The organism is Rhizobium sp. BK313 (assembly GCF_014193655.1).
Classification (GTDB): Bacteria; Pseudomonadota; Alphaproteobacteria; order Rhizobiales; family Rhizobiaceae; genus Rhizobium.
The window spans coordinates 402,225-459,895 of sequence record NZ_JACHZQ010000002.1; the positions used below are offsets into that span (position 1 = coordinate 402,225).

Annotated in this window: 51 protein-coding genes (2 of these 51 cut by a window edge); 32 read left to right on the plus strand and 19 right to left on the minus strand. The window is 60.4% G+C overall.

The genetic code is table 11. From position 1 onward, the window contains the following. The 10 genes from FHT86_RS14210 to FHT86_RS14255 all read left to right on the plus strand — a co-directional run. A protein-coding gene (locus FHT86_RS14210; RefSeq protein WP_133707445.1) for an FMN-binding glutamate synthase family protein crosses the window boundary here: on the plus strand, nt 1-982 show its 3' portion. It extends 347 nt beyond the left edge of the window; 982 of the gene's 1,329 nt are visible here — the last part of the coding sequence; its start codon lies off the left edge, out of view; it ends in the stop codon at nt 980-982. Nucleotides 983-1,062: 80 nt separating this feature from the next. Next, nucleotides 1,063-2,370, plus strand: a complete 1,308-nt coding sequence (glnT, locus tag FHT86_RS14215; protein ID WP_133707446.1) for a type III glutamate--ammonia ligase — start codon at nt 1,063-1,065, stop codon at nt 2,368-2,370. Nucleotides 2,371-2,467: 97 nt separating this feature from the next. After that, nucleotides 2,468-3,352, plus strand: a complete 885-nt coding sequence (purU, locus tag FHT86_RS14220) for a formyltetrahydrofolate deformylase (RefSeq protein WP_133707447.1) — start codon at nt 2,468-2,470, stop codon at nt 3,350-3,352. Nucleotides 3,353-3,354: 2 nt separating this feature from the next. Next, on the plus strand, nt 3,355-4,254 hold the full coding sequence (gene folD, locus FHT86_RS14225) for a bifunctional methylenetetrahydrofolate dehydrogenase/methenyltetrahydrofolate cyclohydrolase FolD (RefSeq protein WP_133707448.1): 900 nt from the start codon (nt 3,355-3,357) through the stop codon (nt 4,252-4,254). 112 nt (nt 4,255-4,366) lie between these two features. Then, on the plus strand, nt 4,367-5,500 hold the full coding sequence (locus FHT86_RS14230; RefSeq protein ID WP_133707449.1) for an aminomethyltransferase family protein: 1,134 nt from the start codon (nt 4,367-4,369) through the stop codon (nt 5,498-5,500). Between the two features lie 10 nt (nt 5,501-5,510). Then, nucleotides 5,511-6,116 carry a dimethylamine monooxygenase subunit DmmA family protein gene (locus tag FHT86_RS14235; RefSeq protein WP_133707450.1) on the plus strand — a complete coding sequence of 202 codons (606 nt, stop codon included), beginning with the start codon at nt 5,511-5,513 and terminating at the stop codon, nt 6,114-6,116. After that, nucleotides 6,113-7,078, plus strand: a complete 966-nt coding sequence (locus FHT86_RS14240) for a PDR/VanB family oxidoreductase (RefSeq protein WP_133707451.1) — start codon at nt 6,113-6,115, stop codon at nt 7,076-7,078. The genes FHT86_RS14235 and FHT86_RS14240 overlap by 4 nt, the downstream gene beginning before the upstream one ends. A 29-nt stretch (nt 7,079-7,107) precedes the next feature. After that, nucleotides 7,108-8,148: a heme-dependent oxidative N-demethylase family protein gene (locus FHT86_RS14245; protein ID WP_133707452.1), complete on the plus strand. Its 1,041-nt coding sequence runs from the start codon at nt 7,108-7,110 to the stop codon at nt 8,146-8,148. Nucleotides 8,149-8,216: 68 nt separating this feature from the next. Beyond that, nucleotides 8,217-9,554, plus strand: coding sequence for an NAD(P)-binding domain-containing protein (locus FHT86_RS14250; protein ID WP_133707453.1), 1,338 nt, complete (start codon nt 8,217-8,219; stop codon nt 9,552-9,554). 114 nt (nt 9,555-9,668) lie between these two features. Beyond that, nucleotides 9,669-10,268, plus strand: a complete 600-nt coding sequence (locus FHT86_RS14255) for a PAS domain-containing protein (protein ID WP_133707454.1) — start codon at nt 9,669-9,671, stop codon at nt 10,266-10,268. A 4-nt stretch (nt 10,269-10,272) separates the two neighbouring features. Here the strand turns inward: FHT86_RS14255 and FHT86_RS14260 are convergent, their stop codons facing one another. Beyond that, nucleotides 10,273-12,642 carry a DUF1989 domain-containing protein gene (locus FHT86_RS14260; RefSeq protein WP_133707455.1) on the minus strand — a complete coding sequence of 790 codons (2,370 nt, stop codon included), beginning with the start codon at nt 12,640-12,642 and terminating at the stop codon, nt 10,273-10,275. A gap of 246 nt (nt 12,643-12,888) precedes the next feature. Here FHT86_RS14260 and FHT86_RS14265 point away from each other — a divergent pair, with 246 nt between their 5' ends. The 15 genes from FHT86_RS14265 (at nt 12,889) to nuoG (ending at nt 29,541) form a co-directional block, all read left to right on the plus strand. Further along, nucleotides 12,889-14,673 carry an APC family permease gene (locus tag FHT86_RS14265; protein ID WP_133707456.1) on the plus strand — a complete coding sequence of 595 codons (1,785 nt, stop codon included), beginning with the start codon at nt 12,889-12,891 and terminating at the stop codon, nt 14,671-14,673. A 450-nt stretch (nt 14,674-15,123) separates the two neighbouring features. Next, nucleotides 15,124-15,624, plus strand: coding sequence for an NADH-quinone oxidoreductase subunit J (locus tag FHT86_RS14270; RefSeq protein WP_133707457.1), 501 nt, complete (start codon nt 15,124-15,126; stop codon nt 15,622-15,624). Next, a complete protein-coding gene (nuoK, locus tag FHT86_RS14275) occupies nt 15,624-15,926 on the plus strand; it encodes an NADH-quinone oxidoreductase subunit NuoK (RefSeq protein ID WP_133707458.1) in 303 nt (100 codons plus the stop codon). Before FHT86_RS14270 ends, nuoK begins: the two co-directional genes overlap by 1 nt. 4 nt (nt 15,927-15,930) lie before the next feature. Then, complete coding sequence (locus FHT86_RS14280; RefSeq protein WP_133707459.1) at nt 15,931-17,394, plus strand: monovalent cation/H+ antiporter subunit D family protein; 1,464 nt, start codon at nt 15,931-15,933, stop codon at nt 17,392-17,394. Continuing rightward, on the plus strand, nt 17,391-17,645 hold the full coding sequence (locus FHT86_RS14285; RefSeq protein WP_133707460.1) for a hypothetical protein: 255 nt from the start codon (nt 17,391-17,393) through the stop codon (nt 17,643-17,645). Before FHT86_RS14280 ends, FHT86_RS14285 begins: the two co-directional genes overlap by 4 nt. Further along, nucleotides 17,638-19,413: a Na(+)/H(+) antiporter subunit D gene (locus tag FHT86_RS14290; RefSeq protein WP_133707461.1), complete on the plus strand. Its 1,776-nt coding sequence runs from the start codon at nt 17,638-17,640 to the stop codon at nt 19,411-19,413. Before FHT86_RS14285 ends, FHT86_RS14290 begins: the two co-directional genes overlap by 8 nt. A gap of 9 nt (nt 19,414-19,422) precedes the next feature. Further along, entirely contained in the window at nt 19,423-20,898 is a 1,476-nt protein-coding gene (locus FHT86_RS14295; protein WP_133707462.1) for an NADH-quinone oxidoreductase subunit M, read from the plus strand. Next, nucleotides 20,895-22,334, plus strand: a complete 1,440-nt coding sequence (locus FHT86_RS14300; protein ID WP_133707463.1) for an NADH-quinone oxidoreductase subunit N — start codon at nt 20,895-20,897, stop codon at nt 22,332-22,334. Before FHT86_RS14295 ends, FHT86_RS14300 begins: the two co-directional genes overlap by 4 nt. A gap of 154 nt (nt 22,335-22,488) precedes the next feature. Next, nucleotides 22,489-22,854, plus strand: coding sequence for an NADH-quinone oxidoreductase subunit A (locus FHT86_RS14305; RefSeq protein WP_133707464.1), 366 nt, complete (start codon nt 22,489-22,491; stop codon nt 22,852-22,854). After that, on the plus strand, nt 22,842-23,345 hold the full coding sequence (locus FHT86_RS14310) for a NuoB/complex I 20 kDa subunit family protein (protein WP_133707465.1): 504 nt from the start codon (nt 22,842-22,844) through the stop codon (nt 23,343-23,345). Before FHT86_RS14305 ends, FHT86_RS14310 begins: the two co-directional genes overlap by 13 nt. Next, nucleotides 23,342-23,878, plus strand: coding sequence for an NADH-quinone oxidoreductase subunit C (locus tag FHT86_RS14315; RefSeq protein WP_133707466.1), 537 nt, complete (start codon nt 23,342-23,344; stop codon nt 23,876-23,878). The genes FHT86_RS14310 and FHT86_RS14315 overlap by 4 nt, the downstream gene beginning before the upstream one ends. Before the next feature lie 29 nt (nt 23,879-23,907). Beyond that, entirely contained in the window at nt 23,908-25,122 is a 1,215-nt protein-coding gene (gene nuoD, locus FHT86_RS14320) for an NADH dehydrogenase (quinone) subunit D (RefSeq protein ID WP_133707467.1), read from the plus strand. Between the two features lie 16 nt (nt 25,123-25,138). After that, a complete protein-coding gene (nuoE, locus tag FHT86_RS14325; protein WP_133707468.1) occupies nt 25,139-25,651 on the plus strand; it encodes an NADH-quinone oxidoreductase subunit NuoE in 513 nt (170 codons plus the stop codon). A gap of 4 nt (nt 25,652-25,655) precedes the next feature. After that, on the plus strand, nt 25,656-26,960 hold the full coding sequence (gene nuoF / locus FHT86_RS14330; protein WP_133707469.1) for an NADH-quinone oxidoreductase subunit NuoF: 1,305 nt from the start codon (nt 25,656-25,658) through the stop codon (nt 26,958-26,960). Next, entirely contained in the window at nt 26,953-29,541 is a 2,589-nt protein-coding gene (gene nuoG, locus FHT86_RS14335; protein WP_133707470.1) for an NADH-quinone oxidoreductase subunit NuoG, read from the plus strand. Before nuoF ends, nuoG begins: the two co-directional genes overlap by 8 nt. Nucleotides 29,542-29,608: 67 nt before the next feature. Here nuoG and FHT86_RS14340 read toward each other — a convergent pair whose 3' ends face one another. The 10 genes from FHT86_RS14340 to FHT86_RS14385 form a co-directional block, all read right to left on the minus strand. After that, nucleotides 29,609-30,049, minus strand: a complete 441-nt coding sequence (locus FHT86_RS14340) for a CBS domain-containing protein (protein ID WP_133707471.1) — start codon at nt 30,047-30,049, stop codon at nt 29,609-29,611. A 40-nt stretch (nt 30,050-30,089) separates the two neighbouring features. Next, nucleotides 30,090-30,656, minus strand: coding sequence for an NADH-quinone oxidoreductase subunit I (locus FHT86_RS14345; RefSeq protein ID WP_133707472.1), 567 nt, complete (start codon nt 30,654-30,656; stop codon nt 30,090-30,092). 30 nt (nt 30,657-30,686) lie between these two features. Further along, nucleotides 30,687-31,673, minus strand: a complete 987-nt coding sequence (gene nuoH, locus FHT86_RS14350) for an NADH-quinone oxidoreductase subunit NuoH (RefSeq protein WP_133707473.1) — start codon at nt 31,671-31,673, stop codon at nt 30,687-30,689. Between the two features lie 176 nt (nt 31,674-31,849). Then, complete coding sequence (locus tag FHT86_RS14355; RefSeq protein WP_133707474.1) at nt 31,850-33,247, minus strand: LLM class flavin-dependent oxidoreductase; 1,398 nt, start codon at nt 33,245-33,247, stop codon at nt 31,850-31,852. Nucleotides 33,248-33,280: 33 nt separating this feature from the next. Beyond that, nucleotides 33,281-34,279, minus strand: a complete 999-nt coding sequence (locus FHT86_RS14360; RefSeq protein ID WP_133707475.1) for an ABC transporter permease — start codon at nt 34,277-34,279, stop codon at nt 33,281-33,283. Between the two features lie 2 nt (nt 34,280-34,281). After that, the gene (locus FHT86_RS14365) at nt 34,282-35,304 is read right to left on the minus strand and encodes an ABC transporter permease (protein ID WP_133707476.1); all 1,023 of its coding nucleotides are present in this window, start codon (nt 35,302-35,304) and stop codon (nt 34,282-34,284) included. Further along, nucleotides 35,294-36,844 carry a sugar ABC transporter ATP-binding protein gene (locus FHT86_RS14370; protein WP_133707477.1) on the minus strand — a complete coding sequence of 517 codons (1,551 nt, stop codon included), beginning with the start codon at nt 36,842-36,844 and terminating at the stop codon, nt 35,294-35,296. The genes FHT86_RS14365 and FHT86_RS14370 overlap by 11 nt, the downstream gene beginning before the upstream one ends. Before the next feature lie 57 nt (nt 36,845-36,901). Then, on the minus strand, nt 36,902-37,912 hold the full coding sequence (locus FHT86_RS14375; protein ID WP_133707478.1) for a sugar ABC transporter substrate-binding protein: 1,011 nt from the start codon (nt 37,910-37,912) through the stop codon (nt 36,902-36,904). 112 nt (nt 37,913-38,024) lie between these two features. Beyond that, entirely contained in the window at nt 38,025-39,092 is a 1,068-nt protein-coding gene (locus tag FHT86_RS14380) for an ABC transporter permease (RefSeq protein WP_133707479.1), read from the minus strand. Beyond that, nucleotides 39,089-40,570 (minus strand): sugar ABC transporter ATP-binding protein, encoded by a 1,482-nt coding sequence (locus tag FHT86_RS14385; RefSeq protein WP_133707480.1) that lies wholly within the window; start codon nt 40,568-40,570, stop codon nt 39,089-39,091. The genes FHT86_RS14380 and FHT86_RS14385 overlap by 4 nt, the downstream gene beginning before the upstream one ends. A 227-nt stretch (nt 40,571-40,797) precedes the next feature. Between FHT86_RS14385 and FHT86_RS14390 the strand changes: the two genes are divergently transcribed. After that, nucleotides 40,798-41,844: a substrate-binding domain-containing protein gene (locus tag FHT86_RS14390; RefSeq protein WP_133707481.1), complete on the plus strand. Its 1,047-nt coding sequence runs from the start codon at nt 40,798-40,800 to the stop codon at nt 41,842-41,844. A 178-nt stretch (nt 41,845-42,022) separates the two neighbouring features. After that, nucleotides 42,023-43,234, plus strand: coding sequence for an acyl-CoA dehydrogenase family protein (locus tag FHT86_RS14395; protein ID WP_133707482.1), 1,212 nt, complete (start codon nt 42,023-42,025; stop codon nt 43,232-43,234). Between the two features lie 69 nt (nt 43,235-43,303). Here FHT86_RS14395 and FHT86_RS14400 read toward each other — a convergent pair whose 3' ends face one another. The 4 genes from FHT86_RS14400 to FHT86_RS14415 all read right to left on the minus strand — a co-directional run bounded on the left by FHT86_RS14400 (nt 43,304) and on the right by FHT86_RS14415 (nt 48,908). Next, a complete protein-coding gene (locus tag FHT86_RS14400; protein ID WP_133707483.1) occupies nt 43,304-44,521 on the minus strand; it encodes an SfnB family sulfur acquisition oxidoreductase in 1,218 nt (405 codons plus the stop codon). 277 nt (nt 44,522-44,798) lie between these two features. After that, a complete protein-coding gene (locus FHT86_RS14405) occupies nt 44,799-47,084 on the minus strand; it encodes a xanthine dehydrogenase family protein molybdopterin-binding subunit (RefSeq protein WP_166656824.1) in 2,286 nt (761 codons plus the stop codon). Next, on the minus strand, nt 47,077-48,447 hold the full coding sequence (locus FHT86_RS14410; protein ID WP_133707485.1) for a cytochrome c: 1,371 nt from the start codon (nt 48,445-48,447) through the stop codon (nt 47,077-47,079). Before FHT86_RS14410 ends, FHT86_RS14405 begins: the two co-directional genes overlap by 8 nt. A gap of 2 nt (nt 48,448-48,449) precedes the next feature. Beyond that, complete coding sequence (locus tag FHT86_RS14415) at nt 48,450-48,908, minus strand: (2Fe-2S)-binding protein (RefSeq protein WP_133707486.1); 459 nt, start codon at nt 48,906-48,908, stop codon at nt 48,450-48,452. Nucleotides 48,909-49,631: 723 nt separating this feature from the next. Here FHT86_RS14415 and FHT86_RS14420 point away from each other — a divergent pair. Further along, complete coding sequence (locus FHT86_RS14420; protein ID WP_133707487.1) at nt 49,632-50,693, plus strand: porin; 1,062 nt, start codon at nt 49,632-49,634, stop codon at nt 50,691-50,693. 188 nt (nt 50,694-50,881) lie between these two features. Here FHT86_RS14420 and FHT86_RS14425 read toward each other — a convergent pair whose 3' ends face one another. From FHT86_RS14425 to FHT86_RS14435, 3 genes are all read right to left on the minus strand, one after another. After that, entirely contained in the window at nt 50,882-51,454 is a 573-nt protein-coding gene (locus FHT86_RS14425; RefSeq protein WP_133707488.1) for a TetR/AcrR family transcriptional regulator, read from the minus strand. 63 nt (nt 51,455-51,517) lie between these two features. After that, complete coding sequence (locus tag FHT86_RS14430) at nt 51,518-52,003, minus strand: DUF302 domain-containing protein (RefSeq protein WP_133707489.1); 486 nt, start codon at nt 52,001-52,003, stop codon at nt 51,518-51,520. A 57-nt stretch (nt 52,004-52,060) separates the two neighbouring features. Further along, complete coding sequence (locus FHT86_RS14435; protein WP_312862333.1) at nt 52,061-53,671, minus strand: amidase family protein; 1,611 nt, start codon at nt 53,669-53,671, stop codon at nt 52,061-52,063. A 158-nt stretch (nt 53,672-53,829) separates the two neighbouring features. Here FHT86_RS14435 and FHT86_RS14440 point away from each other — a divergent pair, with 158 nt between their 5' ends. Genes FHT86_RS14440 through FHT86_RS14455 form a run of 4 tightly spaced genes read left to right on the plus strand, consistent with a single transcriptional unit; the run spans nt 53,830 to nt 57,431 of the window. Further along, on the plus strand, nt 53,830-54,894 hold the full coding sequence (locus FHT86_RS14440; RefSeq protein ID WP_246779509.1) for an ABC transporter substrate-binding protein: 1,065 nt from the start codon (nt 53,830-53,832) through the stop codon (nt 54,892-54,894). Between the two features lie 32 nt (nt 54,895-54,926). Beyond that, complete coding sequence (locus tag FHT86_RS14445) at nt 54,927-55,925, plus strand: iron ABC transporter permease (protein WP_133707490.1); 999 nt, start codon at nt 54,927-54,929, stop codon at nt 55,923-55,925. Further along, nucleotides 55,915-56,703, plus strand: coding sequence for an ABC transporter ATP-binding protein (locus tag FHT86_RS14450; protein WP_312862334.1), 789 nt, complete (start codon nt 55,915-55,917; stop codon nt 56,701-56,703). The genes FHT86_RS14445 and FHT86_RS14450 overlap by 11 nt, the downstream gene beginning before the upstream one ends. Then, the gene (locus FHT86_RS14455; RefSeq protein WP_133707491.1) at nt 56,700-57,431 is read left to right on the plus strand and encodes a molybdate ABC transporter substrate-binding protein; all 732 of its coding nucleotides are present in this window, start codon (nt 56,700-56,702) and stop codon (nt 57,429-57,431) included. The genes FHT86_RS14450 and FHT86_RS14455 overlap by 4 nt, the downstream gene beginning before the upstream one ends. 73 nt (nt 57,432-57,504) lie before the next feature. Here the strand turns inward: FHT86_RS14455 and FHT86_RS14460 are convergent, their stop codons facing one another. After that, nucleotides 57,505-57,671 carry the 3' portion of a hypothetical protein gene (locus FHT86_RS14460; protein ID WP_133707492.1) on the minus strand. 148 nt of this gene lie beyond the right edge of the window, so 167 of the gene's 315 nt are visible here — the last part of the coding sequence; its start codon lies off the right edge, out of view; it ends in the stop codon at nt 57,505-57,507.

Here is a 57,671-nt window from a genome sequence, read left to right on the forward strand (position 1 = left end):
CACGTCGACCACCACCGGCGACGGCGGCATGACGGAGGAGGAACGCGGCCATTCGCAGCTCCTCGTCTATCAATATCTTCCTTCGCGTTACGGCATGAACCCGAAGGATCTGCGGCGTGCCGACGCGATCGAAATCGTTGTCGGCCAAGGCGCCAAGCCCGGCGGCGGCGGCATGCTGCTCGGCCAGAAGATTTCCGATCGTGTTGCCGATATGCGCACGCTGCCGAAGGGCATCGATCAGCGCTCGGCTAGCCGTCACCCCGATTGGACCGGTCCGGACGATCTTGAGATCAAGATCCTCGAACTGCGCGAAATCACCAGCTGGGAGAAACCGATCTACGTGAAGGTCGGCGGCGCGCGACCCTATTACGACACCGCACTTGCGGTGAAGTCCGGCGCCGACGTCGTCGTGCTCGACGGCATGCAGGGTGGCACTGCCGCGACGCAGGAGGTCTTCATCGAGCATGTCGGCATGCCGACGCTTGCCTGCATCCGACCCGCCGTCCAGGCGCTGCAGGATCTCGGCATGCACCGCAAGGTGCAGCTCATCGTCTCCGGCGGCATCCGCAATGGCGCTGACGTGGCAAAGGCGCTTGCGCTCGGCGCCGACGCGGTCTCCATCGGTACGGCGGCGCTTATCGCCATCGGCGAGAACGATCCGCGCTGGACGGCCGATTATGAAGCGCTCGGGACGACGGCTGCCGCCTATGACGACTGGCACGAGGGCAAGGATCCGGCCGGCATCACCACGCAGGATCCCGAACTGATGAAGCGTGTCGATCCGGTTGCCGCCGGCCGCCGCCTGGCCAACTATCTGAAGGTCATGGCGCTCGAGACGCAGACCATCGCCCGCGCCTGCGGCAAGAACCACGTCCACAACCTCGAACCCGAGGATCTCTGCGCTTTGACGATCGAGGCATCCGCCATGGCGCAGGTGCCGCTCGCCGGCACGAACTGGATCCCCGGAAAGGGAGGCTACTGATTTCTACCGGCCGGGCAAACGTCCCGGCCGTCTCGCATCCATAACCAAAGTGTCTCTAAGAAATCCAAAGGGGAACGAGAATGACACTGGATCTTGCTGCTTTTGCGAAAGACAAAGGCATCAAATATTTCATGATCAGCTATACCGATCTCTTCGCGGGCCAGCGCGCCAAGCTGGTGCCGGCGCAGGCGATCGCCGGCATGCAGGAAGAGGGCGCGGGTTTTGCAGGTTTTGCCACCTGGCTCGATATGACGCCCGCTCACCCTGATCTTTTCGCCGTTCCGGATCCTTCTTCCGTCATCCAGCTCCCATGGAAGAAGGAAGTGGCCTGGGTTGCTGCGGACTGCATGATGGAAGGCGAACTTGTCGCCCAGGCGCCGCGCAACGTTTTGAAAAAGCTCGTCAGAAGAGCCGAAGTCGAAGGCATGCGGGTCAAGACCGGCGTCGAGGCCGAATTCTTCCTGATCACCGCTGACGGCTCGAAAATATCGGACGAATACGATACCGCCGAAAAGCCGTGTTACGACCAGCAGGCGGTCATGCGCCGTTATGATGTGATCGCCGAAATCTGCGACTACATGCTGGAACTCGGCTGGGGCGCCTATCAGAACGATCACGAGGATGCCAACGGCCAGTTCGAGATGAACTGGGAATTCGACGATGCGTTGAAGACGGCAGACAAACATTCCTTCTTCAAGTTCATGGTGAAGTCTATCGCCGAAAAGCACGGGCTTCGCGCCACCTTCATGCCGAAGCCTTTCAAAGGGCTGACGGGCAATGGCTGCCATTGCCATGTCTCGGTGTGGGACAATGACGGCAAGACCAACGTCTTTGCCGACAGGCAAGCGGAATTCGGCCTCTCGGCGGAAGGCAGGCATTTCCTTGGCGGCATCATGAAACATGCCTCGTCGCTTGCCGCGATCACCAATCCGACGGTCAACTCCTACAAGCGCATCAACGCGCCGCGCACGACGTCGGGCGCTACCTGGTCGCCCAACACCGTGACCTGGACCGGCAACAACCGCACCCACATGGTGCGCGTGCCGGGGCCCGGCCGTTTCGAGCTGCGTCTGCCCGACGGCGCGGTCAATCCCTATCTCCTGCAAGCCATCATTATCGCCGCCGGCCTCGACGGCATCCGCAACAAGGCGGATCCCGGCCCGCATCACGACATCGACATGTATGCGGAAGGCCATCTTGTGAAGGACGCGCCGCGCCTGCCGCTCAATCTGCTCGATGCATTGCGCGCCTACGATGCCGATGAGGGCCTGAAGGAAGCGATCGGGGCCGAATTCTCCGCCGCCTACCTCAAGCTCAAGCAGCAGGAATGGAATTCCTACTGCTCGCATTTCACGCAGTGGGAACGCGAGACTACGCTTGACGTCTGAGCCAGTGGCCCGACGTTTAAAAATCGTGACGCAAAACGCCGGAGCCGGGAACCCGGCCAATGACAGTCTGCGCGCTTCGAATGACAAGGGAAGAGACATGAAGAGCTATGTTCTACGGGTATCGTGCAAATCGACGCGCGGGATTGTTGCGGCGATAGCGAATTATCTGGCCGATCAGGGCTGCAACATCGTCGACTCCAGCCAGTTCGACGATCTCGATACCGGCAAGTTCTTCATGCGCGTCTCCTTCATCTCCGAGGAAGGGGTGGGCCAGGAGACGCTGGTCGACGGCTTCAAGCCGGTCGCCAAGAAATTCGAGATGGAGGCCGAGATCTACGATGCCCACACGCGCATGAAGGTGCTGCTGATGGTGTCGCGCTTCGGCCACTGCCTCAACGACCTGCTGTACCGCTGGAAGATCGGCGCGCTGCCGATCGACATCGTCGGCGTCGTCTCCAACCATTTCGATTACCAGAAGGTGGTCGTCAACCACGACATCCCCTTCCACCACATCAAGGTGACGAAGGACAACAAGCCGCAGGCCGAAGCGCAGCTGCTGGAGCTTGTCGAGCAGACCGGCACCGAACTGATCGTGCTCGCCCGCTACATGCAGGTGTTGTCGGATGCGCTGTGCAAGAAGATGTCGGGCCGGATCATCAACATCCACCATTCCTTCCTGCCGAGCTTCAAAGGGGCGAACCCCTACAAGCAGGCCTATGAGCGCGGCGTCAAGCTGATCGGGGCGACGGCACACTACGTCACCGGCGATCTCGACGAGGGTCCGATCATCGAGCAGGACACGGCGCGCATCACGCATGCGCAGTCGGCCGACGATTATGTGTCGATCGGCCGCGATGTCGAAAGCCAGGTGCTGGCCCGGGCCATCCATGCCCATATCCACTACCGCACCTTCCTCAACGGCAACCGCACCATCGTCTTCCCGGCAAGCCCCGGAAGCTATGCTTCGGAGAGGATGGGATAGCGATGGCTGACATCATCGATGGCAAGCAGGTGGCTGCTTCGGTAATTGATGCGGTGAAGACGGCGACCGCAGCACTGGAGAAGGATACGGGTGTGAAGACCGGCCTTGCCGTCGTCATCGTCGGCGACGATCCGGCCAGCCACACCTATGTCGGGGCCAAGGGCCGCATGGCCAAGGAATGCGGCTTCACCTCCATCCAGCACACGCTGCCGGCCGAGACGACGCAGGACGAGCTGGCAAGGCTGGTGGCCTCGCTGAACGAGGATGCGTCCATCCACGGCATCCTGGTGCAGCTGCCGCTGCCGAAACATTTGAACTCAGAGGCGATCATCCAGTCGATCCGGCCGGACAAGGATGTCGACGGCCTTCATGTCGTCAATGCCGGCAAGCTGGCGACCGGCGATCTCGCCACCGGGCTGATCTCCTGCACGCCGGCCGGCGCCATGTTGTTGGTGCGCCGTGTGCATGGCGAGGACTTGTCGGGTCTTACTGCCGTCGTCATCGGCCGCTCGAACCTGTTCGGCAAGCCGATGGCGCAACTGCTGCTGCATGCCAATGCGACGGTGACGACGGCGCATTCGAAGACCAAGGACCTGCCGGCGGTTGCCCGCAATGCCGATATCCTGGTGGCGGCGGTCGGCCGGCCGGAAATGGTCAAAGCCGATTGGGTCAAGCCCGGTGCCACCGTCATCGATGTCGGCATCAACCGCATTGCCGCACCGGACAAGGGTGAAGGCAAGACACGCCTTGTCGGCGATGTCGCCTTTGCCGAGGCCGCGGAAGTTGCTGCCGTCATCACGCCGGTGCCCGGCGGTGTCGGGCCGATGACCATCGCCATGCTGATGGCCAATACAGCCATCGCCGCACATCGTGCCGCCGGCAGGCCGGCGCCGAGGTTCTGAGAGAATACCGTTGGGGCGGAGCCGATAAAATCGTTGCGATCGGCTTGCCACGGCGCAAAAGACGATTATAGTCAAGAAATAATTATTCCGTACAGGAAAAAGAGGGAACGAAATGACGTTATCTTGGCGTTTCTCCGCCTTGGCGGATCGGCATCGCGCTCTGGGTTCGAAGCTTGAGGACTGGAGCGGAATGGGCACCGCCTGGACCTACGACAAGGATATGTCGGAAGAGCATGTTGCGATCCGGACCAAAGCCGGCATCATGGACGTCTCGGGCCTGAAAAAGGTTCATCTTGTCGGCCCGCATGCCATCGCCGTCCTCGACTACATCACCACCCGTGACATGGCGAAGATCTATCCCGGCCGCTCGGTTTATGCCGCAATGCTGAACGACCGCGGCCATTTCACCGAGGATTGCATCGTCTATCGCACCGGCCCAAATTCCTGGATGCTGGTGCATGGCTCTGGCTCCGGCCACGAGGAGATCGTCAAGCAGGCGGCGGGTCGCAATTGCGCCGTGCTTTTTGACGACGACCTGCACGATCTCTCGCTGCAGGGGCCGATCGCGGTCGATTATCTCGCCAAATATGTGCCTGGCATCCGCGATCTCAAATATTTCCACCATATGCAGACCACGCTTTTTGGCGCGCCGGTAATGATCTCGCGCACCGGTTACACCGGCGAGCGCGGTTATGAAATCTTCGTTCGTGGCCAGGATGCCGTCATGGTCTGGGACCGGATCGTCGCCGAAGGCGAAGATATGGGAATCATTCCCTGCTGCTTCAGCGTCCTCGACATGTTGCGCGTCGAAAGTTATCTGCTCTTCTATCCCTACGACAATTCGCAAATGTATCCCTTTGTCGACCAGCCGCCCGGCGACAGTCTTTGGGAACTCGGCCTCGACTTTACCGTCAGCCCCGGCAAGACCGGCTTCCGCGGTGCTGAGGAACATGCGCGGCTGAAGGGGAAGGAACGCTTCAAGATCTTCGGCATGCTGATCGATGCCGACGCCCCGGCCGATCTCGGCGACGAGGTTTTTGCCGACGGAAAGAAGGTTGGTGTCATCACCTGCCCGAGCTATTCCACGCTGACCAGAAAATCCATGGCGATCGCCCGTCTCGACGTCGATAAGGCCGTGCAGGGCACAAAACTCGAGGTTCGTGGCAAGAACCTCAAAGCCGGTGCTATCGCGCACACGCTGCCATTCGACGATCCGGAGAAAAAGAAGCGGACCGCCATCGGTTAGGGAGCGCGCCATGCTTGTTGAAGGCATCAAGAGCCGACCCGTCTACAAAGGCCTGATCATCCAGCCGAAGGCACGCAAGCATATTTTCGCTCTGGAAGGCGAGGGCGCACTGGCTCTTATCGAACAGCAGGCTGCGCTTGACGAAACGGGACTTGCTCGCAGCGAAGTCCTCTATGTCGCGCGCGGCTCGCAGGGCAAGGGCCATGATGACATGCTGCGCCGGCTCGGCGCCGATATGTTCTTCGCAGCGCCGACGATCGCGACGCTGCTCTTCCGCCTTAAAGGTTCGCTCGCCACCGCCCATATGGGCACGCGGCTTTATATTGCCGGCACCGAAGGCTTTATCGGCCAGGCGATGATAGTGGCGCTCGATTACGGCATGGACCATGCCTCGATCATGACGGAGCATCGTGGCTCGCTGGCGCGTCGCGTGCAGTGCGTCCACTGCAAAGGTATCACCGAGGATGTCACCCATAGCCCCTTCGCCTGCAGTCATTGCCGCCTTCCGCTGCTCGTGCGCGATCACTATTCGCGTCGCCTCGGTGCCTTCCAGGGCGTCAATATCGATGCGGAAGAGCCCGGAAGCGCACCCGATCCTGAGGAGTTGTTCCTGTGAGCGGCGGTACTGAAATTCCCGTTCGGGTAACGAAGGTGACGCCGGTCGCCCATCGCATCAAGCGCTTCCGCTTCGAGCGCCTGGACGGCATGCCGATGCCCTATTTCTCCGGCGGCGCCCATGTCATCGTCTCGATGAACGATGGCGGCCATATCAGGCGCAATGCCTATTCGTTGATGTCGCCGCCGCATGATTGCGCGGCCTATGAGATCAGCGTGCTGCATGTCGAGGATTCACGCGGCGGCTCCACTTTCATGCATGAGAAGGTGCGCGAAGGCGACGAGCTGAAGGTCAGCTACCCGGTCAACCTCTTCCAGCCGGATTGGCGCGGCCGCAAGCATCTGCTGATCGCAGGCGGCATCGGTATCACACCCTTCATCGCCATGATGGAACAGTTTTCCCGCGAGGGCGCCCATTTCGAGCTGCACTACGCGGTGCGCTCGCACGACCGCGGCGCCTATTGCGAGGAACTTGTCGCGCGCTATGGCCCGCATCGGGTGAAGATCTATTGCGACGCCGACAAGAATTTCATTCCGGTCGCCCGCCTGCTCGACGGCCAGCCGCTCGGCACGCATCTCTATGTCTGTGGCCCCTCCGGCATGATCGACGGGGTGCTAAAGGCGGGGCTGGAGGCCGGCTGGCCGGAACAGAACCTGCATTCCGAGCGCTTCCTGTCCTCACAACCCGGCAAGCCGTTCTCGATCGAGCTGACGCGCTCCGGCAAGACGGTTCATGTCGGCCATCACGAGAGCATGCTGGAGGCGATTGAGACGGCAGGTGTCGACGCACCTTTCCTCTGTCGCGGCGGTGCCTGCGGACAGTGCGAGACCGCCGTTGCCGTCTGCGAGGGCAAGCTTCTGCATCAAGACGTCTATCTGACCGACGAAGAAAAGGCGTCCGGCCGCAAGGTGATGATCTGCGTCTCCCGCTTCGAGGGAAACGCGTTGCATCTCGACCTCTAGGCATCGGGCCGATACCCAGGAGAACGGACATGGCAATCGCCTTCAAACAGGAAACCTTCCGGGACGATTTCAGCTATCGCAACAGTCCGGAGAACATCCGGCGCTTCCCGTTCCCTTTCGATCGCGACGAGTACATGTATTCCGTCAATATGGAGCCCCATGTGAAGGGACAGGCGGGCACGGTCTATGAAAGCCTGATCGACGTCGACGAACATTACGTCGCCGAGATGCGCGACCGTGAGCTGGTGCTGAAGGAGGATCCGTTGCGCTACCAGGCGCTGCCGCACATGATGACGGCGCAATGGGATACGCTCGAGCTTCTGATGGAAGAGCAGGCGGCGGGTTACCCCGAGCATTTCACCTTGATCCGCAACGGCGATCAATGGCGCTGGATCAACCGGCCGCTCGGCATCGACGACAGCTTCACCTTCGGCGACCGCTCGACACTGCCCTATGAGCCCTTCGAATACATCACCCGTCAGGCCCAGGGCGATTTCTGCATCGTCGACCAGCGCGACGGCAACCTCTGGATGGATGCCGGCATGGTCACGACCCAGGCCGACTGGTCGCTCGATTTCGACATCGGCATGAATTTTATGGAATGGCACGGGCCTGTGCCACTCGCCCATCAGATCGGTGTCTTCGACCGCGCGCTGAAGTTCCTCCTGAACCTACAGCAGGGCAAGCCGACCCGACGCTTCAACTGGACGATGACCATCAATCCTCGCCTCGATACCAGTCCTGAGAACTATCCCAAATGGGGCCCTGACCGCACGACCGTGACGCCAGCGAATGTCGGCGAGAAGGTACATCTGCGCGTGGAGTTGCAGAGCCTCTGGCGCCTGCCGCGTTCAAACGCAATCCTGTTCGTCATCCGCTGCTATCTGATGAACATGAACGAGCTCGTGACCGTACCGAAATGGGCGCGACGGTTTCCGCGGGTGTTGCGCACGCTGCCGCCGGAACTCATCGACTACAAGGGGCTGACACGCTTCCGTGAGACGACGATCGACTGGCTTTCGACATATGACGACGGGGCCGCAACAAGCCCCGGCATCTTCCCGGATTGATCCCGGCCGCCGCGCCAAATGACTGCATGCGATAAGAACTTCGATAGAATCGAGAAGGGGAATGCTTCATGACAAGAGTTGCCGTTATCGGTGCCGGACCTTCGGGGCTTGCTCAATTGCGGGCCTTCCAATCGGCTGCCAAGAAGGGTGCAGACATTCCGGAAGTCGTCTGCTTTGAAAAGCAGTCGGACTGGGGAGGGCTTTGGAATTATACCTGGCGGACCGGCCTCGACGAATATGGCGAGCCGGTTCACGGCAGCATGTATCGTTACCTCTGGTCGAACGGCCCGAAGGAATGCCTGGAATTCGCCGATTATTCCTTCGAGGAGCATTTCGGCAAGCCGATCGCCTCCTATCCGCCGCGCGCCGTGCTGTGGGACTATATCAAGGGCCGCGTCGAGAAGGCGGATGTGCGCAAATGGGTTCGCTTCAGCACGCCGGTGCGCATGGTGCGCTTTGACGAGGAGACGAAGAAATTCACGGTAACAGCGCACGACCGCGTCGAAGACCGCATGTATGACGAGGAATTCGACTTTGTCGTCGTCGCCACCGGGCACTTCTCGACGCCGAATGTTCCCTATTTCGAGGGTGTGAAGGCCTTCAACGGCCGCGTGCTGCATGCCCATGACTTCCGCGATGCGCTGGAGTTCAAGGGCAAGGACATCCTCATCGTCGGCCGCAGCTATTCGGCCGAAGACATCGGCTCGCAATGCTGGAAATACGGCGCCAAATCGGTGACAACGAGCTACCGCTCGAAACCGATGGGCTTCAAATGGCCCGAGAATTTCGAGGAACGGCCGCTACTGACCCGGCTCGAAAACAAGACCGCCTATTTCCTCGATGGTTCGAGCAAGCAGGTCGATGCGCTGATCCTGTGCACCGGATACCAGCACCATTTCCCCTTCCTGCCGGACGAGCTGCGCCTGAAGACCGCCAACCGGTTATGGGCCGACGGCCTCTACAAGGGCGTGATCTACGACAAGAATCCGCAGCTCTTCTACATCGGCATGCAGGACCAGTTTTACACCTTCAACATGTTCGACGTGCAGGCCTGGTGGGCGCGCGACGTCATGATGGGCCGCATCAAGCTGCCATCGGAAGAGGAGTTGAAGGCGAATTTCGATATGTGGCGCGCCCGCGAGGAAACGCTGGAAGATGCCGAGCAAATGATCTGGTATCAGGGCGACTATGTGAAGGAGCTGCTCGCCGAAACCGACTATCCGAGCTTCGACATCGAAGGCACGAACAAGACCTTCATGGAGTGGGAGCACCACAAGGCGGAAAACATCATGGGTTTCCGCGACCATGCCTATCGCTCGCTGATGACCGGCACCATGTCGCCGAAGCATCATACGCCCTGGGTCGAGGCGCTAGACGACTCGATGGAGGAATATCTCCGCAACTGAGGATTTCGTAAGACCGCGTAACCGGGGAGGGCCGTTCGTCGCGGCCCTTTCCGGTGTGTTTGAAACAAGACGAAGCACCTTGATCTGCACTCTTTTTCTTCGGGCATGGTCTTCATGGATTTCCAAACTAGCGTTCTCGGCCGCATGAGCGGCTTCCTTTATCGCTGCCGCGCCGACGAGAACTATACGATGCTGGAGATGACCGACGGCATCGAACGCATCTTCGGCTATCCGGCCGATGAGATCATCGGCAACCGGGCGCGGACTTTCACCTCCATCATGTACGAGGAGGATATTCCGCTCATGGACGAAGTTGTCGGCAAGGCGCTGGAAAGCCGCGCCGACTGGACGATGGAGTACCGGATACGCCATCTCGACGGCCACTTGATCTGGGTGACGGAGACCGGCGGTGGCGTATGGGACGAAACCGGGAAACTGCTCTATCTCGAAGGCAGCATCATTAATATCGAGTCGCTCTATCAACGCATCGACGAACAGACCTCCGGCATGCGGGTGACGGCGTCCAAGACCAACGAGATCCTGCAGTCGCTGCGCTACCTGAAGCTGCTTGCGGTCAATGCCGGCATAGAGGCCGCAAGAGCCGGAACGGCCGGGTCCGGCTTTGCCGTGCTGGCGGCGGAGATGCGCTCTCTCGCCAACTCTTCGGAGGAGGCCGCAAGGGCGATCTCGAATGCGCAGCGGAAAACGGAGTAGGCGATCAGGATCGCGGCCGCGTCTTCTGCGGGTCGTAGTGTGAGAGCGGCACGATGACCGCCGGCAAGCGCTTCTGGTGGCCGTCGAGTTTGCCAATCTCAACCGCGGTGCCGACGCCCGCATGCGCCACGTCGATACGGGCAAGCGCGATCGTCTTGCCGAGGATCGGCGAGCGTGTGGCGCTGGTGACGACGCCGACCTGCGCTCGGCCGATATGAACGCAATCGCCATGACCAACCGCCTCATTGGCCTGAACATCCAGCCCGACCAGCAGGTGGCGCGGGTTCTCCTTGCGGCGGATCAGCGCCTCGCGGCCGATGAAATCGTCAGCCTTGGATTTCAGGGGCACCGTGAAACCGATGCCGGCCTCGAAGGGGTCGGTCTGATCGGTAAATTCATGATGGGCGAAGATCAGTCCGGCCTCGATGCGCACCATGTCGAGGGCTTCGAGACCCATGGGCTTCAGACCGTGTGGTTGGCCTGCTTCCCAGACGGCGTCGAAGACGGTCAAAGCATCCTTGGGGTGGCAGAAGATTTCGTAACCGAGTTCGCCGGTATAGCCGGTACGCGAGACGACGACGGGAGCGCCCTCGAAGCCGCCGATGCGCCCGACGGTGAAGCGGAACCATTCGAGTTCGCCGATCGTCGGCTGGCGCGGCGCCGTCCAGATGATTTCCTTCAAAATGTCGCGGCTCTTCGGTCCCTGCAGGGCGATATTGTGCATCTGGTCGGTCGAGGAGCGCACCCAGGCCTTGAAGCCTTTCTTCTCGGCCTGCTCGCGCAGCCAGATGCCGCTATAGTCGTCGCCGCCAATCCAGCGGAAATTCTTGTCGCCGAGCCGGAAGAGCGTGCCGTCGTCGATCATGCCGCCGTTTTCATAGCACATGGCGGAGTAGACGACCTGGCCGGTCGAAAGCTTGCGGACATCGCGCGTCAGGCAATATTGCAGCAGCTCTTCGGCATCCGGTCCCGTGACCTCGAACTTGCGAAGCGGCGAGAGATCGATAACCGCCGCTCGCTCCCGGCAGGCCCAATATTCCTCGACTGGGCCTTCGGCGGCAAACCGGTTCGGCAACCAGTAGCCGCGATATTCGGTGTAATCCCGCGTCAGGGCGGAGAGGCGGGGGTGGAAGGCGGTTTCCCGCGTCAGTTCGGCGTCTGCATCAGGGGTCATGCGATAAGCTACCGCTCGTGAGAATTTCTCTTTTCCGGAAAATGTACGGACATGGATATCCGTCGGATCCCAGCCGTTTGCCGCATCGATATCGTCAGGGCAGGAGGAGGAGACGCAGACAAGATCCGTCAGCGCCCGCATCAGCACATAATCGCCCGGTCGCGACCAGGGCTCGTCGAGATAGAGCTGATTGTTGTGATCGATATTGGTGTTGTAGAAATAGTTGAGTGCTTCCCAGCCCTTGCGACCGGCGATGCCATAAGGTGCCAGCGCTGCATTGAAGTTGTCGGTGCAGTTTGCATGCCCCGGATAGCCCATATCGTCATAATAACGGGAGTTGCACGCGGTCGCGAAGGCGTCGTGGCGGCCGACCGTGTCCTGGACGATCTCTACCAGCGGTTCGAAATCGCGGTCGAAAGCTTTGGACGGCAGGCCCGGCGCCGGATAACTACGGCCAAGCAAGGTGCGCGTGACGGTGGAATCGAGCGCCAGATCCAGTCCCTTATCCACCTTGCGTGCGGCAAAGGCCTGGAAATCGGTGCATTGGCGGCCATAGACGTCGATGATCTGGATGAACTCTCCCGCCCGGACGAAATAGGCGGACGCGGTGGCGGCCCTGATGCGGATATCTTCGATCGGATCGGCTATCGGCTCTGGCAGGGCGGAGAGATAATCGCGAGTAAGCCGGCTGCGCCGGATCCTGATCTCGATGGGCGTTGCCGTATCCTGTGCCTCCGGTGACATGGCTTCACCCGGCGCTGCGACGATCAGCAGGCCTTCCAGGGCGATGGTAAATTCAGCCTTGCTGCCAGGTAACGAGGCCTGTCCGAAGATTCGAACGGCACCAGCCGAAGCGAGATCGGCGCCACGACGCTCAAGGGCGGTACGGGTGCGGATCGCACTTTCCGCGTTCGAGGACAAGACGCCCTTCAGCCCTTCGGCGGCATTCGTAAAGGTGGTGCCGAGGCCCTCTGACTGGAAATGCCCGTTCCTATCGAGAAAAGAAAGCTCACAGGCCTGACCGCCCTCGCTGTCGGTCACCGTGACATGGTCGCCCGGCTCGACGCGCACGACGAGCGATCCACCGCCCTTGCAGCGGTAGCGTTCGGTATCGCGCGACAGCGTCGGAATGCCGGGATAGCGGACGATGCTTGCCGAAACGGGCCGTACCCCGGCCATCGTCGGATGGAGATTTCGCATGTGACCCTCTCGGGGAATGATGTGCATCGTGGCACCCAAATCATGCTGACAAAATGCCGTTCGAAAGTAAAGGGATATTGACTAAAAAGAAAATATCTTCACTATGTATAAAGGGTCGAGACTCGGAAATATCCGTGTGGGAATACGGATGTTAAAACCACCGGCAGGCCTGCGATGCCATGGGAGGCACGTTCAGGGAGACGTACGAGAGATACGTCCGGAACAACAGAATGGGGAACTTCATCGATGACGGATTTAGTCGACGCCGGCGTTGCAGCCGGCACCGAAGGTAAGCTTATACGCGCGCTCGATTGGAAGGGCGCATTCTGGGTTGCTGCGGGCGTGCCACCGCTCGTTCTCTTTTCCATCGGCGGCATCGCCGGTACGACGGGCAAGCTTGCCTTCGTCGTCTGGATCATCTCGATGATCATGGGATTTCTGCAATCCTTCACCTATGCGGAAATTGCCGGCATGTTCGGCAACAAGTCCGGCGGTGCCTCGGTCTATGGCGCGACGGCATGGCTGCGCTATTCGAAGTTCATTGCGCCGCTCTCCGTCTGGTGCAATTGGTTCGCCTGGTCGCCGGTGCTTTCGCTCGGTTGCGCCATTGCAGCCGGCTATATTCTCAATGCCTTTTTCCCGATTCCGGCGGCGGATTCGCAGGCCGTCTTGAGCTGGATTAGCGCGCACGCCACGTCTATTGCCGCCGATAGCCCGCGTGTCGCCGAATATATTGCCGCCCATGCCGGGACGTTGCCCGATGATGCCGTGAAAGCGCTGCTGAGCGCCGATGGCGTTGCCGCCTTGACGCCCGCCATTCGCAATTGGTCCCTTTTCAGCTTCAATATTCCCTTTCTCGCCACAGCCAACATCAACGCCACCTTCTTCATCGGTGGCATCCTGATGCTGATCATCTTCGCGATTCAGCATCGCGGCATTTCCGAGACGGCAAGCGTGCAGAAGTGGCTCGCCATCATCGTGCTCGTGCCGCTGCTGATTATTGGCGTCTATCCGATCGTCAGCGGCCAAATCGTCTCCAGCAACGTCACCGGTCTGCTGCCGCCGACAGCGGCTTACGCCGCCACCGATGGAACCTGGAGCAACGGCGGCTGGACGCTCTTCCTCGGCGGCCTCTATATTGCCGCCTGGTCGACCTACGGTTTTGAGACCGCAGTCTGCTATACGCGGGAACTAAAGAATCCAAAGACGGATACCTTCAAGGCGATATTCTATTCGGGACTGGCCTGCTGCATCTTCTTCTTCCTCGTGCCCTTCGCTTTTCAGGGCGTTCTTGGTCATGCCGGCATGCTGGCGCCAGGCATCGTCGACGGCACCGGCGTCGCCGAGGCGCTCGGCGGCCTGATCGGCGCCGGTCGGATCGTCACGCAGCTGCTCGTTGTCCTGATGATCCTGGCACTGTTCCTCGCCATCATGACCGCAATGGCCGGTTCCTCGCGCACGCTCTACCAGGGCTCAAAGGACGGCTGGCTGCCGAAATATCTCGATCATGTGAACGAGAACGGTGCGCCGACCAGGGCGATGTGGACAGACTTCGCCTTCAACCTTTCGCTTCTGGCGATTGCGTCTGACACCAGCGGCTATTTCTTCGTGCTCGCCGTTTCCAACGTCGGATACATCATCTTCAACTTCCTCAATCTCAACTCGGGCTGGATCCATCGCATGGATTCCGGTCATATCGAGCGGCCTTGGAAGGCGCCCACCTGGCTGATCGGTCTCAACACCGTCCTCGCCTTCGTCAACGCGCTGTTCCTTGGCGCAGGCGCCAAGGTCTGGGGCTACGCGAATGCGCTCTGGATCGGCTTTGCCTTCGCCGCGCTGATCCTGCCGGTCTTCGCCTATCGGCACTATGTGCGCGATGGCGGCAAGTTCCCCGCCGGTGCGATGGACGATCTCGGCCTGGTCGGACAGGATTTGGGTGTGAAGAAGGCGGGTATTCTGCCATATCTGGCGCTTGCCGGCGGCCTCGCCATCGTGTTGATCGCCAATTGGATCTTCCAATTGCCGGCGTAGGCAAGGCGGAGACAAAAGCGATATTTCCCGTCGCTTAATTTATCCTCTGCGGTTGCGCATCTATTTGATGATCGGACCGCGGGGGATGGGGATCCAACGCGAATGATTGCCGGGGATGACCGCCTCGGCACCAGTCTGGGCAATGATCTGGCCAGGCGCACGGAGGGCGTTGCCGGTGCGAACTGGATCTCCGCCACGATGGATGTCACGCGTCGTGGGAGATCCGCCTCCATGTGCGTCAGCATGACAATTCTTGAGCACTATCGAAGTAACGCGCTTCCCGAGAGGCTTTCGCCGCATCCGGGCCGACCCAGTTTTGCGCTGTCAATGACAATAATCTTGTGAAAAATCCAATACTAGGGCACAATCTCTGAATGCACCTGAAGTGCGGAGCTATCTCAAATCCGGCCTCTCGCGCCGAGTGACAGCTCGCGTGGGAGGGTCGCGTCGATGGATCAGGGGTTCTTTCTTCTGTTCGCTACGGTGTCCGTGATCGCGGCCCTGATGGTGGTCTTGGCGCGGAATCCGGTTCACAGCGCATTGGCGCTGATGGCTTGTTTCCTGCAGATTTCAGCAATCTTCGTCTTGCTTGGAGCGCCGTTGCTCGCGGTCATCCAGATCTTCGTCTATGTCGGCGCGATCATGGTCCTGTTCCTATTCGTGATCATGATGATCGATGTGCGCGAAGCGGTGTTGCAGCGGTTCTTGCCGGGCGGCAATCTGCCAGCTCTGGCGCTGCTCGTCCTGCTTGGGGTGGAGATGCTTGTGCTGGTGCTCCGAAGCGGCCGCTTTTCGGTCACGGGGACCGTCGCTACGCCTGGCGGCGATGAGATCAGGCAACTCAGCACGACATTTTTCGCCGACTATCTCCTGCCGTTCGAAACCGCCTCCGTGATCCTGCTGGCGGCCCTGATCGGCGCCATTGTTCTGGCTCGAAAGGAGTCGGAGTGATGGTTCCGCTCTGGTGGTCTATTATGCTTGGAGTAGTCCTGTTCGTGATCGGAGCGGCGGGCGTGCTGCTCAGGCGCAACATTCTGGTCGTGCTGATGTCGCTGGAGCTGCTGCTCAACTCGGTCAACATCAACTTCATAGCTTTCGGGCATTACTACAACAATTTCCGCGGGCAGATCTTTGCGATCTTCGTCATCGCAATCACCGCGGCGGAGGTTGCCGTCGCCCTCGGCATCTTGGTTGCCCTTGTGAGGAACAAATCAACCCTCAAGGTCGACGACGTGACCATGATGAAAGGATAGCGGCTTGGACCCGGTGATATCGATCCGGCCACTGCTTGCCGTCGCCGTCCCGGGCCTGGCGGCCCTAGCAATTCTGCTTCTGAACAAGCGTGAAAAACTCCGCGATTTAGTCTCGCCATTGGCCGCAATCGCCCTGTTTGCGATTGTCGCCTCGATGGCGCCCACGGTGCTTTCGGGCGGGACCGTCGATTTGCGCCTGTTCGAGATCCTGCCGGGGGTTGACTTCGCTTTCCGGGCCGATGCGCTCGGCATGGTATTCGCCACTGTCTCGTCGCTTCTGTGGATCGTGGCTGCGATCTATTCCATCGGTTACATGCGGCACCTGAACGAGCATGCGCAGACCCGGTTCTTTGCCTGCTTCGCCACCAGCCTTGCGGCAGCCGTCGGAGGCGCCTTCGCCGCCAATCTGTTCACGTTGGTGATATTCTATGAGGTGCTCAGCCTCGTTACCTATCCACTCGTCTACCACCACGAGGACGAAGAAGGGTGGAGGGGCGCCCACAAGTACCTTGTCTATTTGATGGGAGCCTCGAAAAGCCTGCTGCTTGCCGCGCTGGCGCTGACCTACACCATTGCGGGATCGCTCGATTTTAGGGAGGGGGGGCTTTTGGCGGGCGCCAATGCCTCAGCGGCGCTGCTGACGGTCGTCTATTTCTGCTACCTCTTCGGCTTCGCCAAGGCGGCGGTAATGCCGATGCACGCCTGGCTGCCTGCCGCGATGGTGGCGCCGACGCCGGTCAGCGCGCTCTTGCATGCAGTGGCCGTCGTCAAGATGGGCGTGTTTTGCTTGCTGCGGGTGGTGTTCCATGTCTTCGGCGTCAAGTTGGTCGGGGAGCTGGGCCTCGGCATCGCCACGGCCTATCTGCTTTCCTTCACGATCCTGATGGCATCGGTCTATGCCCTGACGCGGGACGACCTGAAGGCGAGGCTCGCCTATTCGACGGTCAGCCAGCTCTCCTACATCGTGCTGGGCGCGGTTCTGCTGTCGCCAGTCGCGATGGTCGGTGGCATTATCCACATCGCTGCCCACGCATTCTCCAAGATCACACTCTTTTTTTGTGCCGGGTCGATTTATTGCGCGTCTGGCAAGCGAAACATCAGCGACATGGCCGGCATCGGCCGCAGGCTGCCCTGGACGATGGGCGCATTTTTCATCGCTTCGCTGAGCATGATCGGCGTGCCGCCGACCGCGGGCTTCATCAGCAAATGGTATCTGACGTTGGGCGCCGTCGAGGCGGGGCAGATCGCGTTCCTTGTCGTGCTCTTGGTGAGCTCGATCCTGAACGCGGCCTACTTCCTGCCGGTCAGCTATGCCGCCTTTTTCGGGACGGAGGCGCAGGAAAGCCCGACGACGGTTCGTGAAATTCCGATGGTCACCATCCCGCTCGTTGCGACCGCGATCCTGTCGGTGCTGATGGGCATCTTTCCCGGCTATTTCCTCACCCTGGCGGATGGAGTGGTCAGATGATCAAGCGTCTCATCGATTTCTTTGGTGACGAAGGCTATGCGAGGCGGCGGCGCCAACTGTTCTATCTGGTGCTCATTCTCATCGTCGCGGCTGACTTTCTGGTCCCGCGCGAACACGCCGAATACCTGTGGGATCGCCTGCCTGGCTGGTCCGCCGTCTATGGCTTCGCCTCGTGCATATTGCTCATCTTCGTTTCCAAATTCCTCGGTCATCGGGTCGGGCTGATGCGGCGCGAGGATTATTATGACTGACTTCATCCATCCGGCCCTGCTCTTCATTATCGGCGCTGTGCCGATCCCGTTCCTCAGCGGGTCTATCCGCAAGGCCTATCTGCTGCTGATCCCGGCGCTGGCGATCCTTGTCGTACTCACGATCCAGCCGGGCAGCTATGGCGAGGCGCGGTTCATCGGCCAGGAAATCCTGATCGCGAAAGTCGACAAGCTGAGCATCGTCTTCGCTACCGTTTTCACCATCATGGCGCTGATCGGCATGGTTTATGCGCTGCATCTGACGGACGCAGGCCAGCACGTGGCGGCCTTCGTCTACGTCGGCGGCGCACTTGGCGTGGTATTCGCCGGTGATTACCTGACCCTCTACATGTTCTGGGAAGCCATGGCATTCGCTTCTGCCTACCTGGTTTTCGCGCAGCGCGGCGGACCCGCGATCCGAGCAGGGTTCCGGTATCTCATGGTCCATGTCACCGGCGGCGTCGTTCTGCTCGGCGGCATCATTCTAAACGGGCTTGCGACCGGCTCGCTGCTTTTTGGTCCGATGGAGCGGGGGCCGATCGACGGCGGGATGGGCGTCGGCGCCTATCTGATCCTCGCCGGATTCATCCTTAATGCGGCGGTGCCGCCGCTCAACGCCTGGCTCACCGATGCCTATCCGGAGGCGACCGTCACCGGGGCGGTGTTTCTGAGTGCTTTTACCACCAAGACCGCCGTCTACGTCCTGGCGCGGGCGTTTCCGGGCACCGAGCTTCTGGTTTGGCTCGGCACGGTGATGGCGCTTTATGGTGTGGTTTACGCTGTGCTGGAGAACGACTGCCGGCGGCTCCTGGCCTATCACATTGTCAGCCAGGTGGGCTACATGGTGGCGGGGATCGGCATCGGGACCGAGATGGCGGTGAACGGAGCCGCCAGCCATGCCTTCGCGCATATCCTCTACAAGGCGCTGCTGTTCATGGGGGCCGGGGCGGTGATCTACGTCACCGGGCGGCGCAAGCTCACCGAGCTCGGCGGGCTCTACAAGACCATGCCGGTGACGGTGGCACTCTACATGGTCGGCGCATTCGCGATCTCGGCATTTCCGTTCTTCTCGGGCTTTGTCACCAAATCGATGGTGATATCAGCCGCTGGAGAGGATCATCGGGCGCTGGTGGTGCTGGCGCTGACGATGGCCTCGTCGGGGACGTTCCTGCACACCGGGTTGAAGCTCCCGTACTACATGTTTTTCGGCACGGATCGGAAACTTGAGGCGCGCGAGCCGCCGCGCAACATGCTGGTTGCGATGGCCATGGCGGCGGTGCTCTGCATTGCGATCGGCGTGTTCCCCCAGCCGCTTTATGCGCTTCTGCCCTATCCGGTCGACTTCGAACCCTACACGGGCCTGCATGTCACGGAGAGTCTCGGCCTGCTGATGTTCACCGCGCTGGGATTCGTACTGTTCCTCAAGGCGCTCGACCCCGAGAACACGATCAGCATCGACACCGACTGGTTCTATCGCAAAGGCGCGCGGCTTTTCCTATGGCTCGCCGAAAAACCATTGGCGCGCTACGAAAAGGCGGTGAGCGACCTATCCGAGACCGTGGCGCTGCCCTTCCTGCATGGCGCGGCGCGAGCGGGACTGCGGATCGATCTCGCCGGCGTGGACGCAGTCGTGAACGGCGTTGCCCGCACGATCCTGCGTGGCGGCGGGCGACTGCGACAGCTGCAGACCGGCGTCGTCACCCATTACGCACTGGCGATGATCGTCGGTGTGGCCGCAGCCATCGTCGTCTTCGCCGTGGCCTGGCGGTAGGGGGGTGGCATGGGGTTCCCGCTCCTCAGCTTCATCGTATTCACGCCTGCCGCGGGGGCAGCGGTTCTGATGTTTCTGCGTGGCGACGATGCGGTGCGGTGGACGGCGCTCTGCGTCACCGTCCTCGACCTCGCTTTCTGCATCGCCATGCTGGCCGGCTTTGATACCACCAGCCACGCGATGCAGTTCGCCGAGACGCGCCCGTGGGTGCCCGCACTCGGAATCACCTATGCGCTTGGCGTCGACGGGATCAGCGTGCTCTTCGTGTTTCTGACCGCTCTGTTGGGCTGGATCTGCGTGCTCGCCTCGTGGGTCGCGATCGACCGCAAGGTAAAGGAGTTCATGGTCAGTCTGCTGGTTATGCAGACGCTGATGTTGGGGGTGTTCTGCGCGCTCGACCTGTTCCTGTTCTACGTCTTCTGGGAGGCGATGCTGATCCCGATGTACCTGATCATAGGCGTCTGGGGCGGCGACGGCCGGGTCTATGCAGCATTCAAATTCTTCCTCTACACACTTGCGGGCAGCCTGCTGTTTCTGATCGGTGTCATCGTGCTCTATTTCCACGGCGGCAAGACCTTCGACATCCTCGCGCTTACCGCACAGGATTTGCCGTTCCGGGTCCAGTCCTGGCTGTTCTTCGCCTTCCTGATCGCCTTCGCGGTCAAGGTGCCGATGGTCCCCGTCCACACGTGGCTGCCGGACGCCCATGTGCAGGCGCCGACGGCGGGCAGCATTATCTTAGCCGGTGTGCTCCTGAAGATGGGTGCCTACGGATTCCTGCGGTTTTCCCTGCCGATGCTGCCGGAGGCGTCGGTATACTATTCGCCGTTGATGCTGGCGCTTTCGGCGCTTGCGATCGTCTATGGCGGGTTGCTTGCGCTGGCGCAGGACGACCTGAAGAAGCTGGTGGCTTATTCCAGCATCAGCCACATGGGCTTCGTGACATTGGGAATTTTTGCGCTGAACCTCCGCGGGCTCGAGGGCGGCATCCTGCAAATGTTCAATCATGGCATGACGACGGGCGCGTTGTTTCTTTTCGTCGGCCTGATCTACGAGCGGACCCACACTCGCAGCATTGCGGATTATGGTGGGTTGATGAAGGTGGCGCCGGTCTATACCGCGTTTCTTGCGCTGTTCACCCTGTCGTCGATGGCGCTGCCGGGAACGAATTCATTCGTGGGCGAGTTGCTGGTGCTGTCAGGCGGGTTTGCGGCCAACCTGGCCGCCGGCGCGGCTGCCGTTTTGGGTGCATTGTTGGGTGCCGCCTATCTGCTCGGCATGTATGGGAAAGTCGCACTGGGTCCGCCCAGCGCCGGCGTCCGGTTCAAGGTACGCGACGTGAATGCCCGCGAGATGGTTGCGATCTTGCCGCTGGCCGTCTTCGTGCTTTGGGTCGGGCTCTATCCGAAACCCTTTCTCAATATCATCGATGTCTCGGTGCAGCATCTGCTGGCGCAGGTGCACGGTAAAGGGGGCGGCCAATGACTGACGCCGCGCTTCTCCAGTCGATCCTAGCGAGCATGCCCGAGATCGTGGTCGTCACTGGGGCCTGCATCCTGCTGATCCTGGGGCAGCTTGTGAGGAAGGAACAGGAATATTTCCTTGTCTGGGCTTCCGTTGCGGTCGTGGCAATCGCTGCTTTGGTTACGCTTCTGCTGGCAAACGAGGTCCGGCCCGCCTACGCTGGTATGTTCATCGCCGACCGCTTCGCAGTCTTCTTCAAGCTCGTGTTTTACCTAGTCACCGTTCTGACATTCCTCCTTTCACGAAAATATGCCGATATCGAAGGGATCGGGAGCAGCGAATACTATGTCCTGTTGCTCTTTACGCTTTCGGGAATGATGATCCTGGCCTCGGCGACCGATCTTCTGTCGATCTATGTGGGCCTCGAACTGATGGTGCTTTGCACCTATGTGCTGACCGGCTTTCTGCGGCAGCAGCGCCGGTCGAACGAAGCGGCGCTGAAATACGTGATCCTCGGCTCGGTCTCGACCGGGATTTTCCTTTACGGCGTTTCGCTGGTTTATGGGCTCACCGGTACGACGCAGCTGGACGGGATGGCTGCGGCGGTGACCGGTAATCCACTCGATCCCGGATTGCTGCTCGCGGTGGTTTTCATCGTCGCGGGGCTGGTCTTCAAAGTCGGCGCGGTTCCGTTCCACATGTGGTTGCCGGACGTCTATGAAGGCGCGCCGACGACGATCACCGCTTTCATGTCGGTCGGCCCGAAGGCGGCGGGATTCGCGGTGATCCTGCGGGTGTTCCTCAACCCTCTTGTCGCAGCCTCAGACGTTTGGATCATCGTTGCAGTCATTGCGGTGGCGACGATGGCACTCGGCAGTTTCGTGGCGCTGGTGCAGGATAACTTCAAACGCCTCCTCGCTTATTCCAGCATCGCCCATGCCGGGTTCGCCATTTTCGGCGTCGTGGCCGGTGGTCCGGACGGCATCGCCAGCGTGATGCTTTACCTGCTGATCTACTCGTTCATGAATCTCGGAATTTTCGCTACCGTCATCATGATGCGGAATGGCGATTTTTCGGGCGAGGTCATCGAAGATTATGCGGGTTTGGCCAAGTCGCATCCCGGGCTTGCGCTTCTAATGCTGCTCTATCTCTTCTCGCTCGCCGGCATTCCGCCGACGGCCGGGTTCTTCGCCAAGTTCTACGTGCTGGTCGCGCTCGTCGATCGAGGTTTCGTCGTGCTGGCGGTGGTCGCAGTGCTGCTGAGCGCCGTTGCCGCCTATTTTTACATCCGCATCGTCATGGTGATCTACATGCGCGAGCCAGAGAGGGCCTTCACCCCGGCGCTGACGCCCCTGGTGCGCGCCACGCTGGCCTTCACTGCCGCCGGCACCATCGGTATCGGCCTATTTCCGTCGTGGTTTCTGAGACTTGCCCAACATTCGGTATTCGGCGGCTGATCGATTGGATTTGCATTGGTTCGCCCGACGGAATAAACTGGCACTTCAGGAAAGGATTGCCCAAGCCACTTCCCAGGCGACCGCACGACGGGTCTCAAACGAGGCCGATTTCCGCCCGAGGAAAGCCCCAGTTGGGTGACCGGTGCAGTGCGATATGACTGCAATGGAATTCTTGCCGGTACTTTTCATGGTCGCTGGAGTTGTTCTGGTGGCCGGGGGGACGTTGTTCGTCTCCTCGCTACTGCGCCCGTCCAATCCTTATCCGGCGAAGAACATGCCCTATGAATGCGGCATGGACGCGGCTGGCGAGGCCGCCGGGGGCCGCTTGAGGGTGCAGTTTTTTATCCTTGCGATCCTGCTGGTCGTGTTCGATGTCGAGGCGATGTTTCTCTTTCCCTGGGCCGTCGTCCTGAAAGAGATCGGGCTGGTCGGTTATGTCGAGATGTTCGTCTTTATGTTGCTGCTTCTCGTGGGCTTCGCCTACGCTTGGCTGAAGGGAGCGCTGGAATGGGAGGCGTAAACAACGCGATCCGCGACAGCGTCCTGTTCACCACGGCCGACAGCATTATCGGCTGGAGCCGGAGATCGGCGCTGTGGCCCGAGACCTTCGGAATTGCCTGCTGCGCCATTGAGATGATCTCGGCGGGGTGCGCGCGCTATGATCTCGACAGGTTCGGCGTGGTCTTTCGGCCGTCGCCCCGCCAGTCCGATGTGATGATCATCGCTGGCACCGTGACCCGGAAATTCGCGCCGGTCGTGCGGCGGCTTTATGACCAGATGCCGGAACCGCGCTGGGTGATCGCAATGGGCACCTGCGCTATTTCGGGCGGGGTCTACAACACCTACGCCGTGGTGCAGGGGTCGGAAACCTTCGTGCCCGTCGACGTGCATGTGCCGGGCTGTCCGCCCCGGCCCGAGGCGCTGATGCATGGCTTCCTACTGCTTCAAGAGAAGATCAAGAGGTCCCGCGCGCTGGCCGGGACGCCTCTCGATCGGGTTGCAACGTCATGAGCGTGGAGCCGCCCCTCAATCGCGCTCTGATCATGGAGCGTTTCGGGGGAGCAATCGAGGATCTCGGCGCCGTGCACGGCATTGATGCCTTCGCTGTTCCGCCTGCGGAGATCGTCGGGTTCTGCCGTTTTCTGAAAGAGCATCCGGCGCTGCAGTTCAATTTCCTTTCGGACATCTGCGGGGTTGATCACTATCCCGAAACGCCTCGGTTCGAGGCGGTTTATCACCTCTATTCGCTGCCCAACAGGTGGCGGGTTCGCATCAAGTGCCGGCTCGGCGATCCCCCACAGGTCCCCTCGGTCACGGGCGTATGGCGCACGGCCAACTGGCATGAGCGCGAGGCCTGGGACATGTACGGCATCAGGTTCGAGGGGCATCCTGATCTGCGCCGGATCTATATGTGGGAGGGCTTTGAGGGCTTCCCCCAGCGCAAGGATTTTCCCCTGCGCGGCTACAAGGATCAGTTGAATCCATTCGGTGCCGAAGGTCCGCCGCCAACACAGCCCGACCTCGCCACCAGAGACATTCCGTAAGGGAGGCCGTTTGACGCCGGAAAGTTGAGATGACCGAAGTCACCGAGCTCAGCAGGCCAGAAGGCGAAGCGCTCAATACCAGGGAAGTGCTTCTCAACCTCGGCCCGCAGCACCCCAGCACTCATGGGGTGCTTCGGCTCGTCCTCGAACTGGACGGCGAGTACGTTCAACGCGTGGACCCGCATATCGGCTACCTCCACCGCGGCACCGAAAAACTGGCGGAGAGCTTCACCTATACGCAGATTTTCCCGCTGACGGACCGGCTCGACTATCTCTGCCCGCCTTCGAACAACCTGGCCTTTGCGCTGGCGGTGGAGAAACTCCTCGGCATAGAAGCACCGCTGCGGGCGCAGTATATCCGCGTGATGATGGCCGAGCTGGCGCGGATCTCCGGCCATCTCCTGATCACCGGCGCGTTGCCGATGGACCTCGGTGCCATGACCGCGTTGCTTTACGTCATGCGCGAGCGCGAAATGATTATGGATCTGTTGGAAATGATTAGCGGTGCGCGCATGCACACTTCCTTCTGCAGGGTTGGCGGGGTGCGCGAGGACCTGCCTGACGGTTTCCTTCCCAAGATCAGGGAGTTCTGCGACATCTTCCCGAACCGGATTCGCGACTATGAGCGATTGCTCGAAGATAACCGGGTGTTCCTCAAGCGCACGAAAGGGGTCGGCGTGCTCTCCGCCGAAGACGCCATCGATCTCGGCGTGAGTGGCCCGAACCTGCGCGCCTCGGGGGTCGACTGGGACATCCGGCGCGACGAATCCTACGAAATTTACGATCGGCTCGATTTCAACGTCATTACCCGCAAAGAGGGCGATTGCTACGCACGCTGGCGGTGCCGGGTCGACGAGATGCGCGAAAGCATCCGGATTATCGAACAATGCATCGAGCAGATGCCCGAGGGGCCGTTCCAGGTCGATATGCCGACGATCGCCTTCCCGCTGGGCAAGGATCGGGTGCACTGCTCGATGGAGGCGCTCATCCAGCATTTCGATCTGTCGGCCTACGGCTTCAAGGTGCCGAAGGGCGAGGTCTATTCGGCGATCGAAGCGCCAAAGGGTGAGCTCGGCTTCTACATCATCAGCGACGGGTCGCCAAAGCCGTTCCGCATGAAGGTGCGGGCCCCCTCGTTCGTCAACCTTCAGGCGCTCTTCGGGGTTACCAACGCCCGCTACCTGGCGGACATGATCGCCGTGCTCGGCAGCCTCGACCCCGTGATGGCGGAGGTGGACAAGTAGTAAGGATTTAGACGCGATGACCATGCGCGAAAAGATCGAAGAGGCAGCCACGCGCTATCCCGACCAGCGCTCGGCGATCATGCCCGCGCTGCTGATCGCGCAGCAAGAGCATGGTCATCTGCCCGGCCCGGTGCTGGAGGAGATCGCCGACATTCTTGGTGTCGAGCGGATCTGGGTCTACGAGCTTGCGACCTTCTACACGCTCTTCCATACAGAACCGATTGGGATGTTCCACCTCCAGCTCTGCGACAACGTCTCCTGCATGCTGCGCCGATCCGAAGACCTGCTGAAGCATCTGGAAACGGTGCTGGGGATCAAGAAGGGCGAGACCACCCCGGACGGGCTGTTCACGCTTTCGACGGTCGAGTGCCTCGGTGCCTGCGAGATGGCTCCGGTGATGCAGGTCGGCGACAATTACCACGGCGACCTCGATGTCGCACGGATAGATGCGCTCCTGGAGAGCCTCCGGGCGACAGTGGGGCGGGCAGTGAGCGTCGAGAACGCCTCCACGCGGCCGCCGGGAGAGTAGCGCCATGTTCGAGCCGGTTCTTCTCAAAAATATCGACGTACCGGACAGCCATTTGCTGTCGACCTATGAGATCGGCGGCGGCTATCAGGCGCTGGCCAAGGTGCTGCGCGAACACACGCCTGACGCGGTTATCGACCTCGTCAAACAATCCAACCTGCGCGGTCGCGGCGGTGCCGGATTTCCTGCGGGCATGAAATGGAGCTTCGTGCCGAAGCGGGGCGACAAGCCGAAATATCTGTGCTGCAATGCGGACGAGGGCGAGCCGGGCACCTTCAAGGACCGGATCATCATGGAGCGCGACCCGCATCAGCTCATCGAGGGGCTGGCGGTGAGCGCCTACGCGATCGGGGCCGAGATCGCCTATGTCTACATCCGCGGAGAATATGTGACGGCGATCCGTCACCTGGAGCGGGCGATCGTCGAGGCTCGCGAAAAGGGGTATCTCGGAAAGGGCATTCTGGGGTCGGATTTCAATTTCGCGATACACATTCACTGTGGCGCCGGCGCCTATATCTGCGGCGAGGAGACCGCGATGCTCGAGTCGCTCGAGGGCAAGCGGGCGCAGCCGCGATTGAAACCGCCATTTCCGGCCGTGGCCGGGCTCTACGCCAGCCCGACGGTGATCAACAATGTCGAGACGCTCGCTTGCGTGCCGCACATCGTCATGCGGGGGCCGGACTGGTTCCGGGGCATCGGCCCGGACAAGAGCCCCGGTCCGAAACTCTACTGCCTCAGCGGGCAGGTACGCAAACCCGGGCTCTACGAATTACCGATGGGCATACCACTGCGCGAGCTGGTCGAGGACCACGCCGGTGGCCCGCTGCCGGGACACAGGATCAAGGCGGTGATCCCCGGTGGTGTCTCGGCGCCGGTGATCCCCGAGAGCGGGCTGGACGTCGCGATGGATTTCGACTCGCTGGCCGCCGTCGGCTCGATGCTCGGTTCGGCCGGCGTTATCGTGATCGACGACTCGACCTGCATGGTCAAGGTCGCCACCCGGATCGTCGAGTTCTTCCACCATGAGTCCTGCGGCAAGTGCACGCCTTGCCGGGAAGGGTTGAACTGGGCGGTGAAGGTCATGCGCCGGATCGAGGCAGGCGAGGGCGCTCCCGGCGATCTCCAGCAGCTGGACATGCTCTGCAAAGGCATTTTCGGGAACACGTTCTGTGCCCTGGGTGATGGCGCCGCGATGGGATTGCGGGCAGCGCTCACGCATTTCCGCGATGAGTTCATTGCCCATATCGAGGAGCAAAGGTGCCCCTTCACTGAAGGAGTGCGCTGGGATAGCGCTGCGAGGAAGTATGGTTAGCATTACCATCAATGAACAAACGCTGGAAGTCGAGGCCGGCTCGACAGTGCTGCAGGCCGCCCAGCGTCTGGGCATAGACATCCCGACCTTCTGCTATCTGAAGCGCCTGCCGGCGCTGGCATCCTGCCGCATGTGTCTGGTGGAGATCGAGGGATTGCGGCGGCTGCAGCCGTCCTGCGCCACCGCAGTCACCGATGGCATGGTGGTGCGGACGAACACGCCGCTCATCGAGGAAACGCGCTCTTCCATGCTCGATATGCTGCTCGCCAACCACCCCCTCGATTGCCCGATCTGCGATAAAGGCGGTGAATGCGAGCTTCAGAACATGGTGATGGCCTATGGCCCCCGCGAAAGTCAGTTTCGCGATGACAAACGTGTATTCCACTCCAAGGACATCCGCTTGAGCCCGGTCATCATCATGAACGTCAACCGCTGCATCCAGTGCCAGCGTTGCGTCCGGATGTGTGAGGAGGTTGTCGGCGCAGTCGCCTTGGGCACTGTCGAAAAAGGCATGGATACCGCCGTCACCGGCTTCGAAGGGAGTCTCGCGAGTTGCGATCAATGCGGCAATTGCGTCGAGGTCTGCCCGGTCGGCGCGCTGATGAGCTTCCCCTACCGCTACAAGGCGCGGCCCTGGGACCTTGTCGAGACCGACACGGTCTGCCCGCATTGTGGCACCGGTTGCCAGCTAACGGTAGGCACGCGCAAGGGCGAGTTCATGCGGGTGCGCTCGAAATGGGACGAGGGGCTCAACCGCGAAACGCTCTGCGTGCGGGGACGCTTCGGCCTCGATTTCGTCGTAAGCCAGGACCGGGTCAAGCGACCGATGATCCGTCGCGATGGCGCCCTGGTGCCGGTTTCGTGGGACGAAGCGGGGGACTATCTGCGCCTTCGGCTGTCGGCCGTCGAGAGCAAGGCTGCCGCGGGGCTCGCCTCGCCGCGCTTGCCGAATGAGGTGCTTTATCAGTTCCAGAAGCTGATGCGGACCGTGTTCCGCACCAATAACATTGATTGCTCGAGCCGCTGGTCCACGCCCTTCGATATACTGGGACCATTGTCGGCAAGCTTCTACAGCCGCGCACCGCTCGACGACGTGATCGGCAACGACTGCGTGCTCATCGTTGGCGGCAACGTCACCGAAGAGAACCCGGTTACCGAATACCTGCTGCGGGACGGCGCGCGGCGGCAGCATACCGGATTGCTCATGCTTTCGGCGCGGCCATCCCGTCTGGACGCCGATGCCAGGGTGGTCGTTCGCGTACCGCCGGGCGGAGAAGCGGCGAGCCTGGCGGCAGTGGTAGCCGAACTCGTGGCGGCCGCTGATCAGACCTTGCCGGGCGATGCTTTGGCCGGCGTCAGCGTAACAATCGGCAGGCCGGCGGCGAGCACCGCCGGTGACGGGCCGGATCGTCTGGCCAACGCGCTCAAGGAAGGCAAGAGCGTCACCGTGCTTGTCAGCGTCGATCTCCTAAGATCACCCGAGGCGCGTGCGACTCTGCAGCAGCTCAACAACCTGCTTGTGGTTCTCCACCTGCTCGGCAAGGGTCCTGCCATGCAGTTCCTCTTCGACCGTGCCAATCAGATGGGCGCCTGGGATATGGGGGTTCTGCCGGCGGCTCTACCGGGGTTGCGGGCGCTCGACGATGATGCGGCGCGCGCAACTCTTGCGCGGAACTGGGGTACCGAAATCCCATCCGAACCCGGTGCGGGTCTCGACGCCATAATGGAGCTCTGCGTTGGTGGGGGAATGGGTGCGCTTTACATCGCCGGAAGCGACCCCCTGATCGCCTATCCCGACAGGGAGTTCGTGACGCGGGCGCTTGGCGCCACCGATCTTCTGATTGTGCAGGATACCTTCCTCACGGATACGGCGGGTTTGGCGGAAGTCGTCCTGCCGGCGGCAGGTTACGGCGAGGAAACCGGCACCTTCACCAACAACGAAGGCCGGATGCAAAAGGTTCGCAAATTCCGCGAGCCGGCCTTCGAGGCACGCGGCAATCTGGCGATCTTCGACTTCGTCGCGGCGCTGCGTAACCGAACGCTGCAGCCATCGACGCAAGGCGAAATTTTTGCCGAGATCGCTCACCTGGTTCCCGCCTACCAGGGATTGACGCAGGACGGGCTTGGCGCCGACGGCGCATTCACCAAAGCGGCGCCGCCGCCTGAGCCGGCTAACGAGTTCTTCGCGCCGCCGCCTGCCCCGAAAGCAGCCGACCGACTCATGCTGGTCACCGGCGACTGCCTGTTCCACAATGGATATCTTTCCGAACGCTCGGAGATCCTGAATACAGTCGCAGACGATCCCTATGTCGAGATGAGTGTACAGGATGCCACTCAACTTGGCCTTTCGGATCGCGATCAGGTGGTCGTGCGATCCGCTCAAGGCGAATTGACGGCGAAGCTCAAAGTCAACAGACGTTTCCCCACGGGCCTCGTGTTCGTTCCCGAAAACTACCGAGCGCTACGTCTCAACAGGCTAATGCGACGGGGCGAATACCCTTGTCCGGTGGACGTTCAAAAGGCGCACGCGGGCTTTCAGATTCCAACCGTCGTCGTCGTCGAGGCGAGACCTGACGTCTGAGCGAGGCATGATGAGCCCCATCGACGGCTTGCCCTAGGCGCCGCGTCAGCACCTAGGGCCTGCAACATCAATGATAACCGACCCCGGCAATGTATTCGTGCAGCGCCTGCTCGTTGTGCAGCGATTCGTCGAGCCGGTGCTTAACCACGTCGCCGATGCTGACAACGCCGATAGGGGTGCTGCCTTCCATGACCAACACATGGCGCGTACGTCGTTTGGTCATGACCGCCATCACATAGGGCAGCAAATCCTCTGTCGAACAGGTCGCCACTTTGCGGTTCATGATGTCAGCGACCCGCATCATGGGCGCCTCGGTTCCGTATTCAGCCACTGCATTGCAGCAGTCCCGCTCCGACAGCGTGCCCAGACATTCCCCAGGCTTACGGCCGACGACCACGAAGCCGATGTTGTTGTCCCGAAACAACCGTAGGGCTTCCACCATCGGCCGATCCGGCCTGATCGAGATGAGTTCGAGAGATTTGTTCTTCAAGATTTGGCAAACATGCATCTGAGCCTCCTGTCTGCACGCTCCGGCTTGACGCAGGCGTTCACGTTCGCCGGATATTCCGCCACCAGTTATAACCCTGCGGCTCGCTCGTCTCGACCAGAACGCCCTGCTGGGTGTTCAGCCGCGCCGTGACGACGCCGCCGCCGGTTGCCGCCTTGCCCGGCTTGCCGAGCAGATCGTCGCGCCCGATCACTAGGTCACGGGAGGAAAAGCTCGAGAATTCGTACTGCTGGCCAAGCGCGATGGCGTCCGCGGGGCAGGCGTCCTCGCACAGCCCGCAGAACAGACACCGGGCCGTGTCAATCTCGAATTTCGCCGGGTGACGATTGCCCCTCTCATCCTCATAGGGGACGACTTCGATGCAGTCGCAGGGACAAATCCGTGCGCAGAGCTCGCAGGCCACACATTTGATCTCGCCCTTGTCGTCGCGCGTCAGGAAGTGATGCCCGCGGTAGCGCGAGTAGGGCAACCATTTTTCCTTGTCGGGATATTGCATGGTCACGGATCTGGAGAACATGTAGCCGAAAGTCAAAGCCAAGGCTCTCGCCAGGTCGGCGAAGAATGCCCAGCCGATCCATGTTCCGAGTGTGTTTTGTGCGCGCGACATTGCCGCCCCGCTGCGGAGCCGCTTTGGCCCCTAAAAGAAAGCCATCCCTGTTATAATTATGTTCGCGATCGACAGAGGAAGCAAGACTTTCCATCCGATCGCCATCAGTTGGTCGTAGCGGTAGCGGGGGAAAGTGAAGCGGAGCCATATAAACAGATAGACGAAGAACGCCACCTTGAGCAGAAACCAGAGGAGCGGTGGCAGGGGGATCAGTATGCCGTTCCAGCCGCCGAAGAATAGGATCACCACCAGTACCGACACCAGCAACATGATGGCATATTCGCTGATCATGAAGAACGCAAAGCGGATCCCGCTATATTCGGTATGGAACCCGGCCCCCAGATCGCCTTCCGCTTCCGCCAGATCGAAAGGAATGCGTTGCGCTTCGGCCAGTCCGGCGACGAAGAACACGAAGAAGCCAATCGGTTGATAGACGATGTTCCAGACATCGGCTTGCGCTCGCACGATCTCGAGCAGGCTCATGGATTGCGCGAGCATCACCACGCCAATGACCGAGAACCCCATCGGGATCTCATAGCTGATCATCTGTGCGCAGGTCCTGAGGCTGCCCAGGACAGCATATTTGCTGTTAGCGGCCCAGCCGCCGAAGATGACGCCATACACCTCGATCCCGATCACCGCGAAAACGAAAAGGATTGCCACGTTCATATTGGAGGCGTAGAGCGTGATTTTGGCGCCGAGGACCGAGACGGTTTCGCCGAAGGGGATCGCGACGAACACCACAAAGGGTGGGACAAGCGCGAGGATGGGGGCCAATTTGAACAGGAAGCGGTCGGCCTCGGCCGGAATGTGATCCTCTTTGGTTAAGAGCTTGATCCCATCGGCCATCGGCTGCAGTAGTCCGTGCCACCCCACACGCATCGGCCCCATCCGCTGCTGCATATGTCCGGCGATTTTGCGTTCCAGCCAGGTTAGCGGCAAGGGCAGCAGCAGGAGGGCCGCAATCAGAAACGCGACCTTAAAGACGATCAGGCCAAGGGCGACGATAAGTTCCATGATCCGCGGCTACTTATTCAACGGGTTGAAACGCGCGACTCGGACTTTGGCTTCGGCTATACACTAAGCGCTTACGCATTTGTCATTTTACACGCTATAGCCGCGACGCACCATGCAGAATGTCATCGCTGTTATATCGTCGCCGTGTCCAACCATAATAGGTGATGGATGGAGCCTCAGCCGGCCTTGGCTCTCATGATCTGCCCCTCCTGCAGATTGCGGTAGGCGGCGCCGGGATGAGGTGCTTGCAGCCGGGGGCCCGCGCCACCGAGTTTTTCTCTCAATGTTCCCTGGCGATAGTCGGTCTTGTAGACGCCGCGCTTCTGCAGTTCCGGGACAAGAAGATCAACGGCATCCTCGAAGCTTTCCGGTGTCACCGCATAGGCAAGGTTGAAGCCGTCGACATCCGTATCCTCGACCCATTCCTGCAGGAGGTCGGCGACGGTTTGTGGCGAGCCGACGAAGACCGGGCCGAAACCGCCGATGCCGACCCAGTCCGCCATCTCGCGCACCGTCCAGACCTTGTCCGGATCAATAGTGGTGAAGGTCTCGACAGCCGATTGCACGGCGTTGGTATAGCGGTGCCTAAGCGGTTCATCGGGCGCGAACTGGCCGAAGTCGATACCCGTCCAGCCGGAAATCAGTGTCAGCGCGCCTTCATAGGAGACGTATTTGCGATATTCGTCGAACTTACGTTTTGCCTCCGCGTCCGTCTCGCCGAGAATCACGGTCTGCAGGTTGAAGGCGAGGATCTCGCGCGGATTGCGTCCGGCCCGCGCGGCTGCCTCGCGGACGTTGGCAACGTAACGCTTCAGCACCGTCTTCGACGGCGCGGCGACAAAGATGCACTCGGCATGGGCTCCGGCAAAATCCTTGCCACGGCTGGAGGCGCCGGCCTGGTAGAGCACTGGTGTTCGCTGCGGCGACGGCTCGCTCAAGTGAATGCCCGGTACGGTGAATTGCTTGCCGGAATGATGGATCGGATGGACTTTCTCCGGATGCGTGAAGATGCCGGTCTCGCGGTCACGCACCACAGCGCCATCTTCCCAGCTTCCTTCCCAGAGCTTGTAGCAAACCTCAAGATATTCCTCGGCGAGGTCGTAGCGGTCGTCATGCTTGGTCTGTGCCGCCTGGCCGATATTGAGTGCGCCGCTGTTCAGATAGGAGGTGACGATGTTCCACCCGACCCGGCCCTTGGTGAGATGGTCAAGCGTCGAGATGCGGCGCGCGAAGGTGTAGGGATGTTCGAAGGAGAGCGATGCCGTCAGCCCGAAGCCGAGATGTTCGGTCACATGGGCCATGGTCGGAATGAGCTGCAGGGGATCGTTGACGGGCACCTGTGCCGAATGGCGCAGAGCGGCGTCGACATTGCCGTTCAGCACATCATAAACTCCGAGCACATCGGCGATGAAGAGCCCATCGAACTTGCCGCGCTCCAGGGTCTTGGCGAGATGGACCCAATAGTCGAGATCCTTGTACTTCCACGACTGATCGCGCGGATGCCGCCAGAGGCCGGGGGACTGGTGGCCCACGCAGTTCATGTCGAAGGCGTTCAGCCTGATTTCGCGGCTCATATCGTTATTCCTGCATATTGGACGAGCACCGTTTCAGGCGCCGACGGTTTTTCTGTTGATGAAGCTGAAGGCGAGGACGGCAAAGATGAGAGTGCCCGTGCCGACCTGTTGCCAGTAGAAGTTCAGGCCGGTCAGCAAGAGGCCGTTGGCAACGATGCTGAGAAGCAGAACGCCAAGAACGGTTCCTGCGACATTCGGACGGCCAAGCGGCGAGAGCGTCGTTCCGATGAAGGTGGCTCCGATAGCGTTGAGGAGAAAGGCATTGCCGGAGGAGGGAATGTAGACCGTGACGGTCGCGGTCAGAATGAGACCTGCGACGGCCGCGATCAGCCCGGCAAGAATGAAGGTCACGGCAACGTGGCCGCCAAGGCCGATGCCGGAATAACGCACGACGCTCGGCTGGATGCCGATCGAAAGAACCACGCGGCCGAAGCGCATGCGCGTGAAGAGCACGATGGCGGCGACGATGATGAGGACGGCGATTGCGAGCGGAACCGGAAAGCCGGCGATGCTGCCATGGCCGAGAAAGCGAAATGCCTCTGGCACCCCGGAGGGCGGCAGATAGACCGGGTTCCCGCCATTCGTCAGCAATTGCTGCACACTGCGGCCGATGAACAATGTGCCGAGCGTTGCAAGGAATGGCGAGACCCCGATCCATGAAATCAGGAGTGCATTGAATGCACCGACCGCGGCTCCCGCCACCAGACCGGCCAGCAGGCCGAACGCCACCGGTTGCCCGGAAAGTACGAGAGACACGAAAGCGAAACTCGCAAAATCCACCGCCGTTCCGACCGACAGGTCGATCCCGCCGGCAGACACCGCGAAGGTCATGGCGATGGAAATGATGGCCAGCAACGTGAAATTGTTGACCAGAATGCTCTGGAGGTTGGCCGGGGTCAGAAAGGTGGGTGTCGTCGCGGAGAAAATCGCAAAGACCGCGACAAGCGCCAGGATCAAGCCATAGCGCGCCAGAATGGCGAGAGGACGATGCGAACGGGCCTGCGACGGAAGGGTTGAATTCGAAAGCGACACCTTCAGATCTCCCGCTTGCGCAGCAATGTCGTCGCCGAAACGACGATGAGGATGAGGAGGCCCTGAATGCCGCTGACCAGCGTGCTCGGTAGATTGAGGAGCTGGAAGCCATTGACGAGGAATCCGACCAGCAAGGCCGACAGCAGCGTTCCGGTAATCGTCGGCACGAGCCGACGGGAGAAGACCGAACCGAGAAGAGCGGTGATAACGACCGGCAGCAGCATTTCGCCGGAGCCGGTGGTGCTGCCGCTCAGATATGAGACAGAAAGAATGCCGGCAATGCCGCCGCACAATCCGCTCGCAACGAAAGCGCCGGCAAGCAAGCGCTTGAGCGGCAACCCGGCTGCACGTGCCGCATCCGGAAACTCGCCCACGGCATAAAGCCTCAGGCCAAGTGGCGTATTCTGCACGATGACCGCCGCAATCACGGCAAAGCCGAGGAGCACATAGGCAAGCACCGGAATACCGAAGCCGTCGGAGGCGGACAGCGCCGTCAGAAAATCGCTCGAAGCCGGCAGGACCGTATTTTGCGTCAGCACGAGTTCCAGACCGGCAACGATGTTCATGACGGCAAGCGTGGCGAGCAGGGGTACGATGCCGGCCAGCACGACGGCGGCGGCGTTGACCGCGCCGATCGCCAGTCCGACCAGCAGCGTTGCGAGGATCGCCACGGGATCGCCGTAGCCAAGCTGCAGGAGGCTGGCATAGACGGCTGCACTGAGGCCCATGTTGGCGGCGAGCGACAGATCGATGCCGCCGGTGACCACATTGGCGCCACCGGCGATCAGAACGACGGTCAATCCAATGGCGAGCACGCCCGAGATGGCCGACTGGCCGAGCACATTTCCGATATTGCCGATGCTGAGGAAATAAGGGGCCGTCAACGAGAAGACGGCAAGGATGACGGCAAAGGCAATAAGCGAGCCGAAGCGTAGGGCAGCGGCGGCGACATTGCCGGCCGAGCGGTTCGGAGTTTCCTTTGTGGCCAGGTTAGCGGCGGGAGCGAACTGAATGTCAACCGACATGGCGCAACCCTTCCGACGCGCCGGTCGATTCCGCCAGCACCTCATCCGTTGTGGTTTCCGATGAGATGAATTCGCGGGTCACCCGGCCACGGAAGAGCACCAGAATACGGTCGGTTATGCTGATCAGCTCCGGCAGATCCGACGAGAGGACGATGATACCCGCCCCACGAGCCGCAAGTTCACCAATCAAGGTGTAGATTTCCACCTTCGAACCGATATCGACGCCGACAGTCGGCTCATCGAGGAGATAGATTTCCGAATGGTGGCTCAGCCATTTGGCGATCGCCACCTTCTGCTGATTGCCGCCCGAGAGAGTGCGCACCAGCGTGTCGCGTCCTTCAGCCTTGATCTGGAGCCTCTTGATGAGGTCGTCGGTGTCACGGCGCTCGCGCTTCCGGTCCAGAAAGCCGAAGCGCGTGTAGCGGGAAAGGCTCGACAGCGTAATGTTTTCCGCGAGGCTCAGGTCGAGTGCGACGCCGTGGCCGCGACGGTCTTCGGGCACCAAGGCGATCTGCTGGCCGACCGCCTGCGCGGGACCAAGCGGTCGTGCCGGCTTGCCCGCAACTTCGATGCGACCGGAAGCGGATTTCTCCAGCCCGAACAAGGTGCGCACCAGATCCTTTGCGCCGGAGCCCAAAAGGCCGGTGATGCCGAGTATCTCCCCGCGGCGAAGCGTGAAGCTGATGTCGGCAAAGCGGTTCGGCGTAGTCAGGCGCTCGACCTTAAGGATCTCTTCGCCGAGTTCGATAAGCTGTTTCGGGAACATTTCGGTGATGTCGCGCTCGACCATCAAACGCGCGATGGCGGCTGCCGACGTCTCTGCGATCGGCACCGAGGCGACGTCGAGGCCGTTGCGCAGCACTGTTACATGATCGCACAACTCCTCGATCTCGCCGAGATAGTGGGAGATGTAGATGATCGTCACGCCTTCGTCGCGTAGTCGCCGGATCAAACGGAAGAGAATGTCGGCCTCTCGCCGGATCAACGCCGCGGTCGGCTCATCGAAGACGAGCACCTTTGGCTGGTTCAGAAGCGCGCGGGTGATCTGCACGATCTGCCGTTCCGCTGTCGAAAGTTCCCCGATCAAGACGTTGCTGGGCAGATCCACCCCGAAATAGTTGGCCAGAATTTCGCGCGCGTGGCGCCGCATGCGCCGGCGGTCCAGAAACGGCGTGCCGGCAATTCGAGGTTCGCGACCGAGAAACAGTGCCTCACCGACCGTAAAGGTCGGCACCAGCAGCCGGTCCTGATGGATGAAATGGATTCCGAGAGACTCGGCAAGATGTGGCGTCAGATGATCGAAGGCTGTGCCTTCGATCTCGATCCGCCCTTCATCCGGCCTGTGCAATCCCGCCAGAAGCTTGATCAGCGTCGATTTGCCGGCGCCGTTCTGGCCAACGAGGCCATGAACCGTGCCACGACGTATGGTGAGGGAGGCTCCGGCAAGCGCCTGCGCCCCGCCGAAGCGCTTCACGATACGATCAAAGTGAATGACGTGGTCATTGGAGTTTGTGGATTGCGGAGGTAGGGCTACGGTCATTTCATCGATCCAATGGGATGCGGTGATGCGGCCGCAGCCGCATCACCGGCCAAATGTTCAGCCGATACCGAGCTTCTTGGTGACCTCGGCGACATTGGTCTTGTTGGCCAGCAGCGCGGGCACATAGGTTTCGCGTGGCAAGGTCTGGCCGGCCAGCAGCTTGGCGACGTTCCGGATCGCCGTGCGACCGATCTCGGCTGGCTGCTGGGCTGCATCGGCGCCCGCGGGAGAATTCGGATCGGCGATGAGCTGCAGAACTTCCGGGCTTCCGTCGACGCCATAGGTTTTGATTTCCGTACGCCCGGCGGCCGCGAGAGCCTGGGTCGCGCCAAGCTGCGGAATATCCCAGGCGGACCATATCGCCTTGATAGACCCCTTCTCGGGATATTTGTTGAGGATCGCGGTGATCTGGGTGAAAGCATCCTGGACCGTGTTCGGGATAACGTCCCGCAGCTCCGGCTGGATGATTTTCACCTTGGGGAAATACTTGACGACGTTGACGAGCTGGTCGTAGCGGATCGCGCAGGGCGTAACCCCGTAGAAGCCGTTGAAGACGACGATATTGCCTTCGCCGCCGATGTCGGAAACGAGCTGCAAGGCAAGATCCTTGCCGATGCCCCAGTTGTCCGAGGTCGTGTTGTTGATCGAATTCGTGGAACCGACATCGACGGTCAGCACCGGGATGCCAGCGTCGCGGGCCTTTTTCAGCCAGGGGTCGATGACGCTGAGGGTACCGAGAATCTGGACGATGGCATCCGGCTTCTGCGCAATCAGCGTCTGAAGTTGCGCGACGAGCTTGCCGTCATTGCGGCCCGCATCGACTGCGATCGGTTCACCGCCAAGCTTTTTCACCTCTGCGATCTGAGCATTATAGGCTTGCAGATCGAAATAATGATCGGTGCCCGTGGCGCTGATGGCGATGCGCTTTCCCTTCAGCGACAAGCCGTCATCGCCGGCTGCAGCCGACTGCCCGGCAAAAAGGCCGGCGCCTGCAAACGTTGCGCTGGCGACGGCTGCGAGTTTCAGGATCTCCCGGCGTCCAAAGCCGGATTTCTGGTCGTGGTTCATGGAATGCCTCTCCGTTATAATCTACAAATTAGATATATTTAGTGAAATAAAGAGGAACGCTATTCCAAAAGGCACGGTCTGAGAGAAAAGTTCTTCGGAGGACGCCTCGTGCTTAGCGCTCGCCGTTTCGCCCGAGGCCATAGGTCAGGGCCAGCGCGCCGACGAGCACGGCGCCCTTGACGAAATCCTGGGTGTAATAAGGGGCGTTCAGCATCGTCAGCCCGTTGAGCAGCACGCCGACGAAGACAGCCCCGGCAATGGTGCCAAGCACGTTCGGGCGGCGCAGACCCAATACAGCGAAGCCGATCAGCGAGGCAGCGACCGCATCCATCAGCAGCGAACCGCCGGATGAGACGTCGCCGCGACCGACGCGGGCGGCGATGACGATGCCGCCGAGCGAGGCAAGTGTGCCGGATATGACATAGGCCAGCGTTTTCAGCCTTGTCGTCGATGCTCCAGCGAGCCGCGTTGCCACCTCGTTGCCGCCGGTGGCAAACAGCAGGCGGCCGATGCGGGTCCGCTCGGTCAGTACGAACAGCACCAGGGCGACAAGGATCATCAAGACGACGGAGACCGGAACGACGCCAAACAGGCTGTAGCGGCCGATCAGCAGGAAGTGCGGATCGTAGCTGCCGGCAGCCTTGGAGCCGTCGGGCAGAATCAGTCCGGCGGAGATCGAGCGTCCGGCGGTCGGGATGAGCTGCAGGCCGGAAAGCAGGAACATCATCGATAGCGTTGCCAGGAGATCGGGCACCTTCAGCCGGACGATGATGAAGGCGTTGATCAGGCCGATCGCAGCGCCAAAGGCGAGCACCAATGGCACAGTGGCATAGGCGTCAAGCTGCCAAACGATCATCGCGTAGCTTGCGGCCATGACGCTCGATGCGGCGACTGCGCCGATCGAGAGGTCGAACCCGCCGACGGCAAGTGTCACCGTGACGCCGGCGCCGAGGATGGCAACGACGGAGACCGCCTGCAGGATGCTCATGAGATTGTTGATGTTGATGAAGGCGGGCTGCGCCGCCGTGAAGCCGATGATGAGGAGAGCGAGCAGGATGAAAACCGCGCCGGAGCGCAGGATGGCGCTGACGCCGGCGAACCAGCCGATTGCCGGACCAGCGGACACCGGCTCGGTCCGTTCCGCCGGCTGCGGGAAGCTGTCATTGTCCACGGATGTCATGCCGGAATGTCCTCGATAGCGTGTGGGTTTGCCGCATCGGCAATGGGGTTCAGGCTGTGCCGGTCGATTATGAGAATGCGGTCGGCCACCTCGTAGGCCTCCTCCGGGTCGGAGGTGGCAATCAGCGTGGCGCGATCGCTGCGGCGGCCTATCGCCTGGATGATGTCATGCCGGGCGCCGACATCGACGCCCTGGAAAGGTTCGTCGAGCAGCAGAAGCCGGCTTTGCTCTGCTTCCCAACGGGCCAGTACCACTTTCTGCTGGTTGCCGCCCGAGAGCGTCCAGACGGAGGCAAGAGGCCCTGAGGCTTTGATCCGTAGCCGCTCGATCGCCTTCTCCGCTTCCTGGCGCTCACGGCTGCCGAACAGGAGACCGCTCGGATACCAGCGGCCGAGATGGGGCAGACTGATCGTGCCGGCGACCGAATTGCCGGGCCAGGCGGCAGGCATTAGCGAGGACCGGTGTCGATCCTCCGCGGCCATGGCGACGCCGGCGGCGATTGCCTGCGCTGGATTTTGCGGCCGATAGGGTTTGCCATCGAGGCGCATTTCACCCTCGATGAGTTGGGTAACGCCGAAGATCGCCGAAAGGAGCCGGCTTTTTCCGGCACCGAGCACGCCGGTAATGGCGACGACTTCGCCCTCGTGCAGCGAAAGATCGAATGGGATGGCATTCGGCAGCAGGCGCGTATGGCGCATTTCGAAGACCGGCTTGCCGCCGACACTGCGCGTACCCGGCCGCGCCGATTGCAGCTTGCGGCCGATCATGGTTTCGATGGCGGCCGGAAAGTCGATCGGGCGGACAAACGAGCCCACGACCTGTCCGCCGCGCATGACGAGCGCGCGATCTGCGATAGCGTCCAGATCCGCTGTGCGATGGGAGATATAGAGGATCGCCAATCCCTGGCTCTTCAGTCGCAGGAGAATATCGAACAGGCGGTGGCTTTCCTGCCCGGAGAGGCTTGCCGTTGGTTCGTCGAGGATCAGCAGGTCGGCCTGATCCGCCAATGCGCGCGCCACCGCCACCAATTGCCGGTCCGCCGCCGGCAGATCGCCGAAATCCCGATCGAGAGGCAGAGAGAAGCCGGCGATATCCAGTACAGCTTGTGCCCGGGCGCGGATGCCGGCGCGCGAGACGAAAAACGGCACCCGGCGATCCGCGAAACGATGGAGTAGCAGCGCGTCCGCGACGGTCAGGCCGGGAGGCCCGACGAGATCGGTCGACTGATGGACAGTGACGATCCCTGCTTTTGTCGCCTCAGCCGGGTTTGCCGGGGCAAAGCTCTGTCCCTTGAAGCTGATCCTGCCGCCATCGGCGGGAAGTGAGCCGGATAATATTTTCACCAGCGTCGACTTCCCGGCGCCGTTCGCACCCATGAGGGCAACGATCTCGCCGCGCTCGATGGAGAGCGTTGCGTCGGCAAGCGCGCGCGTCGAGCCAAAGCTGCGCGTGAGATTTTCGACTTGGAGCAGGGGCATACAGCGTTTTCCGGTTTCGCCCGATAATGCCCCGGGCTGCGATTGAACTTCCAGGCACGTCATTTCCGGGACAAAGCTGCAGGTGGAACAAAGAATCTCCGGAAGCGGCAAAAATCAGATCATTTAGTCTACTAAAAATATAGAGATTATTTCTAATAGATTGACGCGTCGCCGGGAACCCGTTGCCTGTCAGACGACGCTCCAGATCGATCATAAGGAACACGACGATGAAATCTCTCGCACGGCTCGCTCTGTCTGCCGCCGTCATTCCATTCGTCTTCTTGCAATCGGCCCATGCCGACGGCATCGCCGGTGCGCCGGCGCCATTTGACAAGGGCGGCGTCAAGCTGGCGCTGATCAGCTACATCTCCGCCGGCGATTTCTTCCAGGCCTATCAGGCGGGTGCGGAAGCGCAGGCCAAGGCGCTCGGCATCGATCTCCGCGTCTTCCCCGGCCGCCAGGATGCCGCCGAGCAGCGCGAGCAGATTCTCCAGGCCGTCAATCTTGGGGTGAGCGGTATCGTCATCGACCACGGCCTGCCGGAATCGCTCGGCGACGTCGTGCAGCAGGCACTCGATAAAGGCGTCAAGGTCGTCGCCTTTGACGTCAATCTCAACAATCCGAAGATTCCGCAGGTCGAGCAGAGCGATCATGAACTGGCTGAGCAGGCGCTCGACCAGGTGGTGAAGGACAACGGGAAGAGCTTTGCCGCCGGCTATGTCTATGTCGCCGGTTTCGCGCCGCTCGATCGTCGCAATGAGGTCTGGGACAAGTTCAAGGCCGCCAATCCCGGCGTCGTCGAAAAGGCGCGTTTCGGCAATGTCAGCGACACGACCGCAACCAGCACCGCCGATCAGGCGAAAGCGGCGTTGACCGCCAATCCGGATATCAAGGTGGTCTTTGCGCCCTATGACGAGTTCGCCCGCGGCGTGAAGCTCGCAGCCGGCGACCTTGGCATAGCCGACAAAATCAAGATTTATTCCGCAGATGTCTCGACCGCCGATATCCAGGAGATCACCGAGCCGGGAAGCCCCTGGGTTGCGACCGTCGCCACCAATCCTGCCGTGGTTGGTGCCGTCTCCGTGCGTGCGGCCGCTCTGCAGATCGCCGGCCAGGAGATTCCGCACCAGATCACCATCAAACCGACGCTTCTGACCCAGGACAGCCTGCGGGCTGCCGGCGTCAAGACCATCGAGGATCTGGCCGCCAAGATTCCGGCCTTCAGCACCAGCGATGCGGCAACGGCAAGCTGGATTCCGGACAAGCTGTTCTGAGGTCTGCAACAGGACGCGTGCGGCGGCGCATTTTTCGGCGCCGCTGCATCATCATTTCTAGAGCAATTCCAGGAAAAGTGCGAAGCGGTTTTCCGTCCGGAATTGCGTGAAACAAAGGGATAGAGCGGGAAAGCGATTCCGTGAAACGCTGAACCGCTCTAGGGATCAGGAGTTCATTATGAGCCAATCCAATGTCGTCTTCGCCACCACCCATAGCACTGGACGGGAAGCATTGTTGTCCACCGCGGCGGAAATTTCCGCCGATTTCGCGAGGCATGCGGCCGAGCTCGACCGCGAAGGGCTGCCGCCGCTGAAGGAAATCATCCGGCTTAAGAATTCCGGTCTGCTGAACGCGCTGCATGGCTCGCAGATCGGCGGCGGCGGACTGAATTGGGTCGATGCACTGAAGCTGGTACGCATCATCGCGCGCGGTGAGAGCTCGCTCGGCCAGCTTCTCGGCTATCACTTCGTCAACAGCCAATATATCTATTGGGCGATCGAGGATGCCGCCCGCGCCCATGCGCTCGGCGTCGAGACGGTGGCGAAGAACTATTATTGGGGCGCTGCCGTCAATCCGCGTGATCCGGGTCTGGAGCTCACCCGGCGCGGCAACACCTACGTGCTCAATGGCCGCAAATCCTTTTCGACCGCGGCCCATATCTCCGACTATATCAATGCCAACGCCACGCTCGACGGCAAGATCGCCAGCTTCGCCGTGCCGACCAATCGGCCGGGCTATGTCACCAACGACGATTGGGACAATATCGGCCAGCGGCTCTCCGATAGCGGTAGCGTCGAGTTCCGCGACTTTCCGGTCTATGAGGAGGATTTCATTGCGCCGCCCTCCGAACCGGATGCACCGCCGCCGGTGCTTTCGACCTTCAATACGCCGCTGATCCAGCTCGTCTTCGTCAATTTCTACCTCGGCACCGCCGAAGGTGCGTTTGAGGCGGCGCTCGACTATGTTCGTTCGACAACCCGGCCGTGGATCACATCCGGCGTCGAGAAGGCTGCCGATGATCCCTATATCCTTGAGCGGGTCGGGGAGTTTACCGCCGCGCTGAAAGCCTCGGCTGCACTCGCCGACAGTGCCGCGGAAGCCGTTGAGGCGGCGCTGTCGCGCGGCAGGGAAGTTACGGCCCGCGAGCGGGGCGAAGCGGCGGCGGAAGCCTATGCGGCGAAGGTGCACGCCACCAATGTTTCGCTCGACGTCACCTCGCGCGTCTTCGAATTGACCGGCGCCCGTTCCACCGCGTCGCACTATCGGTTCGACCGCTTCTGGCGCAATGTCCGCACCCACACGCTGCACGATCCGGTGTTCTACAAGGCAAAGGAAGTCGGTGAGTTCGTGTTGAACGGCAAGATTCCGGCCGTCAGTCTCTATAGCTGATCAGCATCCTCCCAAGATGCATGAGGAGGGCCCGTTCCGGTATCGGAATGGGCCTTCTTGCTTGAGGGTTCACAGCGCGCCGTTTTTCGGCGGCGTCACGCCGTTCAGATGGTAATTGCCAACCACATGATATTTCCAGCGCACGGGATCGTGCAGCGTGTGGGTACGCGCGTTGCGCCAATGACGATCGAGATTGAGACCGACGCGGACGGACGACGTGCCGGCCAGTTCGAACAGGGTGTTCGATGCCTCCAGTGCGATTTCCGTCGTCAGCACCTTGGCGGCTGCGACGGCAAGCGTAGCCGCCACCACATTTGTTTCGCTCGGGTCGATCTGGGCGATGTCGACCTTCTGGCCGGCGCGTTCGATGACAGCCGTCGCCGCCTCGAGACGGATGGCGATCTGTCCGACTTTGGCGATGGTCAAGGGATCGTCGGATGCCCGGTCGACACCGCTGTCCATCCAGGGACGCGACGTGGTTTTGACGAAATCGACGGTCTCGGCGAAAGCCGCGCGGGCGATACCGAGATCGACGCCGGCATGGATGATCTGCCCGACGGAACCGATGGTTGTCGGCCGCTCGAAACCCTTGTGATGAAAGACGACAGCGTCCGCACGCACATGGACATTGCTGAGGATCGTGGTGCCGCTGCCGGTCGTCCGCTGGCCGAACCCGTCCCAATCGTCGACGATCTCGATGCCCTCGGTACCACGCGGCACGAAAGACATGGTCAGCCGGTCGTCCTCGTCCAGCGCGAAGACTGTGATCCAGTCGGCGAAAATGACGCCGGTCGAATAATATTTGCTGCCATTGATCCTGTAGCCGAGCCCGTCGCGGGTGATGCGAGTATTGTAGTGGCCGACGGTCTTGGTGCCACGTTCGGACAATGCGTTGCCGAACCGATCGCCGGCCAGCGCCCGGCCGAAGAAGAATTTCTTCTGTTCTTCGCTCCCGTCGGTCCGCAAGGCTTCGAGAATGTAGAAATGGTTTTGCGGTATCTGCCCGATCGAGCCATCGGCTTCGGCGAGAATGGCGGTAACCTCGGCCAGGATCGTATTGGAGACATCGAGCCCGCCGTATTCGGAGGGAACGGTGATCGAAAGCAGACCCGATTGCGACAGCGCGTCAAGCTCATGATGCGGCAGCAGTCGATCGATGTCGCGATCGGAAGCCGATTCCGCAAATTGCTTCGCCAGCGTTCGCGCCGTCGCGATCGCCTCTTCCTCGTTTGTTAAGCGAGCCGCCACCGGGCGAATTCGATCGGTCTGTTGCAGGGCCAGTTCCATCCGCGCTCTCCTAAATCCAGCGCCTCATGGGTGAAGGATGTTGCGGCGGAAAATAAGAGCTTAATTTCTATAGATATACTCCATTATGAAATGTTTTTCGTTTTGCAATCTCGCTTTGTCTAGGCCCACGGCAAGGGCCGCGCGCTCAACCCCTCAGGCGTTGGCTCGCAGTCGAAGACAGCGGACGCCCGCAAACTGTCGTTAATGGCAGCGCCAGGAAAACAAGAACCGCATGGGCTTAATCGAGGCCCATGCGGTTTGACCATAAGGCGACCTGTCAGATTGCCAGTGAGTAGCCCAGATCGCGCAAGGGCAGGCGGCGCACCCGCTCGCCCGTTGCGGCAAATATGGCGTTGCCAAGCGCGGGGGCCAGCGCTGGGAAGGCGGGTTCACCCATGCCGGTCGGCGGATTGTCCGACTGGATGAAATAGGCATCAATCGTCATCGGTGCGAAGGGCAGGCGCAGAATTGGATAGGCATTGTAATTCTGCTCCTGGATCCGGCCGTTTTCGATATTGATTTTGAGGCCCATGGCCGTGGAGAGAGCGTCGGTGGACGCGCCCTGCGCCTGGGCTTCGGAGCCGGCCATGTCAATGATAGGTCCGACGTCAAGCACCACGAGGATGCGATCGATCTTGATCTGCTTGTTGGCATCGACGCTAAGCTCAACGGCCTGGGCGACATGGCCGGCGTGGGAATAGCACCAGGCCAGTCCCAGACCGCTGCCCTTCGGCAGCGTCTTGCCCCAGCCTGCCTTCTCAGCGCACATCCTGATCACGTCGCTGGCCCGCTTGGGGCTGAAGTTGACGCTCTGGTCCTTGGGAGCCAGCTCAGGCACATCGCGGTTCACTGCATCGAGAAGGAACTGGACATGGTCGCGACCGGAAGCAAGCGACAGCTCATGCATGAAGCTTTGCGCGGCGAAGACCTGGGCATTGTCGCCGGGCGCGCGCCAGGCGCCGGTCGGAATCTTCAGCGGGAACATGGTCTTGCCGCGGCGCAGATTGGGCGCCTTGATGGAATATCTCAGATTGTCGGTGAGGTTGGCACCCGAGGCTTCTTTTTTGCCGTCGGCGGTGAAGGTGATGAAATGTTCCTGCCAGGCGTCGAGACTGCCGTCCTTGGCAATCGCGCCCTTGAACTGATGATAGCCGGCGGGACGATAAAAATCATGGCCGAAATCGTCTTCACGGGTCCATTGCAGCTTGACCGGGGCGTTGACCTTCAGCGCGATGGCTGCAGCCTCACAGGCATAGTCGTTGACCAGCCGCCGTCCGAAACCGCCGCCGACGCGGGTCTGGTGCATCACGACTTTTTCCTGCGGTATGCCCGCCACCTTCGCGATCAACGGCAAGCCGCGATCAGGCTGCTGGGTAGGCACCCATAGTTCCATCACCCCGTCATGCCAGTGTGCCGTGGTGTTCATCGGCTCCAGCGGCACATGCGCGGCGAAAGGATATTCGTAATAGGCCTCCACGGTCTTGTTGGCATTGGCGAAGGATTTGTCCACGTCGCCGACATTGTCGTCGGGCTTTTCCGGGAAACTGTTCGCCAGCTTCTTGGCCTGGGCCGAGAATTGCGATGTGGAATCTGTCGACGCCTCGCTCAGATCCCAATCGACCTTAAGCTTGTCCTTCGCCTGGAAGGCGCTCCAGGTGTCCTTGGCGATGACGGCGACGCCCGGCATCACTTCGACCGCCATGCCGGTGCCGTCCACGGCGAAGGCGTCGAGCACGCCGCGTTGGGCCTTGATCTCGTCCACATTGAAGGACCTGACTTTACCACCCGCTGCCGGACATTTGGTGAAGTTGGCATAGACCATGCCGGGACGCTGGACATCGATGCCGAACAGCGGTTGCCCGGTGACGACCTTCGGATCGTCGACGCCGCGATAGGCTTTCCCTATCAGGCGATATTCGGCGCGGGTCTTCAGTTTCAGGCTCTTGGGATCGGGCACAGGCATTTTTGCCGCGGCGGCGGCAAGCGATCCATAGGTTGCCGACCTGCCGCTGGCGGCATGAGTCAAGACCGAATCCTGAGCGGTAATCTGCGACGGGTCGACCGCCCACTGCTGGGCCGCGGCGGCGATCAGCATCGCCTTGGCGCCGGCGCCGGCCTGACGCAGCTGATCCCAGGCGCGGGGGATGGAGGTCGAGCCTCCCGCGCCCTGACTGCCATAGACCTTGGGATTGATGTCGGCCTGCTCCATCACGACATGGTTCCAGTCGGCGTCGAGTTCGTCGGCTATGATCACGCCGAAGGAGGTCTTGATGCCCTGGCCGATCTCCGGACATTTGGAGTAGATGGTGATCGTGTTGTCCGAAGCGATGCGGATGAACGCGTTCATCACTTGCTCTTTGCTGTCCGCTGTCTCGGCGGCGAACGCTGGATCTCCGAGGTAGAACCCCAGCACCAGCCCCGCAGCGCCCGCGCCGGCGAGCTTGAAGAAGCCGCGTCGCCCTATGGCCAGCGATGCATTGGCCGTGGGGGTGGAACGGACCTCGTGGATCAGCGCTGAGAGATAAGCATCGGACTGCGCAAAGTTTGACGTCGTGTCAGCCATTGGGTGCCTCCGGAGAACTAGGTTTCTGGGTCGCCTGCTTGCGCAAATCGGCCACATCCTTGCCTGTCAAATGCGCGCCTTTGGCGCCAAAACGGGCGGTGACATAGTTGGCGACGGCCGCTATGTCGTCGTCGGAATAGCCCTCACCGAAGGCTGGCATGAAGATCCTGCCGTCGGCGGTCGTGCGGTTGACGCCATTGATGACCGTCTGCGCCACGTTGGTGGCGCTGGGATCGTTCACCGCGCGCACGCCGGTGAGGGTGGCATAGCCGGTGACCGGGCTCACGCCGGTCCAGTCATGACAGCTGGCGCAGGCGCCGGCGAAGATCTTTTCGCCGCGCGAATCGGCGTCCGCCACCGCACCCTCCTTGTACGACGCCGACGCAGCCGTGGTGACGGTGCGCGGCAGGTCGCTTGCATGGGCAGGTATGCTGCGCAGATAGGTCACCAGAGCATGCGCGTCGTCCGGCACCAAATAGCTGAGGCTGTCGTCAGTGGCTTCGCCCATCGGGCCCGCCGCGCCGCCATGCCCATCGGCATGTCCGGTTGAGAGGTAACGGTAGACATCATCATCGCTCCAGTCGCCGATGCCGGAATCCTTGTCGCCGGTAATGTTGTAGGCGTGCCAACCGGCGGTGATGGCGCCGGCAAATTTCTGGTGGTTGTCGACGGCATAGGCGACGTTTCGCGGTGTGTGGCACTCGCCGCAATGGCCCAAGGCCTCGGCAAGATAAGCGCCTCTGTTCCATTGTGGGCTCTGGCTGGTGTTGGGACGGAAGCGCTCGTCGGTATTGAAGGCCACGTCCCAGAGCCCCACGAGGCCGCGCTGGTTGAAAGGCCAGGAAAGCTGGTTCTGCTTGGCGGGGGCATGCACGGGCTTAAGCGTGAAGAGATAGGCCTTGATGGCCAGCGCGTCGGCATCCGTCATGTAGGTGTAGGAGGTGTACGGCATGGCGGGATAGAGTTTCTCGCCGTCGGCACGAATGCCCTTGTGCACAGCCGCCAGGAACTGGGCGTCGGTGTAATTGCCGATGCCTGTTTCCTTGTCCGGCGTGATGTTGGTCGAATAGATGGTGCCGAACGGCATGTTGAAAGCAAAGCCACCCGCGAAGGGTGCGCCGCCAGGGGCAGTGTGGCAGGCCTCGCAGTCTGCAGCATGAATGAGATATTCGCCACGCTTCACCACATCCGCATTGGCGAGCTCCGCCGGTACGCCGGTAACATTGGCGCCCTGATAATCTTCCAGTGCCACGGTCGAGCCGCCGGCAAAGGAGGTCGGATCACGGCCAAGAAACAGCCAGCCCGCGAAACCGAGCGCGACAACAACAAGGATCGCGACGACAATACCGATGATTTTTGTCATGGTCAGGCCGGCTTGGTCGCAGCGTTCTTGATTGCCCGGCGAATGCGAATATAGGTTCCGCAGCGACAGAGATTGCCCGCCATGGCTGCGTCGATATCAGAATCATCGGGTTGGGGGTTGCTGTCCAGCAGCGCGGTAGCCGACATGATCTGGCCGGCTTGGCAATAGCCACATTGTGGCACCGCAGCTTCCATCCAGGCCTGCTGGACCTTGGCGCCGTTGGGCGTGTTGCCAATTCCTTCAATGGTGACGACGGCGCGGGTGCCGACATCGCCAACGGCCAGTTGGCAGGAACGCACTGGCTTGCCAGCTACATGCACAGTGCAGACACCGCATTGGGCTATGCCACAGCCGTATTTGGTGCCGACCAGATTAAGATGATCACGCAGCACCCACAGAAGCGGCATGTCCTCCGGCACGTCGACCTCTTGCGGTTGTCCATTGATATTAAGAGTAAGCATGTGTCCATCCCTGCCTGACAGTGAAATCGACGCACCAACAAAACCAATCATCATATGATACGCCGGCATTTTTCCTCGGTAAACATCGACGAGGTGTCGTCACGTGAATGTGTCAACCGAGACGAAGTATCTCTTTCGGCACCTGGCCAGGGACGCGCGCCGCCGACAGCGCCAACAACGACACCGTCACCTTTCCCACAGGCGCGCAACACGGCCTGTCAACGGCTTCTGGGCGTTGACGCCTTGCGATGCGCACCGTTTCTCCCTTCCCAACGCGTTTTCGCGTCATTCGCTCGGCACCAAAAAAGACATCGAAGTACGACGCGGACGGCTCTGCGAAGGTCGCTGCTACGCGGCTTTCCAAACGTGTGGAGAAGATGAGTCGCTGCAGCAACTCGGTGAAAAATGATAATAGTTGCTTACCATGTGGGCGCTAGTGATCAGTATTACATGTATAATTCGCGTGTTTCTGAATATTTCTGAAGTCTTAACTAGGCATATATATTCAATTCTTCTTAATTTACTGATGTATTTCTGCATCTATGACGACTTTATGTCAGGTATTTTCATGGATGCACTTAGATATTGGGTTGGCTACAGTAATTCTCTCGCTATCGTGCGCTCGGGGGTCCAATGGCTTCCAACAAAAGGGAACAGCCAGATAGATGAACGCCGCGGGGTTACGCAGCCTTCTTCTGATCAGGCACATCGATTGGAGAAAAAATGAATATCAAGAGCCTTCTTCTCGGCTCCGCTGCTGCCCTTGCAGTAGTTTCCGGTGCTCATGCGGCTGACGCTGTTGTTGCCGCTGAACCGGAGCCGCTCGAATACGTTCGCATCTGCGACGCATACGGTGCAGGCTACTTCTTCATCCCGGGTACTGAGACCTGCCTCAAGATCGGCGGCAAGGTTCGTACGGAAGGTGAATGGTATGATGCCTACAACCCGAACAACGTTCGTGGCACGCTGTGGCACACCCGCGCTGAACTGCAGCTGCAGACGGCCACCGACACCGAATATGGTCCTCTGAAGACCAATACGGAACTGCGTTGGGATTGGCAGGAAGGCGGCTCCACGAGCACGAACTTCCTCCATGGCAGCATCAGCCTCGGCGGCTTCATCATCGGTAAGGAAGATTCGCAGTTCAACGTCTTCACCGGCTATGCCGGCGACGTCATCAACGACGACGTGGTCTATGACGGTCCGTACGAACTCAACCAGATCACCTACAACTACGATGCCGGCAACGGCTTCACGGCTGTGATCTCGGTGGAAGACACCAACTCCGGCGTTGGTGCAACCGGCGCTAACGGCGAAGACAGCTCGGATCACTACGCTCCGGACGTTGTTGCCGGTGCTGGCTACAAGGCCGGCGCATGGTCCTTCAAGGTCGTTGGTGGTTATGACTCCATCGTCGAAGAAGGCGCCATCAAGGCTCGTGTCGACGCTGACTTCGGCGCCTTCTCGGCCTTCTTGATGGGTGGTTGGAACACGGACGGCGACAAGCTGAACAAGTACGCGGGCGCGAACGGTGGCGGCGACGCTTCCGGTATCGGCTGGGGCGACTGGGCAGTTTGGGGTGGCGTCGGCGTACCGTTCAACGACAAGCTGAAGTGGAACCTGCAGCTCGCTTACACCGACTCCAAGATCTTCGCCGCTACGACGAACATCAAGTGGAACCCGGTTAAGCACCTCCTGGTCGAGCCGGAAATCTCCTACACCAACTGGGATTCGATCAACGAAGATCAGTGGGCTGGTATCCTCCGCTTCGAGCGTACTTTCTAATCTGATCTGAATTCGACCTCCGATCAGAAAAGGGAGAAGGCCCGGTTTCCCTCCGGGCCTTTTTTCGCGTCTGTCGCAAACATTTCCGCAGTTCGCTTTTGCGCGTCACGTGACGCGTTTTCATGCCTTTTTGCAGTCCCAAAAAGCGCAAGCGAGACAAGTTAGGACCTTGCTGGCGTCAGGCTCGTTTACGACCTTGCCAGAATGAGCGCTGCTTGGACGCCACCTTCCAATATGGCTGACGCCTTCGATGAGTCGGTGATAGCTCGGGCAATCTGGAGGGTGCCCACCATCAGTCCGAAGATCGCTGTCGCTCTCTCCCGGGGTGAGGATAAACGCGAAGCTGGAAGTTTCGATGCCAGAACATCCGTAAACTTGCCTAACTCAACTTCATAAGCCTCGCGGGTCGTCTCTGGCTGTCTTCCGATTTCGGGCAACAGCGCAGCTGATGGGCAGCCGTTTTCGCGTCCGAGCATATGGTCAACGTTGAGATAGTTGCGGATGATGCTCTCAAAACTCAGCTGGTCGTTCCGAGCCTGCTCTAGATTTTCCCGCTGATGCGTCAGCGCGCTCACCATGGCCTCTTTTACGAGTGCTTCTTTTGAATCGAAGTGAGCATAGAACGCGCCGTTTGTCAGCCCGGCGTCTGTCATGATCCCCGCGAGCCCCGACGCGGCCGCGCCATCGTCGCGAAAACGCTTGGAAGCGACGTCGATGATCCGACGCCGTGTGTTTTCCTTATGACCTTTTTCAAATCGCATCTGTTTCTTCCCGAAGTGCCTGTCTCATGCGATTTACGTCAATCAGCATACTGTCCTCATACTTTAGGACGCTGCTGTTTCAAGAGCAGCTAGCAAGTTCTGATCGAGCTTTTGCGAAACTTCGTCGACGCGCGGATCAGCGAACTGGCTAAAGGTGGAGAGTGGCCGATCATATTCAAATGCGACACCGTTAGTGTCTTCGCGCAGGAGAACCCGAACCGGTGCGTAAAGGCCGGCCGAGATGCGATGCCGGGTCATCTTCGATGCGGTCAGCGGATTACCAATGTCGTACTGGATCGACTGACGCTGAAGGCCAGCGACCTGAAGGAGCGCTCCATGATCCCTGAATCCGAAAATGGAGAGTGCAGGTAGAGCCTCCAATTCTTGAAGCGCGCGAGCCGATTCTCGGTAACGCAGGAGGGCGAAAATACCGTCATCTATCCTGGGGATAGTGGCTTCCAGCTTTGACCTGACGGCATTGAAATCTTTGCTGGAGCGGATCGTAACATGTTCGACGTTGATCTTTTCGATGTCTACCGTAGTCGTCATTCTTCATACCCTTTCTCGTGATCGGTGGAGACGAGTCGCCGCAACCGAGGATGCGTTTCAAAGAGACGAGATACCGAGCGCTTCCACCCGACGTGCCAGTGTCAGGAGGCGACGATCGCTACCAGTGGGGGCATCGATCTCAAGGCCGATCGGAAGATTGTTGCTCGCTTTGCCCATGGGAAGACTGATGCCAGGAAGGCCCGCTGCGCTGGCCGGAATGGTGTTTTTCGCCAGGGCTGCGAATGTCACTTCCTTCCCCGCAATCAAGAACTCATTTTCTTTGCCAATCTCCGGCGCCGTGCAGGGGGTTGTTGGTAGAAGGAGCGCCTCAGCGCCGCTTGTTGCAAAAGCCTCAGTGAACAGTCGCTGGATTTGGGGCCGGTCAATCGTCAACGCTGCGTGATATGCGCCCGGGGTCAACCATTTGGATCCGGTCGGCAGCACGAGTTGTTGCCAAACTTCTCTCAAGCCCGGCTTCAAGTCTCTGTAGATTTCGTCAAACGAGGTTGGAATACTGTTATCCTGAAGAAAGCCGGCGATTGCTTCCATGGTTTCACGGAAGAAAAGATTCCAGGTCGTCATATTGGCGAGCGCCGAAAACTCATCGCCAAAATCGATTTCAAAAACTTCGGCTCCGCCATCGCGCAGTCTACGGATAACTTCGTAGAAACGGGCTTCTACATCGGTCTCAACAAGGTCAAGATACTGCTTCGGAGCATATGCGAATCTCACGCCCTTGAGATTGCCTTTCTCGGATGCTGTCGATGCGGGAGCTTTGGTTACGACCTGATCAATCAACTCGCAATCTTCGACTGTGCGGGCGAAGACGCCTGTCGTGTCAAGAACATGGGAAATTGGCGCAACGCCGTTCCGCGGCCAACGCCCGGTCGTTGGCTTGAACCCCACCACTCCACAGAGTGACGCCGGTACCCGGATCGAACCGATAGTGTCTCCTCCGAAAGCCGCGGGCACGATTCCAGCGGCTACAGCCGCGGCAGAGCCGCTTGACGATCCACCGCTGACCCGCTCAAGGGCGCGGGGATTTTTCACCTGGCCATAGGGACCATTGTTCCCCGTCAAGCCGTAGGACATTTCAACGAGGTTATTCTTGCCGAACACGAGCGCGCCGGCCTCCTTGACAGCACTGACCACCCCCGCGTCATGTTCGGGAACAAAATCTTTCAGATTGCTGACGCCGAGCGTCGTCCGTAGCCCACTTGTCAAGTAGCTGTCCTTTACGCCGAGCGGCACTCCAAGGAGAGAGCCGGATGCGCCAGCGCTGCGCGCTTTGTCAGCTTCTCGTGCCGCCGCAAGAACAGCCTGTTCATCGATCGTTATGAAAGACCTAATATCCGACTGCTCGCGTGCTCGCGCCAGAAGCGCTTCCGCGTAAATCTCGGCAGAAAGACTTCCGCCCTGTATGGCGCGTGCGGCCTCGACGACACTGAGGGCAGTCAACTTTTCCGACTTCTCCGTCGTCCTCAATCCTGGTTCCTGGTTCATGTGCTTCCTCGTTAGACCTGCTTCTGCTTGAAATCGATCAAAGCGCGGACCGAATGCTCCGATCTTTAAATTACGATCATAATATAAAATTATGACCATAATGCAATAGGTATTTTCTTCTGGTGATGCCGCCCTTGCGATTGCCGGATTGAAGTTCGATTCCATCGTGTGTGGAGCGGCGTATCAGTCGCCGTCAGCCCGTGGGTTGGGTAACTCGTCCTGGCTTTTTAGCCTCATGGGCGTATCGAAATATTCATTAAAATATAACGCCGTTGTATACGGCTGAATATCATGCTAGCGCTCGGCCTCTTCCAGGAGGACGCATGCCCATGATCAAACGTCTCGCTTCCGTTGCGAAAATCACTATTACAATCAGTAGTTTATTGCTCTCCACACCTGTTTTTGCCGACCATGTCGTGACCGACCAGATCGGTCGCCAGGTGCATATCCCGGATGCCGTCAACCGCGTTGTCATCCTGCAGCACCAGACGCTCAACATCGCGGTCCAGCTCGATGCGATGAATAAGGTCGTCGGCGTTCTCGACGAGTGGAAGCAGCAGCTCGGCGCCAACTATGTGCGTCTGGCGCCGCAGCTTGCGAACCTGCCAATGCCGGGCGGTCTGACCAAGGTGAACATCGAGGAGCTTTTGAAGCTAAAGCCGGATGTGGTCTTCGTCACCAATTATGCGCCCGCCGACATGATCAAGCAGATCGAGGATGGCGGTCTTGCCGTCGTCGCCATATCGCTTCTCGATGTGCCGCCGGACGAGGCAGCGAAACTCAATCCCTCGGTCAAGGACGAGCCGGCGGCGATCGACGCCGGTTTTGCAACCGGCGTGCGACTGATCGCCGACGTCCTCGGCAACAAGGACAAGGGCGAGGAGATGATCGCGGTGACGAAGAAGACCCGCAAGCTTGTCGCCGACCGCCTTGCGGATATCCCTAAGGACAAGAGGGTGCCGGTTTACATGGCCAATCCCGACCTCACCACCTACGGCCGCGGCAAATATACCGGCCTGATGATGGAGCGCGCCGGCGCCCGCAATGTCGCGAGCTCAATTGTCGGCTTTAAGCAGGTGACCATGGAAGACGTGCTGAATTGGAACCCGGCCGTGATCTTCGTGCAGGAACGTTATCCGGCCGTCGTCGACGAAATCAAGAAGACTGCGGCTTGGCAGACCATAGATGCCGTCAAGAACAACAGGGTCTATCTGATGCCGGAATATGCCAAGGCCTGGGGCTATCCGATGCCGGAAGCCATGGCGCTCGGTGAACTGTGGATGGCAAAACAGCTCTATCCCGAGCGGTTCCAGGACATCGACATGCAGAAGGAAGCGGACGCCTATTACAAAGAATTTTATCATACCGACTACCGCGCCGCGCAATGAGGAATGACCCTTCCCCGCGACGTTCGCCTCAGATGATCATCGTCATCCTGGCGATCGTTCTCGTTCTCGTCACGATCAGCTCCTTCGGAATCGGCCGCTACGACATTGCGTTCGCGCGGGTGGTGCAGATTCTCTGGAGCCCGATCTCTCCGCCCCACGTGCCGGTAACGCCGACGGAGGCGAATGTCGTCTTCACGGTGCGCATGCCGCGCATCCTGCTCGCACTGCTCTCCGGCGCAGGCCTCGCGCTCTCCGGCGCGACGTTGCAGGGCGTGTTCCGCAATCCGCTGGTCGGGCCGCAGGTGATGGGCGTTTCATCCGGAGCGGCCTTCGGCGGCACACTCGCGATTCTCCTGAGTTTTTCGCGCTACGGCCTGCTGGCTTCCGCCTTTGTCTTTGGCCTTTCCGCACTCATTCTCGTCTATGCGCTGAACGGCATCGTTGCCCGGCGCAACATCTTGGCGCTGGTGCTGGCCGGCGTGGTCGTCACCGGTTTCTTCAGCGCGCTCGTCAGCCTTGCGCAATATCTTGCCGACACCGAAGACAAGCTGCCGGCCATGGTCTTCTGGCTGCTCGGCAGTTTTGCCACCGCTAACTGGGAAAAGTTGTTTCTGATCGCCGGGCCGGTGCTGATCGGCAGCATTCTGCTGCTGGGGCTACGATGGCGCATCAATCTTCTGTCGATCGGCGACCAGGATGCCCGCGCACTTGGCGTCAATGTCGAGCCGCTGCGCTGGCTGATCCTCGTGCTTGTCTCCTGCATCGTCGCAGCGCAGGTGGCTGTCAGCGGGATCATCGGTTGGGTCGGCCTCGTCGTGCCGCATACGGCTCGCATGATGGTCGGACCTGATCACCGATTGATGATGCCGGCCTCGCTGATCATCGGTGCGCTTTATCTGCTGATTATCGATACCGTCGCCCGCACTGCCACCAGCACTGAAATTCCGCTCGGGATCCTCACCGCACTGATCGGCACGCCGGTCTTCGCGATGGTGCTGAAACAAACCCAGGGAGGCGTGCGTGGATTGTGATCCGGTTATGCTGCGCATTACGGCCGCCAGTCAGTCCTATGACGGCGAGCGCTTTCAGTTTCGCGATCTCGACTTCGACCTGAGGGCAGGGGAGATCACTGCCATCCTCGGTCCGAACGGCCGTGGCAAGTCCACCTTGCTGCACGTGCTGGCAGGCTTGTTAAAGCCGACATCAGGCACTCTGGACCTGAACCCACGCACCGGCTTCGTGCCGCAGGAATTTTCCGGCTCCTTTCCCTATTCGGTGCTGGACGTAGTCCTGATGGGCCGCGCCCGGCATATCGCGCTCTTCCGCACACCCCGAAAGAGCGATATCGAAAAGGCGATGGCGGCGCTCGAGGCCACCGGTATGGCCGAATACGCAACGCGCAACATCAACGCTCTTTCCGGCGGCGAACGCCAGCTCGTGCTGATTGCCCGGGCGCTGGCTGGCGAGAACGCGGTCCTGCTGCTCGACGAGCCCGCCTCGGCGCTGGACCTTAGAAACCAGGACGTGGTGCTCTCCCTGCTCAGCGAACTGGCCGATCGCGAGAAGCTTGCGATCGCCTTCACGACCCACCAGCCGAACCATGCGATGGCAGTGGCGGACAAGGTGCTGCTGATGCTTGACCATGCAAAAACTGCCTTCGGTACGAACGATGCCGTGATGACCGAAGCCAATCTCGAAGCGCTTTACGGCATTCCCGTGCGTGCTGCCCGGCTTGGCGGCAGCGCGCGCGAGGAGGCGGCCTTCGTGCCGCTTTTCCGGCAAAGGGATCGAAAAGGAAATCGACCATGACCGAACCCGTCAAAATCCTGTCTGCGGGCAGCATGCGGCATGCCTTTCCGGCGATCATCGCGGCTTTTGGACAAGCGACCGGCATTGTGGTTTCGCTGTCGCTTGGCCCTGCCGGTCTTCTGCGCGAGCGGATCGAAGCGGGCGAGACATTCGATCTCTTTGCTTCGGCCAACATGACGCATCCACAGCGTCTCGCCTCCTTGGGTATCACGGAAGAGGCTGTTTGTTTTGCCCGCAACCGGCTCTGCGTCCTCGCCCGTGCCGATCTCGGCCTGACGAGAGAGAACTTTCTCGCTGTTCTGTCCGATGCGTCTGTGAAGATCGGCACATCGACGCCCGGAGACGATCCTTCCGGTGACTATGCCTTCGAGGTGTTTGAACGCATCGAGACAAGACATCCGGGCAGTGGCGAGGCGATGAAATCCCGAGCACGCCAACTGGTTGGTGGCCGCGACTCGCCGCCGACACCGCCGGGCAAAGGCGGCGGCTATCTGATCACCGATGGCGAGGCCGATCTGATGATGAGCTACTATTCGAACGCCCGCCTCCTGCAGGCCGATCCGGCTTTCAGCGTCGTCGAGATCCCCCCGGAATTTTCGCCGAAGGTCGAATATGGCTTCGGGCTGCGCAAGGGTGCTTCAAGCGACGCCTGGCGGTTAGGGGATTTCCTGGTGTCGGATAGGGGTCAGGATATATTGAAGAGCACCGGCTTTGGCACGATCCGCTAAATCTTTGCATATGCGCTCGTCTTGAGGCGAGATATCCGATGAACGCGGTCTTAAAAAGCGCTCTAGGAAAATACTAAAGGGCCGGTACCCTGAAATACAGGTAGGCCGCGAGGCTGGCTACGGAAAGCGCCACAACAGCAATGGGATGGAAAACGCCCCTGATTACCGCTGCGAGCGCCAGTCCAAGCAGGACGATCGTTCCGCCCAGCCAGGGCCCCTTGTCGCCGACCGACAGCGCGA

Bases quoted from the DNA above. Each gene is read 5' to 3' on its own strand.
- FHT86_RS14385 (WP_133707480.1), bottom strand. From the start codon at position 40,570: ATGCCCCTGCTCCAAGTCGAAAATCTCACGCGCAGCTTTGGCTCGACG.
- nuoD (WP_133707467.1), top strand. From the start codon at position 23,908: ATGACCGAAGTCACCGAGCTCAGCAGGCCAGAAGGCGAAGCGCTCAAT.
- FHT86_RS14380 (WP_133707479.1), bottom strand. From the start codon at position 39,092: ATGACATCCGTGGACAATGACAGCTTCCCGCAGCCGGCGGAACGGACC.
- nuoK (WP_133707458.1), top strand. From the start codon at position 15,624: ATGGTTCCGCTCTGGTGGTCTATTATGCTTGGAGTAGTCCTGTTCGTG.
- FHT86_RS14430 (WP_133707489.1), bottom strand. From the start codon at position 52,003: ATGACGACTACGGTAGACATCGAAAAGATCAACGTCGAACATGTTACG.
- FHT86_RS14375 (WP_133707478.1), bottom strand. From the start codon at position 37,912: ATGAACCACGACCAGAAATCCGGCTTTGGACGCCGGGAGATCCTGAAA.
- FHT86_RS14295 (WP_133707462.1), top strand. From the start codon at position 19,423: ATGGGGTTCCCGCTCCTCAGCTTCATCGTATTCACGCCTGCCGCGGGG.
- FHT86_RS14260 (WP_133707455.1), bottom strand. From the start codon at position 12,642: ATGCGAAATCTCCATCCGACGATGGCCGGGGTACGGCCCGTTTCGGCA.
- FHT86_RS14435 (WP_312862333.1), bottom strand. From the start codon at position 53,671: ATGGAATCGAACTTCAATCCGGCAATCGCAAGGGCGGCATCACCAGAA.
- FHT86_RS14315 (WP_133707466.1), top strand. From the start codon at position 23,342: ATGAGCGTGGAGCCGCCCCTCAATCGCGCTCTGATCATGGAGCGTTTC.
- FHT86_RS14290 (WP_133707461.1), top strand. From the start codon at position 17,638: ATGACTGACTTCATCCATCCGGCCCTGCTCTTCATTATCGGCGCTGTG.
- FHT86_RS14245 (WP_133707452.1), top strand. From the start codon at position 7,108: ATGGCAATCGCCTTCAAACAGGAAACCTTCCGGGACGATTTCAGCTAT.
- FHT86_RS14285 (WP_133707460.1), top strand. From the start codon at position 17,391: ATGATCAAGCGTCTCATCGATTTCTTTGGTGACGAAGGCTATGCGAGG.
- FHT86_RS14440 (WP_246779509.1), top strand. From the start codon at position 53,830: ATGCCCATGATCAAACGTCTCGCTTCCGTTGCGAAAATCACTATTACA.
- nuoH (WP_133707473.1), bottom strand. From the start codon at position 31,673: ATGGAACTTATCGTCGCCCTTGGCCTGATCGTCTTTAAGGTCGCGTTT.
- folD (WP_133707448.1), top strand. From the start codon at position 3,355: ATGGCTGACATCATCGATGGCAAGCAGGTGGCTGCTTCGGTAATTGAT.
- FHT86_RS14340 (WP_133707471.1), bottom strand. From the start codon at position 30,049: ATGCATGTTTGCCAAATCTTGAAGAACAAATCTCTCGAACTCATCTCG.
- FHT86_RS14400 (WP_133707483.1), bottom strand. From the start codon at position 44,521: ATGGAACTGGCCCTGCAACAGACCGATCGAATTCGCCCGGTGGCGGCT.
- FHT86_RS14345 (WP_133707472.1), bottom strand. From the start codon at position 30,656: ATGTCGCGCGCACAAAACACACTCGGAACATGGATCGGCTGGGCATTC.
- FHT86_RS14365 (WP_133707476.1), bottom strand. From the start codon at position 35,304: ATGTCGGTTGACATTCAGTTCGCTCCCGCCGCTAACCTGGCCACAAAG.
- FHT86_RS14420 (WP_133707487.1), top strand. From the start codon at position 49,632: ATGAATATCAAGAGCCTTCTTCTCGGCTCCGCTGCTGCCCTTGCAGTA.
- FHT86_RS14305 (WP_133707464.1), top strand. From the start codon at position 22,489: ATGACTGCAATGGAATTCTTGCCGGTACTTTTCATGGTCGCTGGAGTT.
- FHT86_RS14265 (WP_133707456.1), top strand. From the start codon at position 12,889: ATGACGGATTTAGTCGACGCCGGCGTTGCAGCCGGCACCGAAGGTAAG.
- glnT (WP_133707446.1), top strand. From the start codon at position 1,063: ATGACACTGGATCTTGCTGCTTTTGCGAAAGACAAAGGCATCAAATAT.
- FHT86_RS14415 (WP_133707486.1), bottom strand. From the start codon at position 48,908: ATGCTTACTCTTAATATCAATGGACAACCGCAAGAGGTCGACGTGCCG.
- FHT86_RS14255 (WP_133707454.1), top strand. From the start codon at position 9,669: ATGGATTTCCAAACTAGCGTTCTCGGCCGCATGAGCGGCTTCCTTTAT.
- FHT86_RS14425 (WP_133707488.1), bottom strand. From the start codon at position 51,454: ATGCGATTTGAAAAAGGTCATAAGGAAAACACACGGCGTCGGATCATC.
- FHT86_RS14390 (WP_133707481.1), top strand. From the start codon at position 40,798: ATGAAATCTCTCGCACGGCTCGCTCTGTCTGCCGCCGTCATTCCATTC.
- FHT86_RS14455 (WP_133707491.1), top strand. From the start codon at position 56,700: ATGACCGAACCCGTCAAAATCCTGTCTGCGGGCAGCATGCGGCATGCC.
- nuoE (WP_133707468.1), top strand. From the start codon at position 25,139: ATGACCATGCGCGAAAAGATCGAAGAGGCAGCCACGCGCTATCCCGAC.
- FHT86_RS14310 (WP_133707465.1), top strand. From the start codon at position 22,842: ATGGGAGGCGTAAACAACGCGATCCGCGACAGCGTCCTGTTCACCACG.
- FHT86_RS14300 (WP_133707463.1), top strand. From the start codon at position 20,895: ATGACTGACGCCGCGCTTCTCCAGTCGATCCTAGCGAGCATGCCCGAG.
- nuoF (WP_133707469.1), top strand. From the start codon at position 25,656: ATGTTCGAGCCGGTTCTTCTCAAAAATATCGACGTACCGGACAGCCAT.
- FHT86_RS14235 (WP_133707450.1), top strand. From the start codon at position 5,511: ATGCTTGTTGAAGGCATCAAGAGCCGACCCGTCTACAAAGGCCTGATC.
- FHT86_RS14405 (WP_166656824.1), bottom strand. From the start codon at position 47,084: ATGGCTGACACGACGTCAAACTTTGCGCAGTCCGATGCTTATCTCTCA.
- FHT86_RS14410 (WP_133707485.1), bottom strand. From the start codon at position 48,447: ATGACAAAAATCATCGGTATTGTCGTCGCGATCCTTGTTGTTGTCGCG.
- FHT86_RS14250 (WP_133707453.1), top strand. From the start codon at position 8,217: ATGACAAGAGTTGCCGTTATCGGTGCCGGACCTTCGGGGCTTGCTCAA.
- purU (WP_133707447.1), top strand. From the start codon at position 2,468: ATGAAGAGCTATGTTCTACGGGTATCGTGCAAATCGACGCGCGGGATT.
- FHT86_RS14445 (WP_133707490.1), top strand. From the start codon at position 54,927: ATGATCATCGTCATCCTGGCGATCGTTCTCGTTCTCGTCACGATCAGC.
- FHT86_RS14370 (WP_133707477.1), bottom strand. From the start codon at position 36,844: ATGACCGTAGCCCTACCTCCGCAATCCACAAACTCCAATGACCACGTC.
- FHT86_RS14230 (WP_133707449.1), top strand. From the start codon at position 4,367: ATGACGTTATCTTGGCGTTTCTCCGCCTTGGCGGATCGGCATCGCGCT.
- nuoG (WP_133707470.1), top strand. From the start codon at position 26,953: ATGGTTAGCATTACCATCAATGAACAAACGCTGGAAGTCGAGGCCGGC.
- FHT86_RS14395 (WP_133707482.1), top strand. From the start codon at position 42,023: ATGAGCCAATCCAATGTCGTCTTCGCCACCACCCATAGCACTGGACGG.
- FHT86_RS14355 (WP_133707474.1), bottom strand. From the start codon at position 33,247: ATGAGCCGCGAAATCAGGCTGAACGCCTTCGACATGAACTGCGTGGGC.
- FHT86_RS14270 (WP_133707457.1), top strand. From the start codon at position 15,124: ATGGATCAGGGGTTCTTTCTTCTGTTCGCTACGGTGTCCGTGATCGCG.